The following is a 55,424-nucleotide window of genomic DNA, read 5'->3' as shown; positions in this document are numbered from 1 at the left end:
CTCACCACATGAGAAGCAGCCGAAACTCAATGGAAGCTCCGGGAGCTCACCTTGAACGGATCTATGTCCAAGTCCTGTTTGTAGATATCCGCACGGCGGCCTTGCGATTGTCGCGCCGCTGACGGAGAATCAAGCTGCTGCCCCCCGACAGTCGCGTTCACCCTTGGCCTCCGCGCGCGAAACGGTCCGCTTCGCGTTAGGTCTGCACGGAGGAGCGACAGCGGAGCGCCCTAAGCGTCAGCCGGTACGGGAATAGGTCCTCGACGACCCGACCTCGCCTGCGGCATGGATTCCAGCGCGACCTCGGGCTCTTGCATTTCGCAGACTCAGCGGGCTGTCAAACGAAGTGAGGATCTGACCCCGCCTATTGCCTCACCCAGGAATGTTACTGACGTTGAGGGCAATGAGACGGCCCGTATCTCCTCCCGCCGTTAGCGTGAGGAGATACGGGCGCGCGCTTCATCCAGTACAGAGCCACCAGTCCTTCCCGAACCTAGAGACCATACCGGACAGCATATTGCCGAGTGCAAGGCGGCGTCAGAGCCTGTCACAGCCTTAAGCGTGGACGTCGCCTTAGGGGGCGGACAGACCGGGCTCCCACGAGCCGGCTACGGCTTGTTGCTGTAAATTTACGTTTTGGGTTTCCAAATCGCATGATGTATCGACTGGAAGCGGATCTTCTCACTGCTGGAGAGTCGGAACCCGATCGACGCATTTTGTGAGCCGGCGGCGACGGATGGGCGGCAAACGAACGCTCAGTTCGCCGCTGAGCAGTCGCCCTCTTCTGGAACAGGATGAACGCACGAATCGAGACTGCGGTGGTTCGCACTCAGCCGGGTGCACCGCTTGACCGCGTGAACCCGCAAGAAAGGTGGCGGCAAGCCACCACCTTTCCGTTTCAGAGCGGACGAACTTGCAGGGACGGTCGCTCAGAAAACCATCGTTGGACTGGAGGGAGATCACCGGCCGTCGGGCAAGCCGCTAAGCAGCCGGTAGATGCCTTGCTCGTTCCTCTTGGCCGTGCTCAGCACCGTTCGTTCGGAAACGGCCGACCAAAACCGCTAGCCGGTCGCTGATCTGTGAAAGCGTTTGGGCAGATGCGTTTGTCTCCTCCATCATCGTGGCGTTTTGTTGCGTGATCTGATCCATACTCCGGACCGCAGAATTAATCTCCTCAATCCCGGACGCCTGTTCCTGGGCCGACCGAGCCATCGAGCTGATGCTGCTGTTGATCGAAGCCACACGATCTCCAATGTGTGATAACGAATGACCCGTCTCGTTGACCAGCTGGACGCCGCGAAGCACGTCTGACGACGAGCGGTTGATCAACTCTTTAATCTCTTTTGCGGCCCCAGCCGAACGTTGCGCGAGTTCCCGCACCTCCTGCGCGACAACAGCGAACCCCTTGCCTTGCTCGCCGGCGCGAGCCGCTTCCACACCAGCGTTTAATGCCAGTAGATTTGTCTGAAACGCAATTTCATCGATGACTCCGATGATCTGGGTCATTTTCTGCGAAGAGCTTTCGATATCTCCCATGGCCGCGACGGCTTGTTTCACCACCTCTCCGGACCGATTCGTCTCGACCGTTGATTCCCGAACCACAGTCTGGACTTCCTGGGCTCTCTGAGTTGACTGTCCGGCAATGGTCGTGATTTGTTCGAGCGCCGCCGCGCTCTCCTCGAGCGCTGAGGCCTGGTGCTCGGTCCGCTTGGCAATCTCATTTGCGGCAGAAGCGATTCCGGCAGCTTCACAGCGAACCTGGTCAACTGACGAAGCGATCTCCTGCATAGCGCGATCGAGCGCGGCGACCGATGAGTTGAAATTGTCTTTTAGTCCCCTGAAGCTCGGCGCAAGCGCCTCATTGAGCTCGGATGTCAGATCGCCACCCGCCAGTCTTGTCAGAACGGTTTCCAGTGCGGAAAGCGCTTGATCCTGCTCCTCTTTTTCTCTCGCTCGTTGCTCCTCCAGACGGGCGCGTTCATCGGCAAGTGCATCGAGATAGACCGAAATGGCATAGTCCATGTCGACCAGGGCCGCTTTCACTACTGCCGTTAGATCATCTCCGACCTTTTGAGCTTTGCGGCCATGCAGGATACCTTTAAGCTCTTGATTAACAACGGCGCGAATGATGCCGTCCAGGATCATGGCGTATCCGCCGATGTACCAGCGGGGTTCGAGCCCGATACGGGCGTGAGCGCGTCCGACTGTTGTCACCCCCTCGACGTAATCAGACTGGTATGTGCCGGAGGCGATAATCTCCCAATGCTTGACTTGGCGATCTTTGGCGTGAGCAATATGAGCATCGTCCGAGAAGAATCTTGCCGTTTTCGGATGTTTCGACACTTTCGTGTAAAACGCGTCGAGCGCATGACCGATAGCCGTGCCTATGACGGGCTGCACGTTTGCCAAGCTGCGGCGTTGGCGTTCATCAAGACCCACAAAATCGAGGCGGTCTTGCAGGTCAGAATTTCTTGCCTGAATAGTCATCGTAAACTCCGCTTTGTGCTCGAAGCGATTGAGTATGAGAATATTCGGCCATGCTTAATTTCTGGTTAGCAGCACAACGTGGGCGCGACGAATTGCCTCTGGCATCGGTTCAGGTTGCAAGCCTCCTCGAAGGCGCGCGCTACTGCACGCGCAGTCTCTACCCATTCCGCTCTCTCCGCCCGCCACTGGATATTCCCCCGGACAACACCGACGCAAAGACGTCGGGAGCGTGTGCGTATCGAGCGGCTGTAAGGCGTTTCGCTTTCCGGCGACCACGTTTCGAAGTTCATTGCCCGGTAGCCTTCAGGCGGATTGTTTTGTTCTCACCGACGCCGCCTTGAAAGCCTTCCTAATTTCTCTCATCCGACGGTCAAGGGTATTATGACCGGCTTGCATAACGTCGATATCCAAGAGGTGGCCAATGACGGCCAGTTCTTTCATCAAGTCGCCAATAATAAGGTCTGGAGATCGAGTGGTGTTTCCGCCAACGGGCAGGTTCTTGCCACCAAGAGCCGGGGCTTCTAATGCCTGAGTAAGCTCGAGTGCGGCTCCCAAGAATCTTTTCCGACGTTCCACGATATCGCCGGCGGCAGCCCTGCCATCGCAAGCTGCCGTCAAACGAACGGCTTTGTTTTGAAATTCGCTCATGTGTCGCCCCCGATTCACATTCGTGTCTCTTAGCTAATATAGCTGAACGCCATCTTAAATCTTCGGAGGTCACGAGACTCTCGAACCGCCACCGAGATCGGGTGCTGTGCGTCACTAACGCCTTCGCTCAGGGAAGGCATAGCTGAATGGCACTGAGAAGCGCGGATGAATCCGCCGCACGTGGGTCGTGGAATAAAGACAATATCGCCTGCTGCTTCCCTTTCACGCAACATGAACACGAATGGAAGGTCGGCCTGCACCCGTTCTTCCAGCACCTTGGCCCGGAAGGATGGTTACGCGAAGAACAGGCACGGTCGGCACAAGTTGTTGAAGAAGACCTTGCTGCTCCTTCTTTACGGCGCAGATGGTATCGGGGTCGTCAGCATCCGACCGCCGGACGATGCCGCACGGCTCCCGGAAATCAACGAAGTCACGGTCAGCCCCTGACGCGCGGTTTCAGGTCTGCAGAACGTCCGGGATTGACGCTTGGAGGCTTGGCGCGCTGGTTTCGGTTATCGCTTTCAGCCGTATCGTTGACAGCTCTCCCATCTCCGCCAAGCTTGAGCACCTCACCATGCAGGGTGAGCTTGGAAAATCTCGGAGTAAAACGAGCCGCGTAAATGTCGGCCGTAAGCTAGCGCGGGGATCGGAAATGATTGTCGCGGCAGTCTATCGTCGGCGATCGCGCCCCTCGCCAACTGGAGCATCATCGACGGCGAATGGTTCAGACGATTGGCGCGCCATGAGCACGGCGCGCCAAATGTCTAGTTGATTATTGTGTCGTCGAGCCCTTTGTCATGCTCATGCATGGGGCTGGACTTTGAACGGCGCGCCTCCCGCCACATTGCTGCTTCGAAAAGAGCTGTCTCGTCGCGGATGCCAGCCCGATATTCATGCAACAGGTAAGTCGCGAGGTGGTCGGCACGCTTGCTGGGCCGATCAATCTGGCACCACATGCAAACCCGGTCGAAGATCCTTTGCAGGAAGTTCAACTCGGTCGGGCTTATCCAGGCACCTTCCACGGGGTCAAACATCGAAGCATTCCCATCCTCACCTATGCGGCGGAGCGCCTGTCATCCCGTCTCGGGCTGGTGAGGTGGGCTAGCGGGTTCGCTGGGAGACCGGCCTCCAGACAAGCAGCGACGAAAGCTTCACGCGCGATCGCAACCGGCATCTTTCGGTTAAGGGTGCGCCGACAGACTTCGACGGCTTGCTCGTAGCGTCGTCCGCGACGTCGCGGCCACTCGTTCTCCAGAAAAACGAGCGCGTCGAAGACCGATGAGAAGGTGCGATTGCTGCCGTTCTGGAACGTTACCTGCAACGGTACAGACCATGGCATCTCCGGAAGATACATGTTTCCCTCCTTCCTATCTAACCGGATGAAAGAAGATGGAAAATCATCTGGGAATGCTGAGATTGGTTTTCAAGACCTCCGACACCAGGCGTTTGGCGATCAGGATGTGGTGGGCGCGGCAGGACGCGATCCTGCAATCTCCGCCGCACTAAAAGGGACAGAGGAGATGGCCGCACAGCAACGGCTCATGCTCAACGTATACGTCGAGCTGATGTGTGACGCGCTTCGGCCGTTCTCCGGCCTAGAAGGTGAGCGCTTGCGCCCCGTGTGCGTCGGTCTTCTGGGCGCAGCGGAGGCCCTTGCCTCCGAGGCACAAGCCGGGGCGATATCCCAGCAAATCGCCACGTCCGTATTAACGTCACTCATCGTAAAGGCTGTGGCTGATGGCCCCCAACAAAGCTGGGTAACGTTCCAGTCGCAAGGCCCGGGAAAGGACGATGAACTTTGACAAGGTTCTCAGGAGGGCACGCAGGGTCCGCCCGATCCCTGGCGCGGCCGGGCAGGTGAGACGTAGGCGCTGCATGAAGGCCGCACGACCAGTCCGCAGCGCCGTCTCCTAAGACAGCATTTCGAGACCGTGTTTCCGGACGATCGAGAGCAGCTTCAATGCGGGGCCGCTCGGCCGCTTGGCGCCGGTTTCCCACTTTTGTACGGTGGACCCGCTGGTGTTGAGATAGCGCGCGAAGACTGGCTGGCTGACATGGTTGTTCTCGCGCAGCGCCTTGATCTCACCCGGCGACAGCTGCTGCGGGATGGACAAGCAAGTCTCATCAAAGGTCTTCATGGTTTCCTTGTCGATGGTGCCTGCCGCATACATGTCTTCGACGGCGCTATGGATCGCCTCAAAGGCATCGCTCTTGAACTTGCGCTTAGTCGTCATTGCAAATCTCCAATAGGCGCCGGTCCCATTTCGGCATCAAGCTCCGCCTGCGTCTTGCGCCGCTAGAGTTCGGCGAGCTTCCGAAAAGCCAGGAGCTTGTCGTCATCGATGTTTGCGCGGTCCTTCTTCGCGAACAGATAGGCGAACAACCCTCACGCGGCCTGCTCAATCGCCTTGCGGAGGGCCTTGTCTGAGATCCGCGCTTTCTTCGCTGCCTTGAAAAATCATGCTGTTCTGAAAGTCCGTCTGCATCGCTTCATATAGCACTAGGTGCTACACCTATCAAGTTGTCGGGAAAAATCGCGGAGACTTGCCGCCTCCACCCTTGGTTCAAGATGCTGGCAGCAAGCGCCGCGTCGTCCTGCGGCAAGGAACGGCCTTAGTGGTTCGCAACCATCTCCAGTGTGTCCTACTCTCAAGCAAACGTCGGCCCTTGAAACGCGCGCTTTTCTCACCTACCTCATTTTTGCCGGATGCCCTCTCGGATCCTGGCACGGGAACGATGGTCCATTTATGCGTTGGACTGGTTCGGTTCATATCTCTTCGCAAGGAGGATATGGTCCGGCGTCTGCCCGACCCCCTTGCGTAGCTGTTGTGCGATCGACCGTCTCGGTCTTCTGATCGTCAGTTCCGTCCGTCTCCGATCCTGCGGCCTCCGGCATGCACGTACTTGGCGCGTTTTAAGCAACAACAACGGCTGATTATGAAACGAAGGAGGATGCACATGCTGATATCGGATTTTGGCCGCATGGGATTCGACCCATTTCTGGAAATGCGGCGAATGCAGCAGGAAATGAATCAGCGTTTGTCCGACATGACTGCCAAAGCCGCCCACGAGTTTCCACCCGTCAACCTCTGGATGGGTGAGGGCAGCGTAGCGGTGACTGCTGAATTGCCTGGGATCGCGGCTGAAGAGGTCGATCTGACGGTTCGCGAGAACACGTTGACATTGAGGGGCGAACGCGGATCCCCAACGGAGGACGAGAGATCCGTCTGGCACCGGCGCGAACGAGTGTACGGAAACTTCTCTCGAACGGTGCAATTGCCTTTCCGCGTCGATCCGGAACAGGTCGAGGCGCGTTTCGCAAACGGGCTTCTTGAAGTCGAACTACACCGGCCCGAGACGGATCGACCGAAGAAGATCCAGATCAAAGGATAGGAGGCCAAAATGGCTCAGGAACTGAAAACGACTGAACGCCGGGCTCCAAGCAAGCTTGACGGTGGCGAACCGACCCGTTCGCGCCCGGTGTTTGTCCCGCGCACCGATATCTATGAGACAGAGGACAATGTCGTTGTTCTCGTGGACATGCCGGGCGTCGCTTCAGAGGGTGTCGACATCACGCTCGAGAAGCGGACGCTGGCGATTCGGGGCTACGCGACGGACGAACAGCACGACAACTATCGCCAAATCTATGCCGAATACGGCGCGGGCAATTATGAGCGCGTCTTCACGCTCTCCGAAGATATCGATCGGGACAGTATCGAGGCATCGCAGAAGAACGGCGTCCTGCGGTTGGTCCTGCCGAAGGTCGCGCCGGCAAAGGCGAGAAAGATCAAGCTGAAGATGGCGTAATTCGTGCGGAGAAAGGAGGTTGACCATGCAGATTAGAGATCTGATTCCCTGGGCCAGTAACAAGGGAAGCGAAATTGCGAAGTCAGACGAGGGAAACCCCGTCTTTTCCTTGCAGCGCGACGTGAACCGTATTTTCGAAGATTTCTGGAAGCGGCTCGATCAACCCTTCGGAGCCTTCGGGCGCTGGGATACCGGCGGGCCGCGAATGGACGTCACCGAAACCGAGAGTGCGATTGAGGTTTCGGTGGAGCTTCCTGGAATCGACCAGAAGGACGTCGATGTCTCCCTGACGAACAGCGCGCTCACGATCAAGGGAGAAAAGAAGAGTGAGCAGGAAGAGAGCAAGAAGGGGTATCACTTGTTGGAACGCTCCTACGGGTCGTTCTACCGCTCGATCCCGTTACCGTCGGGCGTCGACGAGGACAAAGTCGCCGCCCAGTTCAAAAACGGCGTCCTGACCGTGACGCTTCCAAAAACGGAGGAAGCGTTGTCGCGTGTTAGGAAGATCGAGGTGAAGGCGAGCTGACATCGACTTCACGGTCGTGACATGCGGCGGGCGAAACCGCCGCATTTCTTAGCGATTACTGCAGAGGTCTCGTCCGTGGATAGGCCATCAGCGAAGCGCGGGCGCGGGCGAGATCTGCTCGGGCGACGGTCAGCATCTCGTCTGCTCTATCCAGAGCGCCGAAAGCAGCGGCAGTCGGATTGGGCCGTTCCGCAGTGATGCGAACCCAAGCGCGATCGATTTCAACAAGAGCCGCGCGAACATTCGCGATCGCTCGTTCGATGGCATCGTAGAGAGCGATCTCCTCTTCGGAGACGATTGGCGAATTGTCACCGCTCATCGATCTCTTCCGGTCACACGGGTCCCTGGTGCAGGCTCGAATTGCAAAATACCACGAAGAGTACCCTTCTTAAACAGTCAGCGTGGCGCCGTTGGGATGGTAATCGCCAGAACCCGTGGGCACCGATGTGCTAAAGGCATCAAGGGGTGAAGTCGCGACCATTGAAACGCCTGATGAACGCGAGTTCAACTGCCAATTCTTCCCTCTGTCTCCAACATCCGTTTTCCTGAACGGGCACACCATTCTGATGCAACCAAAATGCAGCGTCGGCCGGCTTCGTTTAGTGAATCGGCCGTAACCGGGGATCTGGCAGTTGCAGCCTCAACGGGCGCAGCTTTGAAAAAGCACGGTGTTTATCTCGGCCGCGACTCGCTCACCACCGACAGCGATTTCCACAAAGCGGTCCACTCGCCCGTTGGTGTTGGAATCGTTGCTGTCCATGGCCTTCCTGAGTCGATTGTTGCGCTGAAGTTAAATCGCACCGTCTCTTAATAAACGAAACGGAAGTTTTGTTTATTACCGTACTCGCTTAATAACGGTGGGCACAAAAGTTCGCTCGATTCTCATCAAGGCGAAGAGTCCGCAGCCGACTTACCGCCGTGCGGCTTGGGCAAGCGGTAAATGTGAAGAGCGGGCATTAATTACAACCGTGCCAAACGACGGCACTGCGACAAAACAGGACAAGGGAAAGTCCAGCGCCTGCTTGCCCAGTCGGGTCCAGTCGCGATGGTCTTGACCTGCTCCTCGGCCATGACAGCAGCGTGGCATCCGATAGAGTTGCTGAGCGCAGATCGAAACTCTTGCTACGCAGACGACGGATCTCGTCGCTCGGATTGAAGCCCTCGAGGCTCTCATAGCGCCGGGCGGCGTGGGCCAACCCGCATAACGGTTACAGCGATCGGGTCACCACCTCGGTCGCGACGGACACCAGCAGGGCCGCTAGCGCGACGGCCGTTCCAATTCGCGCGATCTTCATGCGGCGCCCGCGAGCGCCATCCCAATCATAGCCTATCATGTTCCCCCAGCCGGCATCATGCCGTGCGTGGATGGTGGCGCGTTTTCCTGACAAAGAGGTAAATCCGATGAGCGCCATCGCCGCTAGCGGGTTCGCGATGCCTCGTCGGGCAACCGGAATGTCGTGAAACCCCATTCGTGCTCGCGCGTTATCCCCCGACCAAGCGGTGAGGAATCAAATGTCTATTCATATGCGAGATCTCGGCGAGGCCGTTCTTGATTTGCTCTATTGGCGTCCGACAGAGCAGGCGCCTGAATTGAACGACGATCGGCATTTGCTCATTCAGGCATACCGAACGAACCAGGCCCCTGAGGCCGCTCGGCAAGAGCATCTAACGATTGACCCTGAGCTTGCAGTCTATGGGCGATCAAACCCCTGACACTGACCGGGCGTACCGATTGCGTCCCAACTGGTTGGCGGCGTAAAATGTTGTGTCTGTAGAAGTCGAACGCTCAGACGGAAAGGCCCCGGATCACCCTCGTGGGACTCTGGGGCCTTTTTGCGTCTCGGAGCGATGCAACAGGAATGGTGGTGTTCGCGGCATTGCCCTGGATAGCAGTCAGGAGGCGGGATACCTCCTCTTGTATCCCTCTGCTTGCCACCTCGTACTCGAATACAAGACGTTGATCTGGCTGTTCTGCTTCTCGGAATTCTTCTAACCGTTCGGCTGCGAGTGCATACGCCTCGAAAAGGTCATCCAGCTCCGCCGGACAGACATCACCTTCGAGCGCCCGTCGGAATTTCGGTAGTCTCACCGATAAACGGCGCCGTCCTAGTTCCCTGAGTTTCTGCATTTTCTCCCCCATTTCAGGGCAATCTAAGATGGCGCAGCCAAGGAAGGGTTAAATCGAAATTTCAATTGCGAGCGACCTCGCTAAAGCGACGAGCTCTCCTGCCGATTTTTCCCCGCGCCCAACGGCAAAACCGCAACCCCGAGGTCGGTGGCTGCGGTTCTGAGTGCCAGTTGTAACGTGCAGGGACAATGGCAACCGACCGTAGATTGCGCGGGAGCGGGTTAATTTAGTGCCACACGGACGTGATCATGGGGGCGTTTCAAGCCGTTGCCGCGTCTTTCGCTGACAAGGCTACGAGACAAAAAAAGGGTGAAGCGCCCAGAACTCTTTCGCTTCACCCTACAGGTCCAGCTTATCGCATCGTGAATACAACATATCAACTGCCTCCGGTCGCATGCAAATCACCATAGCGCGAGCGCCTTTCGGCTCTGCTTCACGTCAATGTGGGCGCCGGTTACTCCCGCGGCCAAAGCGACGCTCCATCATCAGCCCGACGAGCCACTCTCGTAGATCGGGGTTTTCGCGAAACTCGTCGAAATGCTCGATGGCGTAACCGAGTGTCTGTTCGGCGAGAGCGTCCGCCTCAACCGGTGAGGTCGTTAGGCTGCGCGCCCATGCCAGTAGCTCAGGCAGAAAAGCCGAGAACTCGTCGTCGCGAGGGGCAGGTTGCGGCGGACGATTGACGAACACACAAACGTTCTTGAGCTTCTGTTCAAGTTCCCACGCATCCCCCGTGCCGTTCATGCAAAACTTGAGCGCATATCGCGCCAGGCACTCACTTTCCTTACTGTGCCGAGAAATATGTCGGCTGTTCACTATCTTCTCAACAAATACAGAAGAGACAACACGGAAGCCGTCAGGAAGCATGTACCCAGATTGCGGATGGCTAATCATAGCGCAATCTCCTCCACTCGGGCCGAAAGCGATTATGATCTCCCAGTCGCCAGAGGCTGTTTTACAGTCCGGCGATGGGCTGAGTATGCACCTCTGGAGGCGGGCTGGCTCCTTCAAAATCTCAGGTTCGGGATTGAGGTGCCGCTAGCTCAATTTGCTTCAGCAGCGCGATGACTTCGGCCTGCATGTCCAGGCACAGCGCCTGATACTCGTTGATCAATTCCTCGCGGCGGCGGTGCTCCGTCAGCAGATTGTCGAGGGTCTGCGCGGCCAACGCGTAGGACTCGAACAGATCGTACGGCGTCGGGTTCTTGGCTGCTCGCAACTGTTCACGGTGATAGGGCAATACCAAGGAGAGCTGCGCCCGTCCGAGCTTGACCAACGACATTTGTCACAGCCTTTGTCGCGTCATATTTGCCGCGTCACGACAGATTTCCAGAATGTCTTCTTTTTGCATGCTGCGGGCAGCGCCGCAATGGGTGCGCTGAACCCGCTCCCTGGTCTCCATCTGAGCGAAAGTGAACCTCTCCCGCCCACTGCCCGTCAGGCACTGAATCTCCAGCTTCAGCGGATCACGGTCGCCGTACTTCTCCCTGATCCGCTCAAGCTCCTCGATCGCGGCATGTTGCTCGTCTATATCCCCGAGCACGTAGCGTTCATGCCCGACTGCGCAGATGTTGCACCCGGCCTCGATCACGTCGACGACGAATGCGGGGATCTCGCTGGCGTTCATTTGGCGGCGGTCATTCTCCGTCATGTCAGGTCCTCCGTTGAGGTTATGACGAGCCCTGCCATGGCCGACAGGAGCAAGAATACTCCCGAAATTTTGGGGGCTTGAAAAGAAATGGCCCCGTCGGGCGGCGACGAGGCCATCGGCACTGAGCAGACCTCACTTCCGGAGGGATTGTGAAGGTGTCACCCTGATCGGGGAAGGGTTCCACAAAGCCAGAAACGCAAACGGCGGTTCTGAGTTCCGTCTCTGCAAAGAAAATGGCCCCCAAATCGCAGGCAACGGGCCACGAAAGAGCGTGTGCGTCTTCTACTCGCACGCACTCAAGCGAATGAAGCCCCGCAGGGGATGCGGGGCTTCATCGTGGAAGGTCGTCAAACCATAAAAAACGCAATGCGTACATTATTCAGTGATCGCGCGGCAATGAGAAGTACAACCATGGATTATTTCTGTTGCGCGATCACGGTTGTATCGTCGCAAAAATGGGGACCGATCGCAACTATGCGAAAGGGGTAGTCGCGTAATCAATTTGGGGGCGCATACGGCTTTGCTACCGCTGGGGGGATCCTATCTTTCGGGCCCCATCACTGAATAATGCAGGTGCCCGGCCAATCGCGGCAAGAGCGGCCCGCACAGCCCGCCAGAGCTAATCCAGTAGCCACAATGCAGGCGATGACGGCGATCTTTCGGGCCATCGGCTCGTTCCAGCTATGGCGTTAACGCGAGGGCGATAAGCCAAGCGGCCAAGGCGATCAGAAGCCAATCCGAGCGCCCTTGTACCTTTGTCGTCTTGCCCCTTCCCAATCGTAAGACATCAGCGCCTCCTTCTCGGTGGCGCACAATGCACGATTGCACATCTGAGGAACAGTCCATTTTCCTCATATACACAGCGCTGCTTGTCTGTTGTCCCTATCTCTGGGACGCAGTCAATGCCGCGTCCCTTCGATCTCCAGTTCTATGTATCGGCCGATGGACCAGAGATAGGCGACGATCTGCAGCTTCAGGTGATCGCGCTCGCCGAATTTGTCGCCGATCCGGTCAAGATCCTCAAGCGCTGCATCCTGCTCCTCGATATCACCAAGTACGTACTTGTCATGCCCTATGGCGGTGATATCGCAACCGGCCGCAATAATCTCAGACACCAAATCCGGTATTTCGCTCGGCTTCATCTTTCGCGGCTTGCTTTGGGCCATATTAATCCTCCTTTGATCGAGCAGGAAGGGTAGGGATTCGGGAGATCCGCTAGGCTATTGCGCTGAAGCGAGAGCGACCAGTCATGCTGCTAAGGCAATCAAAGCCCGAGCCGCGCGTGCCTGTACCGTCGACGCCTGGCACGTTCCCAATCGTAGGACATGAGGTTCCCCCTCTCGGCCGCGCACAATGCCAGATTGTGGGTGGGTGGGAAAGGCGCTTCCTCAGAGGAGCAAAGCGGTCCCCGCCAAAAAGTATGGCCTCGCCGGGGAGAGCGAGGCCATGGGGCACTTTCATGAGTTTCAGATCCGGGCGGATCGTGAAGGCGTCATCCTGATCGGGGGACTCAGGGCTGCCACAGGCGAGAAACGCCGACGGCGTTATTGAGTTCCTGCCTTCGCAAAAAAAAATGGCCCCAAAGTGCGGGGCCGAATTGTGTGCTGTGCCAAGAAGCCCGAGCAGGCGAAAGGGATCACTCGGGCTCGTTCTAAGACTATCACGTGCGGCGACAAATTCCGAGCCTTTTGGAGAATCCCACAAATTGCGCGTCGGGCGAAAGCCTGATCTGATGCGGGCATGACCACGAAGCTTTCAGACTTGAGGCTGAGAAACCCAAAGCTCCTCGGCGAGCTCAAACGACGGGGGTTTGAGACCGTCGATGACATGAAGCACGTTCCCACGACGGACGCGTTGCGGATGAAGGGAATGGGCGCAAAATCGTGGCAGAAAATCTGTGATGCATTGGGCAGAGACCCTGCAAAGACGTGAGGCCTGAAAGCCATTACCGGGCCACCTCCTTCGAAATCAGTTCATTGAACTTCTCGATATTCGCCCGCGGCTATAAAGACTTTGAGCATTCTCTTCACCTGCGTGGAAAAGCTCCTCTACCGCTGCGTCCTGGCGGTGGTATCGCCAATCCGGGCGCTAACTGGGTGGCGATGGCATGTTCGGGAGCGTGTCTAGCCCTGGCTTTTGGGCACGCCGGTTTTGCGCAAGCCCGCCCGACCTCTACCCTCTCTCGTCGCTGCAACTTGGGTGTCGCTGGGTGATCTGTCCTCAGTTGCTAAGGGAATGCGGGCGGTACCGAACCAGATAGCGCACTCTAGAAGGGAAGTTTCATCCTTGTTCCCAAGCCGGTATTCATCAGCGATGAAGCTTGCTAGGCGGACGGCGCGCTTGCTGAGATGTGGAATGCGAGTTTTGGCACAGGCCGTTTCGAAGACTTTTCGTATCAAGGCAAGATCTCGGGGACCAAGATGTTGAATTGCGAGTTTGGGCGGTATGTGCACTGACACCTCCTATGAATGAAGCGGGTGCGCGTCGAACCGGACTTGGAGGAAGCTCAAAAGGTGAACGTGCGATTGCGCCACCTTCATTCTCCCACCGATTGATGGCTTCCGTTTTCGTTTGGGCTGCAATTTGATTTTGTCCGCCTGGCGCGCCGCTCTTCCCAAGAAAGGCGGTCAGTTGCGCCTTTGTCAGTTCGCCCCGCTGAATGGCGGCCGTCAGGAATCGCGCCAGAGCAAGCTTTTCGGCGCGTTCATCTCTTTCTTTGGCTTCGAGATAACCAGCGGCTTTTAGTATTTCAACCAAAAGGCTGATGTCTTCGGCGTCTATATCTAGATCTGGATCCTTGGAAGACATGCGGCCTCCTTCGCGTGGGGCGGCAGGCGGCCCGCGCTAGTTCTAACGCGCTATACTATGCGCCCAATGGTTCAGAGATTCTACGGGTGTGCTCGGAAAGGCGACTCTAAGAAACGGCCTCGTCGTGGGGGGCGACGAGGCCGGCTACACGACTTCACTAATGGTGAAGCCGTCAGGCGCCTTCAGTCTCCGAAGGGCGGGGATCTAAATGCGCATTAGCTTATATAGGAGGCGTAGAATTCGCTTCCAAGGGCAGGCCAGAAAAAGAATGGCCCCGAAAGGCGATTAAGGGGCCATGAGAGTGTCGTCCTTCTGCCGGGCCGGCAGGATGGAACTCGCCAGCCCACCTATTCAATCTCTGAGGTTGAAATTGGTTCCTTGCCAGCTTGATTTTCTCCTCGTAGCCGTCGCATCGTAACCCATGGCCGAGCCCTACCAGCCCCGTTACATAGGACATGCTATCCCTCTATTCGATTGATGAGCATCCAGACCGCCATAGCAATCAACATTAGGTTTTCAGTGAGTGAGATAAGGCCCAACGGGACATTGCTGTCGCCGCCGACGCAAGCACATTTCAGCTTACGGCGGTCAATGTAAACGGCCTTGAAGACGGAAATGGCACCAATGGTGCCGATTACGAACGCAACCGGAATTGCAAGCTATTTGCCGTCGTCACGGCCATCGGCCTTGCCGGCACTGCGCTTGCGCAGGAATTCACGTTCCGCTTCCAGTCTTCGGACCCGGCGGGCAACCCGAACTTCGAATATCAGAAAGGTTGGACCGACCTCGTCGCCGAGCGCTCCGGCGGCAAGGTGAAGATCGAGCTTCTGCCGGTCGGTTCGGTCGTGGAATATAACGAAACGCTTGATGCGGTTGCAGGCGGCATTCTCGATGGTCAGATCTGCGATTCGTCCTATTGGGCCGGCAAGGATCCGGCTTTCGGCCTGATCTCCAATCCGGTCGGCGCCTGGTCCGATCCGGCGCAGATGATCGACTTCGTGGAGAACGGCGGTGGCAAGGAGATCATGCAGGAATTGCTGGGCTCCTACGGCCTGCATTTTATCGGCGTTTCCACTCCGGGGCTGGAAGCGTTCGTCTCGCGTGTGCCGCTTGATGGTGTCGATGATCTCAAGGGGCTGAAGATGCGCGCCCCGGAAGGTCCGATTGCCAACGTGTTTGCAGCCTTTGGCGCTGCCCCGGTCAATCTGCCGTCCTCCGAAGTCTTTACGTCGATCGACAAGGGCGTCGTCGATGCGGCCGATTATTCCGTATTCTCGGTCAATCAGGCGCAGGGCCTCAATGGCGTTGCGAAACATCCGGTGTATCCAGGCTTCCACTCGCTGCCACTCGTCGAGGTCTCCATGAACATGGCGAAATGGGAAGCGCTGCCGGATGACCTCAAGAAAATCCTTGAGGAAACTGTCAAGGAATTCCAGCAGACCCAGATCAACGGTCTCAAGGCCGCCGACCAGAAGGCGGTGGAGGCGGCCAAGGCCGAAGGCTCGATTACGATCCACGATTGGTCGGCCGAGGAGCGTGCCAAGTTTCGCAAGCTTGGGGTCGCCGAATGGGAGAATATCGCGAAGCGTTCGCCAATGGCCCAGAAGGTGTTCGACACGCTGACGGCCTACCTGAAGGAAAAGGGCTTGCTCTGACCCAACCATGCGGCGGCCCGCTCCGGGCCGTCGTTTTCTCGTGCCGAGGGAGAGGGGCATGACAAGAGACACGTTTTCAGAGGACGCCGGGGCCGCCATGGGCGCCGAGGTCGTCGGGGCCGTTCCCGAAGCCGGCATGCTCGGCCGTCTCATCGACAAAGCTGGCTATGTTTTTGCCGTCGGCATCGTGCTCGCAGCGCTCATACTGCTTGTGGAAGTATTCCTGCGATACGTGTTGAACAGCCCGACGATCTGGGCACATGAGACGACGGTCTTCCTTTGCGGCGTCGCTTTCATCTTCGGCGGCCTCTATTGCACCGCCCGCAACACCCATATCCGCGTCGTTCTGCTCTATGATCATTTCTCTCCCCGCGCGCGCCGGATCGCCGACATCGTCATCTCCCTTGTTAGCGCCCTTGCCAGCGGCTTCAGTCAGGACCATACAACTGGCCGGTACGTAGACCTCGCTCCCGAGGAACTGCGGCATTAAAGCCTTAGCCAGGCTCGTTGGGGAGGAGAGCTGGGCGTGACCGTGGTTCCGCCAAGACGAAGAACATCGAGCGGCTCTCTGTTCGTCGAACATAGCCTCGGTGCGGAATAAGATCCGAGGGTCTCAGTTATCACAGCGGCTCTGGTTGCCAATGCCTCCAGGTCCAATGTTAAACCTGGAGAATCTAGTCCAAGTGCAACATTGCCGTGTGAAGGGTAGGGCATCACGCGCAGTCTCGCAAATGCGCTATGAAGACCTCGGCGGGTGTGCGGTAACGCAGGCACTTGCGTGGCAGCGCGTTCAGATGGTGGACGAGCGCGACGAGCTATTGCTGGGTGACGGCGGTGAGATCGGTATCGCTGGGCGTGAAGCGGCGGCTGCGCTTGTTGGCGTTTTTCCACCGCACCTTTCCGCCACGGCGCACTGGGGTCGCAGAACCAGCTCCGCGCGCCGATGCCATCTTCCAAAGCCCTAAAGCGGCGAACTCCGTGCCGCGATCAAAGGTGAAACTCTGCCGGGCAAAGGCTGGCAAAGGTGAGAACGTTTCGATGATCTTGTCCATGATCGGTCTCGAGCGCCGGCTCGGATTCTTGATCATCACGGTGTAGAGGCTTTTGCGCTCGACCAACGAGATCAGGTTGGCGTTGCCGAAATCACGTTCGACGATCAACAAGTCGCCCTCCCAATGCCCGAACTGCGAACGATCACCAATGAAATCAGGGCGTTGCGATATCCTGCAGGCAGCCGGAAAAGTGCCGTCACGGGGTTTCCTCGAGCTGCGGGGGGCGGCGTTTGCTGCGGCCTTCCGCCAGATGCTGATGGAGTTCCAGCGCCTGATCTTCCTTGCCATAGATGAAGCGATAGATCGTCTCGCTGCAGACCCGCACGGCGCTGACGCCATCGGCGAGCAGACGACCGGCAATCTGTTCCGGTGACCAAGGTGTCTTCAGCTGCTCGATCACCAGCTCGCGCAATTGCGGGTGCCGCACAAGCTTCCTCAGGCGCTGCCGCCGCTCTTTGTGGATGTCGTACGCCAACGAAAGCCCCTTCAGAAAAGGCTCCTGCTTAGCCGAAATTTCTTACCCCCACCTTTTTCCCACTCCCCTTTCATGGCCTGTGGCTTCCCTCATGCCGCAATCTGACATGCTACCCACTTCTGGTTTCGAGTTTCAATCAGTCGCCACGTAGATTTCAAACCGTCACTCCTTGACTTTCAATTGGTCATCGTCGTAGTTTCAAACAGTCATCAAAGGAATGAAGCTGTGGCGCTGTATCCAAGGCTCGTTGAGCAACGCGTTGCCGACGCCCTGTCAGACACGCGAGTCGTACTGATCGTAGGTCCCAGACAATCAGGAAAAACGACGTTGGCTAAGAAGATGGCCAACGAGGGGATGGAGTATTACACGCTGGATAATGCAACCATCCTGGACGCAGCGCGACAGGATCCCGTTGGCTTTGTAAGAGGTATGGATCGCGCCATCATCGATGAAATTCAGCGCGCGCCCGAACTGCTGTTGGCCATCAAGGAAAGCGTGGATACCGACCAGCGCCCAGGGCGGTTCCTTCTGACCGGTTCAGCCAATCTCATGACGTTGCCACGCGTGGCAGACTCGCTCGCAGGGCGAATGGAGGTTGTTCGATTGCTGCCGCTTGCGCAAAGCGAGATCAGAACCGCCGGCAGCAGCTTCCTGCGCGACGCCTTCCAAAACGAAGCCAAGGCCGGAGAGCCATTCTTCGGAGACGACCTCATGGCTGCGGTTCTGGCCGGTGGATATCCCGAGGCGCTGGCCCGCAAAACCTTGAACCGCAGACAGGACTGGTATGCGGATTATATCCAGGCGATCGTTCAACGCGACGTTCGCGATGTCGCGCAAATCGAGCAGATTGCTCAAATGCCGCGCCTCCTACGCATCCTGGCAGAGCATTCGGGACAGCTCGTCAACTATTCTGGAATTGGCGCGGCCATTGGGATGAACCACATTACAACGCAAAAATATGTCGGCATCTTCCAGAGCCTGTTCCTCGCTCGAACCGTACAACCCTGGTTTTCGAACAAACTAAAACGCCTCACGAAAACACCGAAAATACATTTCCTCGATTCTGGTCTTCTCGCATCCCTTCGTGACCTCTCTCTCGACCGTCTCCACGGCGACAGGGGTCAGTTCGGGGCATTGCTGGAGACTTTCGTTTTTGCCGAGATCCTTAAACTCGCCAGCGGCGGGCAAACCCGCTTCGAGTTTTCGCATTTTCGAGACAAGCAGCAGAACGAAGTCGATATCGTCATCGAAGATACAAGGGGGCGGATCGTCGGTATCGAAATAAAGGCGGCAGCATCCGTCTCGAATTCCGATTTTTCCGGATTGCGAATTTTGGCCGAAGCATCCGGAGAACGGTTTGTTTCGGGCATGGTCTTGTATGACCACCACAAAGTGGTCCCTTTCGGAGAACGTTTGTCCGCTGTGCCAATATCGGCGTTGTGGCGGTAGCGCGTGAGAATTTCGCTCAGTATTCAGACCCGAGCATTTTTGAGACTTCCAAGGTCTCGATAACCAATAGGCCTCAGGTTCGATTCCCTTCAAGGCGAGGGAATCGTCCGCAGACGCTGAGAAACGTGCCAAGCAGCAAATCGGTCAACCTCCTATGACGGAAGTTGCCTTATCCAATCGTCGAATCCAGCGTGTGGGGCCTGTACCGCCAGACCCGTATTCGGTCGTCCGTCTGATTTCACCGATTGCCTAAGCTCCCGTGCGCTTTGCCTGTACTGCTGTTTGAAGGCGCGGGCGAAATGATCGCCTCTCAAAAATCCGAAGTCGGCCGCAATGTCGGAGATGCGGCGCATATCCCTGGGATTGGCCAAAATAGACCTAATCCGCTCGAGCCGACGGCTCTGGATGTAATGGACAACGCCACCTTCCGTTTCGAACAAGCGATAAAGCGTCCGGCGGGATACGGCGACAATGTTGCAGATCGCAACGATGTTCAGCGTGCTGGCGTCGAGGCGAGCCTCGATATAACGTTTCGCGTGACGCAGTAGCACGAGCTCGAGGCCGGGGCGCGCTGCCCTCCTGAGCGCTTCCAGGAAAGCGGCTGGGCGAAGCCCGGGTTTGCCGCCTTCGTCTCCTCGATCATCGAAAGTGGCTACGATCCAGCGAAGATGGACGGTGTGCGCGCGCGGCTGCGCGAGCTAAGACTTGAACCCTATGATTGCCTCAACCCGGTCCTGATGGATGTGATCGCCACATGGGCAGCCAAGAAGAGCGGCGCGCTCCCCAATTGATCGAAGAGACGCTCTTCAAACTCGATCCGTGTTCGGCTCGTTTGGAACTCGCCAGCATCCGTAGCATTGTGTGCTCGGCGAAGTTCGCCGAGCACTTCTAAAGCTTGCCGCGTTTATGGACGACGCGGCCGGTGTAGATTGTGTTCCGAGGCGCTGACGGTGCGGGGTGCCAAGAGAGGTCATCAGGCGCAGGATGTCGTCACAGTGCCCACGAAAAAGATCGGCGTCGATGCGGTCACCCGTTACGTTCTGAAGGATGCCATACTGCTTTGCGGGACCGCAGCCATAGAGACATCGCCCATCCCGGTCGACTAGGAAACGACTGACAAGCTCAGGGGTCATTGCCGAAAAAATTGGAACCAATCCGGCCACCCGAAGGTTTGATTTGTGGGTGTCAACACTTCACCCGCTTTCAGAAGCAGCGGGAATCCGATCGGCGCCTTTAGATCCGTCCTTAACGCACTTTCAGCAGTGACCGTTTTGGTCTCGGCGGCGGTCTTTACCCAGCCGGCGAACGCTGAGGACAAGGATCGTTGTCGCGTTGCTTCGGGCGACGACACGAACCAGAAGAATCTCTCAGAAAAACTGGACGATTGCGATGGGGTGTTGAAGCCCCCTCGCGTCGGCGACACTGAAATCAAAACACCGGCGCCTGATGTCGGGAAAACGCGGGTGATCCGCCCCGGCGAATTGCAATAGAGCGTCGCCGATGGCGGGTAAGCCTGGCTCAAAATGCTAAGAGTTCTGTGGCCGCTATATCCGACTAAAGTCGGCTTACGGCGGGCGGCGTGAAACGGCGTTGAGCACCGGGATCCAGCCACAAGCTCTCCAGCGGAGCCGTCGGCGGGTGCAAATCGGACCACACATCCGCCGCCGGCGACGCGGCAATTCCAGATGAAGCCTTCAGCATCCACACAGGAGCCGTCCGGCAGACCTCGCTCAAAACCAGCCGATGCCGGTTCTGAGCCAGCGTGAAATCGAGAGGGGGCCTTGGCGGATTTCGATCCGCCAAGTTTTCTGGCCCTCCATAAGCCGGCGGAGGTTGACACGAAAAACATATCCGTTATTCTGGATATATGGATAGCAATACAGCAATCGCGGCGCTTGCCGCACTCGCCCAGTCTACAAGGCTCGAGACGTTTCGACTTCTCGTCCGACACGAACCCGATGGCATTCCTGCCGGCGAACTCGCCCGGCTTCTCGATGTACCGCAAAACACCATGTCGGCGCACCTTGCGACGCTGTCGCGTGCGGGCCTGGTTTCAAGCGAGCGGCAGAGCCGTTCGATCATCTATCGGGCGGACCTTCAGGGGCTGCGCGACCTGACTCTCTTCCTGCTGAAAGACTGCTGCGGCGGCTCGGCGGAACTCTGCGCGCCGCTCATCGCAGAACTCACACCCTGCTGTGCTCCCGAGGTGAAGCTGTCATGAGCGACATCAGGCTAGAGCCAGTCACGGGGAGCGATCCCGAACTGAAACTGGCGCTGTCGGCTTCCGGTCTTCCAACCGAAGACCTCGAAGACACTGGGCGCTCGTTTTTCAGGGCGGTTTCCTCAGATCGCGGCACGGTTGGCTATGCTGGCATCGAGGCGTGCGGCGACGACGTGCTTCTCAGGTCGATAGTCATCTTGCCCGAGCATCGTGGCAAGGCGCTTGGAAAATCGCTGACCAGGGAAACCCTGAAGACCGTCAATGTGAGCTCGGCAGTCTTCCTGGCGACAACCTCCGCCGCACCGTTCTTTGAAAGCCTTGGCTTTGTTGTGGTCGAGCGGGCCGATGTGCCGCCCGCCGTTCTCGCAACCCGTCAACTGTCAGGCATCTGCCCGGCATCGGCAACGATCATGAAACTCGACAGACCTCCGACCTAACCACGGAACACGACCATGACCGACAAGACTTACAACGTGCTCTTCTTGTGCACGGGCAATTCCGCTCGTTCTATTCTCGCCGAATCCATCCTTAACAAGGAAGGCGGCGGGCGCTTCCGGGCGTTTTCCGCTGGCAGCCAGCCCAAGGGCGAAGTCAATCCACATGCCCTGAAGGAACTGGACGTCCTCGGCTATCCGGCGACCGGCTTCTCGTCGAAGAGCTGGGACGTTTTCGCCCAGCCAGGCGCGCCCGAAATGGACTTCATCTTTACCGTCTGTGACAGCGCACACGGCGAGGCCTGCCCGGTATGGATCGGGCATCCGATGACGGCGCATTGGGGTGTCGAAGACCCGGCTGCGGTTGTCGGCTCCGAGGTCGAAATCCAGCGCGCCTTTGCACAGGCCGCTCGCTTCCTCAAGAACCGCATCATGGCCTTCATCAATCTGCCTCTGGCCTCCATCGACCGCCTGGCGCTCGAGCAGCACGTCCGTCAGATCGGCTCGCTCCAGGCGCTTCCGTCAAGTCCGCAAAGGTCGAGTGAAATGTCTACGTTCGAACGCTACCTCACCATCTGGGTCTTCCTTTGTATCATCGTCGGCGTCGCCCTCGGTCATCTGATGCCCGGTGTTTTCCAGGTCATCGGTGCGGCAGAGGTCGCGAAAGTGAACTTGCCCGTCGCCATCCTGATCTGGCTGATGATCATCCCGATGCTCATCAAGATCGACTTCCGCTCGTTGGCGCAGGTCAGCACGTATTGGCGTGGCATCGGCGTGACCCTGTTCATCAACTGGGCCATCAAACCGTTCTCCATGGCGCTGCTCGGCTGGCTGTTCGTGGGCTGGCTGTTCCGTCCTTATCTGCCGGCCGACCAGATCGACTCCTATATCGCTGGCCTCATCATCCTCGCGGCCGCCCCCTGTACCGCGATGGTGTTCGTCTGGAGCAACCTGACGCGCGGCGCGCCGCTGTTCACGCTGTCTCAGGTGGCACTCAACGATGCGATCATGGTCGTCGCCTTCGCGCCGATCGTCGGACTGCTTCTCGGACTGTCGGCTATCACCGTACCGTGGGACACGCTCGTTCTGTCGGTCGTCCTTTATATCGTCGTCCCGGTCATCATCGCTCAGGTCCTGAGAGCGCGGCTGACCGCCGATGGCACGGCGAACGCGCTGGACGCCATGCTGACGAAACTGCAGCCGCTTTCGCTCCTCGCCCTGCTCGCGACGCTCGTTCTCCTCTTTGGCTTCCAGGGCGAGCAGATCATCGCACAGCCGACGATCATCGCGCTGCTGGCCGTGCCCATCCTGATCCAGGTCTACTTCAACTCAGGCCTGGCCTATCTCCTGAACCGGATGTCGGGCGAGCGCCATTGCGTCGCCGGGCCTTCAGCACTGATCGGAGCCAGCAACTTCTTCGAACTTGCGGTTGCCGCGGCCATCAGCCTGTTCGGCTTCCAGTCAGGTGCTGCGTTGGCAACCGTCGTCGGCGTGCTCATCGAAGTTCCCGTGATGCTCACGGTCGTCTGGGCCGTGAACCGCACCAAGGGCTGGTACGAGGCAGCTCCCGCTGTCTCAAGGAACACCATCACTGAAAGGACATGACAATGGACGCCACCATCTATCACAACCCCGCCTGCGGCACGTCCCGCAACACGCTGGAGATGATCCGCGCAGCCGGGATCGAACCTGATATCATCGAGTATCTCAAGTCACCGCCGTCGCGCGACGCGTTGGCAAGGATGATCTCCGATGCCGGATTGACCGTCCGACAGGCGATCCGCGAGAAGGGCACGCCTTACGCGGTACTGGGTCTCAACGACCCGAACCTGACGGACGACCAGCTGCTCGACGCGATGCTGAAGGACCCGATCCTCATCAATCGTCCGTTCGTCGTCACGCCGCTCGGCACCAGGCTTGCGCGACCCTCCGAGGCCGTGCTCGACATCCTGCCGGATGCCTTCAAGGGTGCCTTCTTCAAGGAAGACGGCGAGCAGGTCCTCGATCAGGAGGGCAAGCGCGTTGTCTGAAATTTTTCCCGCCTTGCAGGAGCGGCATCTTCGCCAACCTGACATTGACGCGCTGCGTCCGGCGTTCTCGACGCACAAGCCGCGCATCCTGATCCTCTACGGCTCGCTCCGGGAGGTTTCCTACAGTCGGCTGCTCGCGCACGAAGCCAGACGCCTTCTCGAGCGGTTGGGGTGCGAGGTGCGGATGTTCGATCCGAGGGGGCTGCCGCTTCCCGACGAGGCGCCGGTCAGCCATCCGAAAGTGCAGGAGCTGCGCGACCTGTCGCAATGGTCGGAAGGCCAGGTCTGGGTTAGCCCCGAGCGCCACGGCGCGATGACGGGCATCATGAAGGCCCAGATCGACTGGATTCCCCTGTCGCTGGGATCGATCCGGCCGACGCAAGGCAAGACGCTGGCGATCATGGAAGTCTCCGGCGGCAGCCAGTCCTTCAACGCCTTGAACCAGATGCGCGTGCTCGGCCGCTGGATGCGGATGATCACGATCCCCAACCAGTCCTCGGTCGCCAAGGCCTACCAGGAGTTCGACGCCGACGGCCGCATGAAGCCGTCGTCCTACTACGACCGCGTCGTGGATGTCTGCGAGGAACTGGTGAAGTTCACGCTGCTGACACGGGACGCCTCGGCCCACCTTACAGACCGCTACAGCGAGCGGAAGGAGCACGCGGCCGAGTTGGAGAAGCGGGTGTCACTGAGATCGATTTAGTCAAAGGCCATCGGCAATGTTCCGATAGCGGCCATCTTGCAATCGCAATGGCCGCTGTTTGGCCAAAGCGAACCAACGCCTTGTCCGCTTATGGTGGCCCATTGCAGCCTTTCGAAAGACTGACCTAGCGCTCATGACGCAAAACTATGCACGAGGCGATATTTCCAATAGGCTATTCAGCAATGGATGACGGGCGTCATCTGAAAGCATTCGTTGCCGAGGCACAAAATGTGACCATACAGCTTCGATCAACCCTCACCTGTACCAATTGCGGCCAGCGGGCTACGGAAACGATGCCCACCGGCGCCTGTCAGTTTTTCTATGATTGCAATGGATGCGGTATGATGCTCCGGCCAAAATCCGGGGACTGCTGTGTGTTCTGTTCCTTTGGCGACGTGCCTTGCCCGCCAATCCAGGAGGCCAAACATAACAACGGAGCCGCAAGTTGTTGCGTCGGTTCCTAACGTGGGATGAGAGGCAAGGCTGACATCCGTATTCGACTGTGCCGGTGCATTCCGGGCGATAGACAAGCGCCCACGCTGCTCCCTCACGGACGCCGAGGAGTTCCACGATGAGCGAAGACGCCTTCAACATGTCGATCCGCAAGTTCCTGAAAGAAGTCGGTGTCACATCGCAGCGTAAGATCGAAGAGGCCGTGCGCGAGGGGCAGTTCGGCGGCGAGAAGCTGAAGGTGCGCATGACGCTGACGGCGGAGGGCACCGGTCTCAACCACGTGGTGAACGGTGAGATCGAACTTCCATAGGTCTGGCGAAAGCATGGATCGAAACGCCCAGGCCGATACCCATCAATGAGACCAAGATCGGTCAGGCATCGCGCCCGCACTGAGCCGGAAGCTTCTATCTCCCCACCGAGCCAAGCCTACAGCCCGAGCACCTCTGCCCCAAGGTCGTTCTCGACGAGCATGACGTTCGTCGGACGGACTTCACGTGCGCGACATGAGCAGAACAACTGGCATCCGCACGCCGACGCTGCAATAATTGAGATTCATCGAGGGAGGCAATGATGCGGAAGAGTGCGCCGGATTTCAGCCTTGAGGGCAAGGTGACTTTGGTGACGGGCGCGAGCCGTGGCATTGGACGTGCCTGCGCACTTGCCTGTGCTGCAGCAGGCTCAGATATTGTCTTGGGGGTCCGCGATGTCGCAGCGTCAGCGGGCCTGATCGCCGAAATCGAGGGCGCGGGACGAAAGGTTCTCCCGGTCGAACTGGACATTCCCAAGAAGGCCCATATCGCACAAGCCGTCGACGCGGCGGTTTCTGCATTCGGTCGGATCGACGTCCTCGTCAACAATGTCGGCGTCGCCCCGGGCAATCTCGCGGAACTCGTTGAGGAGAAGGACCTTGACGAGATACTCGATGTCAACATCAAGGGCACCTTCCTGATGACACAGGCAGTGGGCCGTCACATGATCGCGCGAAATGGTGGCCGGATCATCAGCATTAGCTCACAGGCCGGTACGGTCGCACTGCGCGGAGAGGCAATCTATTGCATGAGCAAGGCGGCAATTAATCACCTCACGCGCTGCCTTGCAGCCGAATGGGCACGCTATAATGTCACCGTAAACACCGTATCGCCGACATTCATCCACACGGATGGTACAGCACCGTTTTTATCCGATGCCGAAAATCGCAAAGCGACGGTCGATCACATTCCACTCGGCCGGATCGGGGAAACCGATGATGTGGTGGGTGCCGTAGTCTTCCTTGCATCGCCGGCTGCGAGCCTGATCACCGGCGCGAACCTGCTGGTGGACGGCGGATGGTCCGTCGCGTGAGGCCACGGGGCCGAACTCGAAAAGCGCGTCAAATTGATCTGGGGAAGAAATCCTGTCAGCCGTGCCGCCAGACCTTCACGGCTGACAGCAACAAGATCACGGCGAGTGCGGGAAGGAGGATCGAATTCGGGACAATGCCGAGGAGTAGACCGCCGACAAACGTCCCCACCACCGATCCCGCGGCCATGATGAGGACGAACACCCTGTTGCGACCCAGAACCGAAAAGCTCTGGTCGCGGCTGTATCGAGTAAAGCCTACCAGCATTGTGGGAAGGCTCACCGCCAGTGAGAGGCTACCGGCGAGCTTAATGTCCGCGCCGAAGAGCAGAACCAACGTCGGAATGAGCAACTCGCCCCCGGCGACGCCCAGCAGCGACGCAACGATGCCGATCACGAAGCCGGCGGATATTCCGGCGACAATCTGCCAGTTTCCGGTCAGAAGCGGTTGACCCGCCGAGGTGCCGTGGCCAAGCACCAGCACGACGGCGATCGCGACAAGAAGAACGGATATCACCCTGTAGAGGGTCTCAGATTTCAACCGTGTGGCCCATCCTGCGCCGAACCAGGCACCGATCAGGCTTCCTGCAAGAAGGTTCAGTACGATCGGCCAATTCGATGCGATCTGACTGAAAGGGATCGTGCCGGCTCGAAACGGCAGGGCGCAAGACACGACGACAAGGCTCATTGCCTTGTTCAGGATCACCGCCTCGAGGGCCGCGAAATTGAATGCGCCGATGAGCAGCGGCAGACGGAATTCTGCCCCTCCAAGCCCTATCAACCCGCCGAGTGCGCCGATGATGGCGCCGCCGCCGAAAGCGGCCGGATGACTGCGTGACGTCGTCGATTTGATCGGAGTGTTCACGGAGGCTTAGCTTTCATGGCGATGATCCGCGGACTGTTATGTACGCTCTTCCATTATCAGGCAACGCGGTCGCGACGCACCGATGAGGCGACAGCGACGAACGCCAGGATCCCAAGCGTACCCAGCGCGGCGATCACGAAAAGCGAGAGGGTTGTCCCGAAGTGGTTCATAGCGGCTGCGAACGCAAACGGGGCGGCCGCGCCAGTCGCCAACCTTGCCGCAGCCATCTTGCCCGTGATCGCGCCATAGCCAGCGGACCCGAAGAGATAGAGGGGCAAGCTCCCCTGAGCGATGCTGTTGATCCCTGACCCAAGGCCAAGACAGATGGCGAAAGCCACCGCACCTGGCAGCCAATCACCTGACACCCCGAGTATTACCGCGCCAGTGACCATGAGAGCGGCAGAGACAATCGCAAGCGCGGGCGGCGACAGGCTCTTTCCGAAGACCATGTTGATCAGGCGGCTCATGACCTGGGCCGGACCAAACAAGGAACCGATCACGACCGCCGCACTGCCAAGTCCGATCGCGCCGAGCATCGGCACCATGTGGGCAAGGATCGCGGCGAGGGTGAAGCCCGAAAGAGAGAAGGCAAAGGAGACCAGCAGCATGCCACGGCGACGCGCCTGGGGTTCGAGAGCGCCGACAACGACCTCGCGGGTTCTTGTCTCGTCCGTTTTGGAGCACAGCCTTCCGGCACGCATGATCCAGTAGTGTAGGGGCATGCAGACGATAAGGTTCAGGACGGCGAACACCAGATAGATTTCCCGCCAGGTCAGATATCCGGTCAGTGCCGCGGCGATCGGCCAGAAGATGGTGGAGGCAAAGCCGCCGATGAGTGTCAGATAGGTGATGCTGCGGGACGCCGTGCGAGGTTCGCTTTCGACCAGTGTTGCGAAGGCCGCCTGATACTGGACCATCCCGGAGGACACTTCGAGCAGGACAATCGCAAGGACAAAGAGCGACACAGACGGCGACCATGCACAAAGCACCAGCGTTAACGCCGCAAGGGCCGACCCCAGCGTCATCACCGTTGCCGCACCGATCTTGTCCATGTGCCTGCCGATGAACGGAGCAGACAGGCCGCCGATGAACAGCGAGACCGAGAAGACGGCGAAGACCCGCTCCAGGCTGATGCCAAGGTCTTTGGCCATTCCGGGTGCGAGGATGCTGAAGGAATAGTAGAGAGTGCCGTAGCCGATGATCTGCGTGACACCGAGAGCGGAGACGATGCCCGCCGGAACCTTGATCGTATGCAATGACGTGTTCCTTGACGGGCTATGCTTCGCTTGAACAGCAACTTGCGGATCGCTCGACGGACCCGCGGATGCCGGGATGCCCCGCGCAGCAGTCTTCCATCAGGAAAGTCACCAGATCGGCCAGCGTGTCGTAACTTGCGTTATAGACGATCGAGCGCGACTCCCGGCGTTGGGAGATGAGGCCTGATCGTTCGAGTTCCTTGAGGTGGAACGAGACGTTTGATGGAGAGACGCCCATGCGTTCGGCAATCGCGCCGGCGGCCAGACCTTCCGGGCCGGCGATGACCAGGGTCCTCACGATGGAAAGTCGGGTTTCCTGTGAAAGCGCGGCGAAGGAGGAGAGGGCTTGACGATCATCCATATTTCAATAATCCTTGAATCATTGAAATTGAGGATAGCCACAAATGAGCGCGATCGACAATAGCCAATCCGACAAAACCGATATCTCGCTTGGGGAGTTGCTCGGCAGAGCCGCAGAGACACCGGACCTGCCCTTGGTCTTCCTGTATGACGGAAAGCCCGTGAAGCCCGGCTATCACGTGACCGAGGTCAAGGCTGGCCAGTTCTCCGCGCTTGATTGCGGGGCAAATCCGGAAGCCTGGTCGGAGATTTTCGTGCAGCTGTGGGACATCGAGGAGGGCGAGCGGACCCATATGACGGCCGGGAAGTTCTCGGCCATCGTCCGCAAGGTTTCCGAACGCGTCCGTCTCGACGGCTCCGCAAAGCTGACCTTCGAAGTGAGCGATGGCGTCCGGCCGATGCAGTTGTTCTGCGCGAATGCTCCTGTCGCGGAAGACGGCACTCTCCAGGTCGCGTTGACGCCACGGCCTGCGAGCTGCAAGCCTCGGGACCGTTGGTTGGCCGAGAAAGCCGCTACGGAAGCCTCGTGCTGTAGTTCATCCGCTTCCAAATGCTGTAGCTGAGGTGGGAACCATCCCCAAACGAGATGCCGTCGCCGGCGAGGCGCTCTCAGGGGCGCCCGCCGGAAGCTGAGGTTCTGCCGCCGCATTCGCCGGCTGTGAACAGCCCACCGCCCGAACATCGCCGCAGCATCACCGCGAGCGTGCCCCTTCGCTGAAAAACCGAGAGCTCAGGTCATGTGGCCGGTACTGTCGCGGTCGATATCCTCTCAACAATTCGGGCCTTTTCCACACCATCGCATTCGACCTCCGATCTCTTGACGTCTTGACTCAAAAATAACTAACTAGTTACATAATTGCGTGACGAATGTTCTTGCGAATTGGGAGGTTCGAGTGAAGATTTACGGGATGCAGCATGTGGGGTTCACTGTGCCGAACCTCGAAGAGGCTGTCCGCTTTTTCGAGGTGATCTTCGGAGCGGTGACGTGCCTTGAAACAGGCAAAGTGGAAGCTGACGACGCGTTCATGCTTCGGCGCCTCGGTGTTCCCTCGGGCAGACGGATAGAGAACATCAAGGTTCTAAGGGTCGGGAACGGCACGAACCTCGAGATATTCCAGTACTCCGGCGAGACCGGCGAGGAAGAGCCGCTGAAGCGCAACAGCCAGACCGGTGGCTTTCACTTAGCCTTCGAGGTTGACGACTGCGAACGCGCGGCAGAGCGGCTTCGTGCCGCCGGCGTCGATTTGCTTGAAGGGCCGACTCTTGTCGAAAGCGGCGCGATGGCCGGGCTTACCTGGCTCTATCTCAAAGCTCCCTGGGGGCAGTTTTTGGAGATCGTCAGCATGCCGGGACCGCTCGGATACGAAAGCGCTGGCGGTCCACGGCAGTGGTCGCCCGTCAGCGGCAGCTAACTCCCGGCCGTAGTCGCTGCGTCTCAAGCGGCCAATCAAAATCAAAGACATGAGAACCCCTGGCCAAAAGCCGGAAAGGAAAGCCGTGCCTCAAGAAATCCTGATAAGCACAAAGCAGACATTTGTGCTCGGCAACTACGAAGACGGTGCGCTACTGCCCGGTCAGATCCGTGGGCGAACGCTCTGTACTCTGATCAGTCAGGGCACGGAGCTTGGCTGGGCCAACGGTGACGTGTTTCCCATCCGGCCGGGCTATGCGGCTGTCTTTGAGGTGACCGAGATCGGAGAGGATGTCGATGGCGTCAGCGTCGGTGACCGGCGCTTTGCAATGGGGCAGCATCGTTCCACGCAGACCCACGATGCCCGACACACTCTGGCGTTGCCGGATGGATTGGCCCCGGATCGCGCCGTTCTCGCCCGCTTGATGGGGGTGTCGATGACGAGCCTGATGACGACGAAGGCGCGTCCGGGTGACCGCGTGGTCGTTTCGGGGGCGGGGCCGGTTGGCTTCCTGGCTGCGCACCTCTTTGCGATCGGCGGCTATCGCGTGACGGTGGTCGATCCGGATCCGGTCAGGCGCGCTCAGGCCGGTCGAAGCGGAATTGCGGATTGCCGAGCGTCTATAGGCGACGCATCGGACCTGACCGGAAAAGTCGCCCTCGTCGTCGATTGTTCAGGTCATGAGGGTGCCATCATCGATGCTTGCCGTCTTGTCCGCAAGCTTGGTGAAGTCGTCATGGTTGGTGTTCCCTGGAGGCGGGCAACCGAATTCTCTGCGCACGAACTCATGCAGGCGGTCTTCTTCAACCTGGTGACGCTGCGCTCAGGCTGGGAATGGGAGGTTCCGATGCTCGGTCGCGACTTCGTTTGGGAAGAACTGCTCGAAGGGTACAACAATGCACCGCATAGCGTCTTCGGTGGCTTCTCGCGCGCGCTCGAATGGCTGTCTGAAGGCCTGATAGAGGTCGAAGGCCTGATCCGCCACGTGACGCCAGACGATCCCGCGTCACTCTATTCGGACATTGCGCGGCGCGCGATTGAGCAGCCCTTCATCGTTATCGATTGGGCCTAGCCCAAGCGCCGGGCCGATGCCCGGCTATCGTTCGTGTATGTGCCTGGCGCGACGCGTTAGGCACATACCAGCCGCATGATGGTGTCGACGTTGAACTGCAGGCGTTCGTCAATCGCTTCCTTGGCCATGAGATCACGTTCGAAAATGATCGATCCGGTGAAACGGTTGGTCAGGTAGTAATAGCCGATCGCTGCAATGGTGATGTTGAGCTGCACAGGGTCGACGCCCGACCGAAACACGCCCTGTGCCGCGCCGCGTTCGAGAATATCGCCGACCATGTTGACGAACTTGCGGCTGGCGGCCTTGATGACCTCGGACTTCTTCAAATGCTTCGCGCGGTGAAGGTTCTCGCTGTTGACCAGCGTGATGAACTCCGGGTTCTTCAGATAATATTCCCAGGTGAACTGGACGAGTTTGGCAAGCGCCGCCTTCGGTTCCAGGTCGTCGAGCTTGAGTTTTTGTTCAGCCGTTCGGATGTCGATATAGGCATCTTCGAGAACGGTCTGGAACAGCCGCTCCTTGCTCTCGAAATAGTGGTATATCATCCGCTTGTTGGCGTTGGCCTTCTCGGCGATCACGTCGACCCGCGCGCCTCCCAAGCCATTCTTCGCAAACTCTTTCTTGGCCGCGTCCAGAATGCGCGCCTTCGTTGCCTCGGCGTCTCTGATGCGTGGCTTTCGGGCTGATTTTTCCGTGTCTTCGTTCGTGATGCTCAAAGCCCTTCCTCCGTCGCCCTCGCGCCTGCTGCGCTGAAAGTCATACACGCCGGAAAGCTGATCCGTCAAAGCGGTTCGTCAGGTCGGTCGGCGCCTGTGCCCATTAAAAGCACTTGACTCGGGGTTTTGTAAAGAAGTAACTAGTTAGTGCGTTAAGTGGGACTGACGAGGCCGGAGGAGGCCAGGGCGACAAGCGTGCGCCGCCACCTGCGAACCTGCATTTTCAACCCGTGTGGGACGGGGAACGCTCACCGAGGATATGGGAGGATTGGCATGTCGACCTTTATTAAGGATTTTATCGAACGCGAGACGGTAAGCCGTCGCAACTTCTTGTTTGCCGCTGCAGCCGGCGTTGGCGCCATGACGGTGCCGATGGCGTTCGGTCGCGGCACGGCGCAGGCTGCATTGACGGATCCGGCAATTGCCTGGAGCTATCGCGACCGGGCGTCTGCCTACTGGAATTCGGTCGTTTCCGGGGGCGAGGCTTTCGTGGAATCGCTCGGCAAGCCGAAGAGCGCACTCGTCAGCCTGATCAACGAGGGGTCTACGGAAAAGTCGCTCGCCGACATCAAGGCGTTTCTCGCCAAGAACAACGGCAATTGCGCGATCGCCTGCGATGCAAACGACAGCCCCAACGCCAGACCCGTTGTCGAGGCGGTTCAGGCAGCGGGCGCCTACATTTCAACGATCTGGAACAAGACCGACGACCTGCATCCTTGGGATTTCGGCGACAACTACGTTTCCCATATGACCTGGTCGGATGAGAAGCCTGCTGAACAGACCGCGCGGATCCTGTTTGAGGCGATGGGTGGTGAAGGTGGTGTGGTGCACCTCGGTGGCATCGCCGCCAACAACCCGGCAGTCGAGCGCCTGAACGGCCTCAAGAACGCACTCAAAGATTTCCCGAACATCGAGTTGCTCGATGCGCAGCCGGCCGACTGGGACACGCAGAAGGGTGCGGCCCTCATGGCGTCGTTCCTGACCCGCTACGGCGACAAGATCAAGGGCGTACACTGCGCCAACGACAACATCGCCTATGGTGTCATCGAGGCCCTGCGCGCCGAGGGTATCGAGGACATGCCGATCGTTTCCTATGACGGCAATCCGGAGGCCGTGCAGATGGTGCTGGACGGCAAGCTCCTGGCGACCGTCTTCACCAACCCGCACTGGGGCGGCGGCATCAGCGCGGCACTCGCCTATCACGCGGCGATCGGCAGCTTCAAGCCGTCCGAAGAGCCGAAGGAACACCGCGAGTTCTACGGCCCGACGATCCTGGTCACGGCCAAGGATGCCGCCGAGTTCAAGGCGAAGTATCTCGACTCCGTCCCGACCTACAATTGGACGGATTTCTGGGGGCCGTCCAACGGCCAGATCCAGTACTGAAATTTCGACCAGCTGGGCGGCAGCCTGTGTGCCGCCGCCCCGTTCCCCTTGTGACTTTCTAAAAGAGGGGTGTCTGACGTGACACGTCGCCTATCGCGCGAAACCTTGATCAAATGGGCGCCGCTTCTGGTGCTGATTGCACTGGTGATCTTCTTCACCGCGCTCAACCCGACTTTCTTTTCCTCGCGGAACTTCGCCCGCATCGCGATTGCGGCAGCTCCGGCACTCATGGTTGCCGTCGGCGTCACCTTCATCATCGTCATGGGATCGATCGACCTCTCGATGGAGGGAACGGTCTCCCTCACGGCCGTGGCCTTTGCGTTCATCTTTGCCCATTTCGGTGGCTCGCTCGCCCCTTCCGGTTGGGTCGCCATTCCGCTTGTTCTCCTTCTCGGCGGCGTGATCGGACTGCTAAACGGGCTTGTCCATGTGAAGCTGAAGATACCGTCCTTCATGGCGAGCCTTGCCATGGGCTTCGTCGGGACGGGGGCCGCGATCCTGCTCACCGGCGGTGACATCGTCAAAGTAAGCGACGCGACCTTTCGGGGCCTGCTGACGGTGCGTTTGTTGGGTTTCCCGCTAATGGTCTACGTCGCTGCCTTCTTCCTCGTCGTTGCCTGGTTCATTCAGACCCACACCACGCTTGGCCGCAACTTCTACGCGGTTGGCGGCGGTGAGGATCTCGCGCATGCCTCGGGCCTCAATGTTACCCGCGTTCGCGTGACCGGCTTTGCGCTTGCCGGCGTCTTTTACGCCATTGCCGCAATCCTCGTGGTGGCGCGCATCGGCCAGGCGGAATCGGTGACCGGTGCGAACTTCATGTTCGTCTCCATCACATCGGTCGTTGTCGGTGGCGTGGCGCTCTGGGGCGGCATCGGCGGCGTCTGGAACGCACTTGTCGGCGTGCTGATCGTGAACGTCATCGACAATGGCATGGTCGTCATCGGTCTGCCCGACTTCATCCAGGACGGCATGCTCGGCCTGCTCGTCATTCTTGCCGTCGTGCTTTCGACCGACCGCAAGATGCTTTCCTTCGTCAAGTGAGGCACGCCATGTACGAGCTCAAGGCTGTCGACAAGAAATTCCCCGGCGTTCACGCGCTAAAGGCAATCGACTTCCACATCAAGCGCGGCGAGATCGTCGGACTTGTGGGGGAGAATGGCGCCGGCAAATCCACCTTGATGAAGGTGATCTATGGCGCCTACCAGCCCGATGGCGGCAAGGTCCTCATCAACGGAACGCCCGTTCGCTTTGCCAATCCGCGCCAGGCGATGGAGAAGGGCATCGGGATGGTGTTCCAGGAGCAGTCGCTGATCCCGAACCTGACCGTCATGGAGAACATCTTCCTCGGCTATGAACGACAGTTCACCCGCTTCGGTGTCGTCGACTGGAAGGTTATGGCGAAAGCCGCACGCCGTCAGCTTGCCAAGGTGAAACTCGATATCGATCCGGCGATGGTGACGTCGAAGCTTTCCTTTGCCCAACGTCAGCTCGTCGAGCTCGCCAAGGTGTTGACGCTCGAAGAGCGCGTGGAGGGGGATCTCGTCATCCTGCTCGACGAGCCGACCTCGGTTCTGTCAAAGGAAGAGGTGCAGCTGCTGTTCAAGCTTGTGCGGGAACTGGTGACGCGGGCCTCGTTCATCTTCGTCTCGCATCGCATGGACGAGGTGATGGAACTTTCCGATCGCATCTACGTGATGAAGGATGGTGAGGTCGTGGACGTCGTCGACCGTGGTGCTGCCCCGGCCGAGGCCATCCAGCACAAGATGGTCGGTCGCAATGTCGACAAGCAATATTACCGCGAGCATCTGCAAAAGCCGTTCGACGCCGCAAAGGCACTCGTCGAGATGGACCAGGTGGGCCTTCCTGGCCGCATCCAGGACATCTCGCTCAAGCTGCATGCCGGTGAAGTGCTTTGTCTTGTCGGTACGGAAGGTTCGGGGCGCGAGGCAATCCTCAGGACGATCTACGGCATGCTGACGCCGAGCACCGGCCGTCTCCGCATCAAGGGAGGCGATGCGACCGATCTTTCACCGCGGCACGCGGTTTCTCGTGGCGTCGGCTATGTGCCCCGCGAGCGCAAGATCGAGGGCATTGTTGCTGGCATGAACGTCTACGAAAACATGACGCTTTCGCAGATGAAACACCGCTCGAAAGGTGGTGTGCTGCGCGTCGGCGAGGAGCGGGCGCTTGCCCGTGAATGGATCAAGAAATTGTCGATCAAGGCCCACTCCGAGTTTGCGGATTGTGGCAATCTTTCAGGCGGAAACCAGCAGAAGGTGGTTCTGGCCAAGTGGCGTTCGGCCGGTTCCGACATCATGCTGCTCGACCATCCGACGCGCGGTCTCGACATCGGCGCCAAGGAAGATGTCTACGACATGATCCGCGCCATGAGTGCGGCGGGCGTCGGCATCGTGCTGGTTGCCGACACATTGGAAGAGGCAATCGGCCTTTCGCACACCATCATCGTCGTCAAGGACGGGCGCATCCAGAAACAGTTCGCCTGCGAACCGGGTTCCAAGCCCACGCCCTATGACCTTTTGCACTACATGATCTGAGGGACCAATGGATATTCAGCGCCTCAAACCGCACCTTCCCTGGATAACGCTCCTGGTGCTCGTCGCCGTCGTCGGCATCACCGATCCCGGTTTCCTGCAACCCACGAACCTTCTCGGCATTGCCGGCGACATCGTGCCACTCTTCATCATGGCGCTCGGTCTCACTTTCGCCATCTATATCGGCGGCATCGACCTGTCGGCCCAGTCGATGGCGAACATGGTGACGGTCATCGCCTCGGTTTACCTTGCCTCGCTCGGTGCCTGGGTTGCCGTACTTTGCGTCGTTGCCGGCTTTCTCCTTGGCACGCTATCCGGCTTCGTGACGACACGGCTTTTCGTGCCGTCCTTCATCTCCACGCTTGCGGTCGGCGGCGTTGCGTTCTCGGTTGCGCAGTGGCTTTCGGGTCAGCGCGCGCTCAACATGGACGCCGCTCAGCGCAACGAAACCTTCGGCTGGATGATTGGTCATACTTGGGGCGTCCCCAACGAACTCTTGATTGCCGCGGGGCTCGTGGCCCTCTGCCTCTTCATCGAACGGCGCACGACGCTCGGCCGCGTTTTGAAGGCGGTCGGTGCCGGCGAATTGGCCGCCGCCGCGTCCGGTATCGATGTTGCGCGCTACAAGATCCTTGCATTCGCGATCTCCGGTGCACTTGCGTCCATTGCCGGCCTGCTCTTTGCGGTCAAGCTCTCCGGCGGCGCACCGACGATCGCCAATGGATTCCTGTTGCCGGCAATCGTTGCCGTGCTGGTCGGTGGCACGCCTTTGACGGGCGGTGTCGGCGGCGTGATGAACACCGTGGTCGGCACCTTGATCGTCGCGGTCATCCGATCGTCGATGCTGTATTTCGAGATCGACGCGACCCGGCAGCAGATCGTCTTCGGCGTCGTGTTGATCATTGCCATTGCCCTGACGATCGATCGCGCCAAGCTGCGCACCGTGAAGTAGGAGAGTGGCAATGACGACCATGCGCGCTGCCGTGCTCACTGCCCCAAAACGCTTCGAGGTTCGGGAGGTCGCCTTGCCGATCGTCGGACCGGACGATGTGCTCGTCCGGGTCACGCGCACGGGCATCTGCGGTACGGACATTCATATCTTCAACGGCCACTACGCGGCTGACCGGCTTCCGCTCGTCCCAGGACACGAGTTCTGCGGAACGATCGCCGAGCGTGGCGCCAACGTCCGCCATCTTGCGGCCGGAGCACGCGTGGTGGTCGATATCAACATCGGCTGCGGCAGCTGCTATTGGTGCCGTCGCAACGAGGTTCTGAACTGCGCCGAGGTTACGCAGGTCGGTATCGGTCGGGACGGCGCCTTTGCCGAATATGTAGCGGTTCCGGCGCGACTGGCGATCCCGGTTCAGGCTGATATCGCCGATGCGGTGCTTGCGCTCACGGAGCCGGTCGCCTGCGTCGTTCGTGCGGCGCGTAAGGCGCAGGCGACGTTCGGCCAATCGGTCCTCATCTTTGGCGCCGGACCGATCGGAAACCTGCATGTGCAGATGATGCGCCTTGTCGGCGCTGCGCCGATCATTGTCGCCGACCTTTCGCCAGACCGTTGCCGCATGGCGATCGAGGCCGGGGCGGATGCGGCGGTGTCGGATCCAACCGAACTGAAAGCCGTGGTTCGCAAGATGACCGGCGGACGCGGGGCGGATCTCGTGATCGAGAGCGTCGGCAACCGGAAGCTCTACGAACAGGCATTCGATCTTGCGCGACGCGGCGGCCATGTCGCCTTTTTCGGCATCACCCCGCCCGGCGAGACCGTAGCTCTCGACAGCCTGCGAACGGTGTTGGAAGAAGGGAGCCTCAAAGGTTCTGTTGCCGGGATGGGCGAGGATATGCACGACGCACTCACGCTTCTGTCGCATGGCCGGTTCCGCACGCAGGATTTCACCAAGGCAAGCTATCCGCTGGAGGCCATTCAGGAAGCCTTCGAGACGATCGGCGAGCGGCCGCAACACCTGAAGACCCAGATCGCCATCGCGGCGTAAACTATCGAAGTGGAGGTACCAGATGGACCAGACGAAGACGTTTCTTGCTCCCCCGTCCGCAGCGCGCAGCTTCGGGTTCTTCATCGACGGGCAGTGGAAAGAAGGGACCGATCACTTCGAACGCGCCTCGCCAGGCCATGGTACGCCGGTCACGCGCACCGTTCGCTGCACGATAGATGATCTGAACGCGGCGGTAGCTGCGGCGCGCAATGCCTTCGAGGACCGCCGCTGGTCCGGGCTTTCCGGGGCTGCGCGCGCCAGCGTTCTCTTGCGCGTCGCCGAAATCCTGCGTCGCCGCCGGGACGAGATCGCCTATTGGGAGACGCTCGAAAACGGCAAGCCGATCTCGCAGGCGCGCGGCGAGATCGATCATTGCATTGCCTGCTTCGAGGTCGGCGCCGGTGCCGCCCGCCTCCTGCACGGCGACAGCTTCAATTCGCTCGGTGACGACCTGTTCGGTATGGTGCTGCGCGAGCCGATCGGTGTCATCGGCCTGATCACGCCCTGGAACTTTCCGTTCCTGATCCTGTGCGAGCGCGTGCCTTTCATCCTGGCGTCCGGCTGCACCATGGTGGTGAAGCCGTCTGAAGTCACCTCCGTGACCACGCTGCTTCTGGCCGAGGTTCTGGCCGAAGCCGGCCTGCCTGCCGGCGTCTACAATGTCGTCACCGGTTCCGGCCGCTCGATCGGGCAGGCGCTTGCCGAACATCCTGACGTCGACATGCTTTCCTTCACGGGATCGACGGCCGTTGGGCGCTCCTGCGTCCACGCTGCCGCCGACAGCAACTTCAAGAAGCTGGGCCTCGAGCTCGGTGGCAAAAACCCCATCATTGTCTTTGCCGACTCCGACCTTGAGGATGCCGCTGACGGCGCCGCTTTCGGCATCAGCTTCAACACCGGACAATGCTGTGTTTCGTCGTCGCGCCTGATCGTCGAGCGTTCTGTCGCGGCGGAGTTCGAAAAACTCCTGGTCGAGAAGATGAAAAAGATCCGGGTCGGCGATCCCCTGGACGAAGGCACCCAGGTGGGCGCCATCACCACTGAGGCCCAGAACGCCACGATCCTGGACTATATCGCCAAGGGCAAGGCGGCAGGCGCCAAGCTTCTCACTGGGGGCGAGACGATCGATCTTGGCCACGGCCAGTACATCGCACCGACGCTTTTCTCCGGTGTTTCCCGCGACATGGCGATTGCGCGCGACGAGATTTTCGGCCCGGTTCTGTGCTCCATGCATTTCGACACGGTCGAGGAAGCCATCCAGCTCGCCAATGATACGGTCTACGGCCTGGCGGCGAGCGTGTGGACGAAGAACATCGACAAGGCGCTGACCGTGACACGGAAAGTGCGTGCCGGCCGCTTTTGGGTCAACACGATCATGGCGGGTGGCCCTGAGATGCCGCTCGGTGGTTTCAAGCAGTCCGGTTGGGGCCGTGAGGCCGGCGTCTACGGGGTTGAGGAGTATACGCAGGTGAAGTCCGTTCACGTCGAGATCGGCAAGCGTTCGCATTGGATTGCATGATGTCGCAAGGCTATGATTATGTGATCGTCGGAGGCGGTTCCTCCGGTTGCGTATTGGCGGCGCGACTCTCTGAAAATCCGTCGGCGCGCGTCTGCCTCATCGAGGCCGGCGGGCGCGACAGTCATCCGCTGATCCACATGCCCGTCGGCTTTGCCAAGATGACCGCCGGTCCGTTGACCTGGGGACTGAAGACCGCGCCCCAGAAACACGCCAACAACCGTGAAATCCTCTACGCCCAGGCAAAGGTGCTCGGCGGTGGCTCCTCGATCAATGCGGAGGTGTTCACGCGTGGGCATCCTGGTGATTACGACCGCTGGGTCGAGGAGGGGGCTGACGGCTGGGGCTTCAAGGATATCCAGAAGTACTTCCTGCGCTCCGAGGGCAATACGATCCTCTCGGGCAAATGGCACGGAACGGACGGCCCACTCGGTGTGTCGAACATTCCCGAACCGCAGCGCATGACGCGCGCCTTCGTGCAAAGCTGCCAGGAACTCGGCATACCCTACAATCCTGATTTCAATGGTCCGCTCCAGGAAGGATCTGGCGTCTACCAGACAACAACCCGGAACAACCGCCGTTGCTCTGCAGCGGTCGGTTATCTCAGGCCGGCCCTGAAGCGCAAGAACCTCACGGTCATCACCGGGGCGCTCGTGCTGCGTGTCGTATTTGAAGGGCGACGCGCCGTCGGCGTTGACTATCAGGTCGATGGCAAGCGGATGACCGCGCGCGCCGACAGCGAGGTGCTCTTGACCTCGGGTGCGATCGGCACGCCGAAGCTGATGATGCTTTCGGGCGTGGGTCCTGCCGCGGCACTTCGCAGCCACGGCATCGATGTGATCCAGGATCTGGCCGGCGTGGGCGAAAACCTGCAAGACCATTTCGGCGTCGATATCGTCGCGGAGTTGAAAGATCACGACAGCCTCGACAAGTACAACAAGCTGCATTGGTCGATCTGGGCGGGTCTTCAATACACACTGTTTAACTCCGGCCCAATCACCTCCAACGTGGTTGAGGGCGGGGCATTCTGGTACGGTGACAAGACGAGTCCCTATCCGGATCTGCAGTTCCATTTCCTCGCCGGCGCCGGCGCGGAAGCCGGCGTACCCAGTGTGCCAAAGGGTTCCTCCGGCATTACGCTCAATTCCTACACGCTGCGCCCGAAGTCGCGTGGGACTGTCACTCTTCGCTCAGCGGACCCGCGCGATCTTCCGATCATCGATCCGAACTTCCTTGCCGACCCCGAAGACGTGAAGATCTCGGTCGAAGGCGTCAAGATCAGTCAGGAGATCTTCGCTCAGCCTTCGCTGGAGAAGTACATCAAGATGAGGCACTTCCCGAGCCGGGATGTCCGCACGGAAGCGGACTACATCGCCTATACCCGCCAGTACGGTCGCACATCCTATCATCCGACGTGCACGTGCAAGATGGGGCGCGACGAGATGTCGGTGGTCGATCCGCAACTGCGCGTGCACGGGCTTGACGGCATCCGCATCTGCGACAGTTCCACCATGCCGAGCCTTGTCGGGTCCAACACCAACGCGGCAACGATCATGATCGGGGAAAAGGCCGCAGACATGATCCGCGGCAATGCCTGAGCAGGCTGGCCGATAGTAAAAAAAGGGCGGCTCGTGGGCCGCCCTTTTTCTATCAGTCCCATTCAGGAACCCAGGGAAGTTGTCCTGGTTTGATGATGCGGTAACCGGTGGCCGTCAGCGCGTCGATCCTTTGCATGTCGATTGACGAGAGAGTGAAATCCATGATCTCGAAGTTCGCGCGGATGTTTGCCGGCTTGGTGGACATGGTATTGAGCGGAACGCCTTTCTGGATAATCCAGCGCAGCGCCACCTGTGCCGCGGACTTGCCGTAGGTCTCGCCGATCTCGGAAAAAAGGCCGAGTTTGAAGATCTCTCCACGGGCGATCGACGCATAGGAGGTGATCGGGATTCCTGTTTCCGCGGCGGCCGCGAGCAGTTTCTCCTGGTTGAGTAGCGGGTGGAATTCCACCTGATTGGTCACGAGCGGAACGTCGACGATGGACCGCGCTTCCCGCATCATGGCCGCCGTGTAGTTCGACACGCCGACAGATCTCGTCAGCCCTCGTTCCAGCGCGGATCGAAGCATGCGCAGCGAGGGGGCGATCTCTCCGTTGGCCGGCGGCCAGTGCAAGAGAAGAACATCGACGCAATCGGTCTTCAGGGCTCGAAGGCTCGTCTCGACCGAGGGGAGAAACGTCTCGTCCGTGTAGTTGTCCGGATGCACTTTCGTGGTGATGCAGAGTTCAGAACGGGGAACGCCGCATTCCGCCAGTGCTTCGCCGGTGTCAGCCTCGTTCCCATACATCTGCGCCGTATCGAAGGCACGATAGCCGACGTCGATAGCGGCCTCGATCGCTCGTCGCAGTTCGTCCCCCTTCAGCGGGTACGTGCCAAAGCCGCGCTGAAAGCTCTTCTGGAAGTAGATGTTCATGCCTCCCCCTTGGTCGATTGCCGAGCTGGCGTCGAATGCCGGTCATTCGAAAATCGCGCCGGCCGGCTTGTCTTGTCGCGAATTAACATATAACTAGTTAGTTACTTCAGGCAATGAAAAACGGAGGATCAGCAGATGAAGAAGGTGAAGAGCGCGCAGGAGGCGGTGCGGCTCATCAAGGATGGCTCGGTCGTCGCCGTGAACTCTTCGTCCGGCCTTTGCTGCCCCGATGCGGTGTTGAAAGCGCTCGGCGAGCGCTTTGACAGCGAAGGCCATCCGCGCGGCCTCACATCCATTCACCCGATCGCCGCCGGCGACTTTTTCGGGACGCGCGGCGTCGATCACATCGCCAAGCCCGGAATGCTGGTGAAGATCATCGGCGGCTCCTATCCCTCCGGACCAAGCAACGCCGAGCCGCCGCTCATCTGGCAAATGATCCTGAAGGAGGAACTCGCCGCCTTTAACGTGCCCTCCGGCATCGTCTTCGACATGCTGCGTGAAGGTGCTGCCAAGCGTCCGGGCGTGCTGACGAAGGTGGGGATGGAGACCTTCGTCGATCCCGAACAGGATGGCTGTGCCATGAATGACCGGGCGCGGGCTGAACCGATCGTCAAGCGCGTGTCGTTCGAGGGCGAGGACTGGCTGCATTTTCCGGCCATCCGCCCCGATGTGGCGATCATTCGCGCAACGACCGCCGATGAGAAGGGCAACCTGACCTTCGAACAGGAAGGGGCGACGCTCGGCGCGATGGAAATGGCACTGGCAGCCCGCAATTCCGGCGGTCTTGTGATCGCTCAGGTCAAGCGCGTGGCGGCAAGTGGCACCCTTCGTCCCCACGATGTGCGCGTGCCCGGCATCCTCGTCGACATCATCGTTGAGGCGCCGGATCAGCTGCAGACGACGGCAACGCCCTACGACCCGGCGATCTCGGGCGAGCTCTTCCGGCCGCTCGAGACGTTTCGCACGCCGGCGCTGGACGTCGGCAAGGTGATTGCTCGACGTGTGGCGCAGGAGCTCGAGGATGGCTGGGCAGTCAACATTGGCTTCGGCATATCAGCCAACGTGCCACGGATACTCATCGAGGAAGGGCATTACGGCAAGGTCACCTGGGTGATCGAACAGGGCGCTGTCGGCGGTGTTCCACTGCTCGACTTCAAGTTCGGCTGTGCATCCAACGCTGAGGCCTTCGTCGCCTCGCCGCATCAGTTCTGTTACTTCCAGGCGGGCGGATTTGACTGCTCGCTGCTGTCCTTCCTGGAAATCGACGCCGAGGGCTCGGTCAATGTCAGCCGTCTTGCGGCCACCCCGCACCGTACGGCCGGCGCCGGCGGCTTCGTCGACATCACGTCGCGCGCAAAGAAGATCGTCTTCTCCGGCAATTTCAATGCCGGCGCCAAGATGCGCGTCGAGGATGGTCGGCTGGTGATCGACAAGGAGGGCCGCATCGCCAAGTTCGTGCCGAAGGTCGATCAGGTGAGCTTCTCCGGCAAGCGTGCCCGCGCTCAAGGGCAAGACATCAGCTACGTCACGGAGCGCTGCGTCATCCGTCTCGACAGCGAGGGGCTCGTTGTCACCGAAGTTGCGCCGGGTCTCGACCTTCAACGGGACGTGCTTGATCAGGCGGCAACGCCCCTTCGGGTTTCAAAGACGCTGAAGCGGATGGATGGCGCCCTGTTCCGCCCCGAAGCCATAGGGCTTTCGCTGTGAGTGATGCGCGGATTGAACTGGTCGTCACTGATCGCATCGCGCGGCTGACGCTCCGTCGTCCGGAGAAGCTGAATGCGATCGATGCGGATATGGTGGACGCGCTTTTACAGGCCTGTCGCACCATCGAGCGTTCTGACGCGGTCGTGGCCATCCTCTCTGGCGAAGGCGAGAGATCATTTTGTGCAGGTGGTGACATCGACGCATGGAGCAGTCTCGATGCCGATAGGTTCTCCCGTCGCTGGCTGCGTGATGGCCACGACGCCTTCGATGCGCTGGCGCGCCTTTCCGTGCCGCTGATCGCCGTCTTGAACGGGCATGCGCTCGGCGGCGGATTGGAACTCGCCGCCTGTGCCGACCTGCGCATAGCCGAGGCGCATGTGAAGATTGGCCAGCCGGAGCCGGGGCTTGGCATCATCCCCGGATGGTCGGGCACGCAACGCGCCTCGCGCCGGTTCGGAGCCCAGCTGGTGCGACGCATGGCGCTTTTCGGCGAGGTCTACGGTGCCGGGGAGGCGCTGTCGCTCGGGCTTGTCGACAGGGTGGTTGCAACAGGCGAGGGGCTTGCCGCAGCACAAGTCGCTGCCGAGCGGGTGCTGCAACGTTCGCCGCGGGCGACGGAACTCACCAAGATGCTGATCAATGCGGCCGAGGGTGAAGAGAGCGAACGCGTGGTTGAGGCGCTTGCTGGCGCGGTGGCAGCAGCGTCGAGCGATCTAATGGAGGGGCTTGCGGCCTACCGTCAGAAGCGTTCGCCAAAGTTCAACCGATAGGTCGGCGCCGTTCTCCCGGTGACCCGGCCCTTGATGGCGGTGTGTCATGAAATCTGACGATAAAGAATTCCTCGCAGACCTCTTTCGCGCTGCGATCGAGGCTGCGGACCCGGAAAATGCCCTGCGCGCCCATCTCCCGAGCGAGCCACGCGGACGGACCGTCGTCATTGGGGCGGGCAAGGGGGCGGCCCAGCTCGCCGCCGCTTTCGAAAGGCTCTGGCGCGGTCCGCTCGAAGGCGTTGTCGTCACGCGCTATGGTTATGCCGCCCCGTGCACGCGCATCCGCGTACTTGAGGCCTCCCATCCCGTGCCCGATGCAGCCGGATTGCAGGCAACGGATGCGCTTTTCGAGGCTGTGCGCGATCTTACCGAAGATGACCTTGTCGTTGCGTTGATCTGCGGTGGCGGTTCGGCCCTGCTGCCGTCTCCGCCGGGCCAGCTCACGCTGGAAGAGGAGGTGCTATTCAACCAGACCCTGCTTGCAAGTGGCGCGCCGATCTCTGTCATGAACGCCATCCGCAAACAGGTCTCGGGTATCAAGGGCGGTCGTCTTGCGGCCGCCTGCCATCCGGCAAAGGTCGTCACCTTGGTGGTGTCGGACGTGCCGGGTGACGATCCGGCGCAGGTTGCCAGCGGGCCGACCATCCCGGACATGACGGATCGCGCGCTGGCGCGGAACCTGGTTAAGACCTGGGGCATTGCCCTTCCGGCGCGGGTTGCCGCGTGGCTGGAGGGCAACGAAGGTCTGGCGCCTCTCCCAGGCGATCCGGTCTTTACGAGGAACGAGGTCCGGGTGATCGCGTCTGCGAACCTCTCGCTTGAGGCCGCCGCCGCCCGCGCTGCGTCACTTGGCGTTCCCGCGGTCATCCTCTCCGATTCGATCGAAGGGGAGGCTCGCGACGTCGCGCGCGTTCACGCGGCCATTGCGCGTGAAGTCGCCGGTCGCGGCCGGCCGTTCTCGCGCCCTGTCGTCATTCTTTCGGGTGGAGAAACCACCGTCACGATCAAAGGCGGCGGCAAGGGCGGGCGCAACACGGAGTTTCTGCTTTCCCTCGCTCTTGCGGCCGACGGGATCGGCTTCTCCGCAATCGCCGCCGATACCGATGGCATCGATGGCTCGGAAGACAATGCCGGCGCCTTTGCCGACGGGCAGAGCATGGCGCGCTTGCGCAACCTGGGGTGCGATCCTTCGGCCCTGCTTGCCAACAATGACGCCTGGACGGCCTTCCATCATCTCGGCGACCTGTTCGTTCCCGGGCCGACCGGAACCAACGTCAACGACTTCAGGGCAATCCTGATCCGCTAACCCGCGCCGTTGTCGGCGCGGGTTCGGCGTTGCTCAGGCCGGAACGGGCGCGTCGTCGCGCAGGAGGCCCTTGTGCTTCAGGTCCGCCCAGAAATCTGTCGGGATCGGATGCGAGAACCAGGCCAGGTTCTGCTCCAGCTGTTCGATCGTGCGCGTACCCGCCATGAAGGATGGAACGGCGGGATGGGCGACAACAAACTGCAGTGCGGCTGCGGCCAGTGGCACGTTATAGGCAGCGCAGACGGCTTCGATCCTTGCAACTTTTTCAAGGATTTCGCGCGGTGCCGGCGCATAGTTGTACTTCGCACCTTCCCTGGCGCCGGTCGCGAGGATCCCCGAATTAAACCCGCCGCCCACGACAACGGCGGCGCCGCGCTCCTGGCAGAGCGGCAAAAAGCTATCAAGCGCATCCTGTTCGAGTAGCGTATAGCGCCCCGCCAGAAGGAAGCAGTCGAAGTCGCGACGCAGCAACGCTTGCTCGCAGACCTGCCATTCATTGACGCCCACACCGATGGCCTTCACGACCTTCTCGGCTCGCAATCTTTCCAGCGCCCGCCAGGCGCCGTCCATCGCCTGCTCGAACACTTCAGGTTGCTCGCTGCCGCGCGTGAAGACGTCGATATCGTGGATGAAACACATGTCCATGCGCTCCAGTCCCAGTCGTTGCAAGCTGTCCTCGAAAGCCCGCATCGTCCCGTCGTAGCTGTAGTCAAAATGCATCGTGAAAGGTGCGGCATTCGTCCAGGGGGCAAAATCGATCGTGTCGCGCCGCGCCGGGCGCAAACGCCGACCCACCTTGGAGGCGAGCACGAAGTCGTCACGTTCCTTCCAGCGCAGCGCATGACCCGTGCGCAGCTCGGCGAGGCCATGGCCATACATCGGGGCGGTGTCGAAGAAGCGGACGCCGGCCTCCCAGGCGCGCGCGAACATTGCTTCCGAGGTCGCCTCGTCGATCTCGCGAAAGATGTTGCCGAGGGGTGCCGTTCCGAAGCCGAAGGCGGTCACCTCCAGTTCCGTCCTTCCGAATTTTCTCTTTTGCCCAGGGTGCATGTTTTCCTCCATAAGTAACTGAATGGTGAATAGTATGCATGGCCCTAAACGGCTGTGCAAGCAGCATCCTTTTCGGCCTCCAAGTTTTTCGTCTTGACGACATCCGGCTTCAGAATATATGTAACTAGATAGTTACTAGAGATGAGGCGAGGCAGATGTATCTCACCGAAACGCAGGAGCAGGTGCGCGACATGGCGCGTGCCTTTGCCGACGAAATGATCCGCCCGATGGCAGAGGAGCTCGATCGCGAAGAGCGCTTCCCGGTGGGGCTTTACGATGAAATGGCAAAGCTCGGCCTTTTTGGCATCGGCGTGCCGGAAGAACTCGGCGGGCCGGGGTTCGATACGCTCACTTACGCACTTGTCATGGAGGAGCTGAGCCGCGGCTACGCATCCGTTGCCGACCAGTGCGGCCTGATCGAACTCATCTCGACCTTGCTCGTCCGCCACGGGACCGAAAGCCAGCAGGCGATGTTGCCTAATATCCTCGGCATGCGCGCCAAGGTCGCCTATTGCATCACCGAGCCGGAAGCCGGCACTGACGTTTCGGGCATCCGCACCACGGCAGAGCGTGACGGCAACGGCTGGCGGCTCAATGGCGGCAAGATCTGGATCCACAACGCGCCGGTCGCTGACTACGGCTTCGTACTGGCCAGGACCGACAAGGAAGCGGGAAACCGCGGCATGTCGATCTTCATCGTCGACCTGCACGCGGCGGGTGTCGAAAAGGGGCCCAAGGAACACAAGATGGGACAGCGGGCGAGCCAGGTCGGCGCGCTGAATTTCGACGACGTCAAGCTTTCGGCCGACGCTCTCTTGGGCACGGAAGGCCGCGGCTTCCACATGATGATGTCGGTGCTCGACAAGGGTAGGGTCGGCATCGCGGCGCTCGCCGTCGGTATCGCCCAGGCGGGGCTCGAAGCGGCGCTCGACTATGCCGGGACACGCAAGCAGTTCGGCAAGGCCATCGCTGATTTCCAGGGTGTGCAGTGGCTCCTTGCCGACATGGCGAAGGACATCGAGGCTGCCCGTCTGCTCGTCCATTCGGCCGCTTCCAAGATCGATAGCGGCGCCGACGCCACCAAGGCCTGTTCGATCGCCAAGTGCTTTGCCGGTGATGTGGCCGTGCAGCGGACGGCCGATGCAGTGCAGGTCTTTGGCGGCTCCGGCTACATTCGCGGGTTCGAAGTCGAACGCCTCTACCGCGATGCGAAAATCACGCAGATCTATGAGGGCACGAACCAGATCCAGCGCATGATCATCGCGCGCGAACTCCTGAAGAAGGGCGCACGGGCATGACCGGGTCTGAGCCTCGCCCCGTCGCACTGGTGACCGGTTCCTCGCGCGGGATCGGGCTTGCCGCCGCAGAAGCCCTGGCGCGGGAAGGATTTGCGGTCGCGCTCAACGGACTGCCGGATGATGCCGAACTGCCGTCAGCAGTCGAGCGGATCGCCGCTTACGGTGTCCCGGTCATGGCTGCGGCCTTCGATGTCAGCGCGATTGCCGGCCACGATAGCGCGCTCGCAGCGATTGAAGCCGAACTGGGCCAGATCACGACGCTCGTCAACAATGCGGGTGTCGGCGTTCTCAGGCGCGGCGACATGCTGGAGGTGTCGGAGGAAAGCTGGGATCGCTGCTTCGCCGTCAACACCAAGGGTATGTTCTTTCTGAGCCAGGCCTTTGCCCGGCGTCTTGTCGCCCGTAGCAAGGGCGCGCTCTTCCATTCGATCATCAATGTCACCTCGTCGAATGCCGTCGCGGTGGCCGAGCAGCGGTCGGAGTACTGCGCGTCGAAGGCGGCAGCCGCGATGGTCTCCAAGACGCTCGCCGTCCGGCTTGGACGGGAAGATGTCGCCGTCTACGACGTCCAGCCTGGTCTGATCGCCACGGAGATGACCGCACCCGTCATCGACGCCTATCGCGAGCGGGCGGAGGAGGGGCTCACGCTCTTCCCGCGCGTCGGAAGGCCCGAGGAAGTCGGTGCCCTGATCGCATCGCTTGCGGCGGGGCGTCTTCCCTACACCACCGGAATGACGATCCCGGCTGACGCCGGCATGCTCGTCCCGCGCTTTTGAGGTCCCCATGAAAATCGCGCTTCCCGATACTGATGGACGCCTGTCCGACTATGCCCTCATCGGCACGCCGATCGCGGCTGCGACACTTGGCAGGAACCCGGCGCGTGTCGTCTATTCCGCGGCTCACGTGGTCGCCGACCCGTTCACAGCCAGCGATCCGTCCGGCCGCGCCGCCGTCGACTGGGAAAAAACCATGGAGTTCCGCCGCTATCTCGCGGGCCTCGGGCTCGGCATCGCCGAGGCGATGGATACGGCGCAGCGCGGCATGGGCCTCGACTGGCCGGGCGCTCTGGAACTGATCCGCCGCACGCGGGAAGAACTGCCGGACGCCGTCGTCGCCAATGGCTGCGGCACTGATCATCTCGACCCGGCGACCGTAACCAGTATCGAAGATGTTCGGAGAGCCTATCTGGAACAGGTGGAGGCGATCCAGAAGGTCGGCGGGCGACTTATCCTCATGGCGTCTCGTGCCCTGGTGCGGGTCGCTGAGCGACCGGACGATTACGTCAAGGTCTATTCCGATGTGCTAGCCGCCTGTGACGCGCCTGTGATCCTGCACTGGCTGGGCGAGATGTTCGATCCGCAGCTCGCCGGCTATTGGGGCAGCAGGGATTTCGACCCGGCGATGCAGACCGCGCTTGCCGTCATCGACGCAGATGCAGCCAAGGTCGACGGCATAAAAATCTCCCTTCTCGACAAGGAGAAGGAAATCGTCATGCGCCGCCGGCTGCCTGCCGGCGTTAAGATGTACACGGGTGACGACTTCAACTATCCCGAACTGATCGAGGGCGACAGCGAAGGATTTTCGCATGCCTTGCTCGGTATATTCGACCCCCTGGCCCCGGCTGCGGCTTACGCGGTGGAGAGGCTTGGCGAAGGGGATCGCGCAGGCTTTCGCGCAACGCTTGATCCGACCGTGCCGCTCGCGCGGCTGATCTTCCGGGCGCCGACGCAGTACTACAAGACCGGCGTCGTCTTCCTTGCCTGGCTGAACGGCTTTCAGGATCACTTCGTGATGTTGAATGGCGCGCAGGCCATGCGGCCGCTGCCTTACTTCGTCGAGCTGTTCAGGCTCGCTGACCAATGCGGGCTCTTGCGCGATCCGGCGCTTGCCGTGGATCGGATGAAGAAGCTGCTTGCGCTCTATGGAGCGTAGCCATGCGTGATTTCACCACCGACCATTCCGCCCTGGCGCTGAACACCGCCAGCCTCGGGCACAACCTCGATGGCCATGGGGCGGGCTGGTCGCCCGAGCGCGTTATCGACGCCTGTGCGGAACGTGGCTTCGGCTCGATCGTCTTCTGGCGCCGCGAGATCGGCTCGCGCGCGATTGAAATCGGCGAACGAGCGCGGGCAAGCGGCCTCTCGATTGCCGGTCTCTGCCGCACACCGTTTCTCGTCGGTGCGGAAGCTGTCGATCGACAAAGCGTCATCGACGAAGCGAAGGCCGCGATCGACATGGCCGCGGGACTTGGAGCATCGGTGCTGACGATCGTCGTCGGCGGCGTGCATCCGGGAACCAAGGGCACGGGAGAGAGCCTGAAGATCGTCGCCGATCGTGTCGGCGAGATCGCGCCCTATGCCGCGGGCCGAAACGTCAATCTGGCACTCGAGCCGCTCAATCCTGTTTATGCGGGGAACCGGTCCTGCCTGACGACGCTGCGCGATGCCGTCGATATTTGTGATGTGGTCGGGGCGACCAATCTCGGCGTCGCCATAGACGTCTACCATGTGTGGTGGGACAGCGAGATCCAAGCCCAGTTGCAGCGCGCGGGCGCCGAGCGGATCTTCGGCTATCACCTCTGCGACTGGCTCGCCGACACGCGCGACGTGCTTCTCGATCGCGGCATGATGGGCGATGGGGTCGCTGACCTGAAGTCGCTGCGACGGAGCGTCGAAGACGCGGGTTATGCGGGTCCCTGCGAGGTCGAGATCTTTTCCGCAAACAACTGGTGGAAGCGGGACCCGGGCGAAGTCCTCGACGTGATGGTCGAACGCTTCCGCACAATCTGCTGACGATTTGGCTGCTGACGATTTGGGAGGCAAACATGAAGATCCTGGTCACCGTCAAGCGGGTGGTTGACTACAACGTCAAGATCCGGGTGAAGGCAGACGGTTCGGGCGTCGAACTTGCGAACGTGAAGATGTCGATGAACCCTTTCGACGAAATCTCGGTCGAAGAGGCGCTCAGGCTGAAGGAAGCCGGCAAGGCTGAGGAAGTCGTCGTCGTTTCCGTCGGTCCGGCCAAGGCCGAAGAGACGCTGCGCACCGCGCTCGCCATGGGTGCCGACCGCGCCATCCTGGTTGAGACCGAAGACCAGGTCGAGCCGCTCGCTGTCGCCAAGATCGTCAAGGGTGTGGCCGAGGCTGAACAGCCGGGCCTGATCATCGTCGGCAAGCAGGCGATCGACGACGATTCGAACCAGACCGGCCAGATGCTGTCGGCCCTGCTCGGCTGGGCGCAAGGCACCTTCGCCTCCAAGGTCGAGATCGGCGACGGCAAGGCAACCGTGACGCGCGAAGTCGACGGCGGTCTGCAGACCATCGACATCAAGCTGCCGGCCGTCGTCACCACCGACCTGCGTTTGAACGAGCCGCGCTACGCCTCGCTGCCGAACATCATGAAGGCAAAGAAGAAGCCGCTCGACAGACACACCCCGGCCGACTTCGGCGTCGACACCGCTGCCCGCCTCAAGGTGCTGAAGACCGAGGAACCGTCGGGCCGCAAGGCCGGCATCAAGGTCAAGTCGGTCGCCGAGCTCGTCGAAAAGCTTAAAGTCGAAGCCGGCGTGCTCTGATTTAAGGAAGGGAGATTTTATCATGGCCATTCTTCTTCTGGCTGACCACGACAGCAACCACCTTTCCGACCAGACCGCCAAGGCGCTGAGCGCGGCCTCGAAAATCGCCAGTGGGACTGGAGCCGATGTGCATGTGCTGGTCGCCGGCGCCGGCGCCAAGGCTGCAGCCGAGCAGGCCGCCAAGCTTGCGGGCGTTGCCAAGGTGCTCGTTGCCGACGACGCCTCGCTTGCCAATAACCTCGCAGAACCGCTCGCTGCCCTGATCGTCTCGCTCGCCGGCAACTACGACACGATCGTTGCCGCCGCCACCTCGGTCGGCAAGAACGTCATGCCGCGCGTTGCAGCCCTGCTCGACGTTTCCCAGGTCTCGGAAATCATCGAGGTCGTCTCGTCCGATACTTATCTGCGTCCGATTTATGCCGGCAACGCCATCCAGACGGTGCAGACGACCGAAGCCAAGCGCGTCATCACCGTGCGCACCGCCTCCTTCGCGTCCGCCCCGGAAGGCGGTTCGGCTGCGATCGAGAGCGTCTCGGCCGCCGCCAACCCCGGCGTTTCCTCCTTCGTCGCCGACGCCCTGTCGTCGTCCGACCGCCCGGAGCTGACGTCTGCCAAGATCATCATCTCCGGCGGTCGTGCGCTCGGTTCTTCCGAGAAGTTCAGGCAACTGATCCTGCCGGTGGCCGACAAGCTCGGTGCTGCCGTCGGTGCTTCGCGCGCTGCGGTTGATGCCGGTTACGCGCCGAACGACTGGCAGGTCGGCCAGACCGGCAAGGTCGTTGCCCCCGATCTCTACATCGCCTGCGGCATCTCCGGTGCCATCCAGCACCTCGCCGGCATGAAGGACTCGAAGGTCATCGTCGCGATCAACAAGGACGAAGAGGCACCGATCTTCCAGGTCGCCGACTACGGCCTGGTTGCCGATCTCTTCGACGCTCTGCCGGAACTCGAAAAAGCACTTTGAAGCGAACATGTCCAAGATGAGTGATCTGCCCGAACGCGAGAGCATGGAGTTCGACGTTGTGATCGTGGGTGCGGGGCCGGCGGGTCTTGCCGCGGCGATCCGGCTGAAGCAGGTCAATCCGGAGCTTTCGGTCGTCGTCTTGGAAAAGGGCGCCGAAGTCGGTGCGCATATCCTGTCGGGCGCCGTCGTCGATCCCATCGGCATCGACCGGCTGCTGCCGGACTGGCGCGACGACGCCGACCATCCGTTCAAGACCGAGGTGACGGACGATCACTTCCTGTTGTTGGGACCCGCCGGCTCGATCCGCCTGCCGAACTTCCTGATGCCGCCGCTGATGAACAATCACGGCAACTACATCGTATCGCTTGGGCTCGTCTGTCGCTGGCTGGCGACAAAGGCGGAGGAACTCGGCGTCGAGATCTATCCGGGCTTTGCCGCCACCGAAGTGCTCTACAACGACGAGGGTACGGTCATCGGGGTTGCCACCGGCGACATGGGCATCGAGAGGAATGGCGAACCGGGACCGAACTTTGCCCGCGGCATGGCGCTGCTCGGCAAATACACGCTGATCGGCGAGGGCGTGCGCGGTTCGCTCGCCAAGCAGCTGATCGCCAAGTTCGATCTCTCCAGGGACAGCGACGTCCAGAAGTTCGGCATTGGTCTGAAGGAACTCTGGCAGGTCAAGCCCGAGAACCATCGCCCGGGTCTGGTACAGCACTCCTTCGGCTGGCCGCTCGGCATGAAGACCGGTGGCGGTTCGTTCCTCTATCATCTCGAAGACAACATGGTCGCCGTCGGCTTCGTCGTGCACCTCAATTACAAGAACCCCTATCTCTTCCCGTTCGAGGAGTTCCAGCGCTTCAAGACGCATCCGGCGATCCGCGGCACCTTCGAGGGCGGCAAGCGGCTTTCCTATGGCGCGCGTGCGATCACCGAGGGCGGCTACCAGTCAGTGCCGAAGCTGTCCTTCCCCGGCGGCGCGCTGATCGGCTGTTCGGCCGGTCTCGTCAACGTGCCGCGCATCAAGGGCAGCCACAATGCGGTACTTTCAGGCATTCTCGCGGCCGAGAAGCTGGCAGCGGCGATTGCCAGTGGCCGCGCCAATGACGAGCCGATCGAGATCGAACGCGGCTGGCGCGACAGCGCCATCGGCCAGGACCTGAAGCGGGTGAGGAACGTCAAGCCGCTGTGGTCGAAGTTCGGCACGGCGATCGGCGTTGGGCTCGGGGGTCTCGACATGTGGACCAACCAGCTGTTCGGCTTCTCCTTCTTCGGCACGCTGAAGCACGGAAAGACCGACGCGCAGTCGCTCGAACCCGCAGCGCAGCACAAGAAGATTGACTATCCGAAGCCGGACGGGGTTCTGACTTTCGACCGGCTGTCGTCGGTGTTCCTGTCGAACACCAACCACGAGGAAGACCAGCCGGTCCATCTCCAGGTGAAGGACATGGATCTGCAGAAGCGTTCCGAGCATGACATCTATGCCGGTCCGTCGACGCGCTACTGTCCGGCCGGGGTCTACGAATGGGTGGAGAAGGACGGCAGGCAAGTCTTCGTCATCAACGCCCAGAACTGCGTGCACTGCAAGACCTGCGACATCAAGGACCCGAACCAGAACATCAACTGGGTGCCGCCACAAGGCGGCGAAGGCCCGGTCTATCCGAACATGTAATGGTCGGATGGCGGGCGGCATGGCCTGCGTGGACAGGGCCGGGAGCGAGACCAGAGATTTCTCCGCAGAATGCCGCCTGATGGACTTATAGGACGGTGCCCTGATATCAAGACTGGCGTATACGCCTTGTGGTTATAGTCACGGTTGGATAGCGTTGCTTTCACCCTCAGGAGAATGCCTATGATTGCCTTCGTATCGCTTCCGACATCGCTGGCCGCAGCGGCGAGCGGAATGGCAGTCTTGTCCTCGAGCAGAGGATAGTCAGCGCTCCCGTTCGGCTTTGAATACCTTTGGGTTTGTCAGAAAGCCGAAAATGATCACTGAAGTAACGAAAGATGATTTCGATGCGATGCTTGCCGGCTTCGCACGAGAAGGGCTCTATCTTGCGCCCGACGTTGTAATCGCACCTCCGGAAGTGCTGGTCATGCTCCGCAGCCTTGCCGACGACGTTGGGCAACGGTTCGCGCCCGCGGCTTGGTGGATCGTGAATGAAGGCGAAGTCGTCGGCCTTTGCTCCGTCATCAGAGTTCCCCATGAAAGAGACGTTCATATCGGTTATGGCATCGCACCGACGCGTCAAGGGCGGGGCTTTGCTACACAGGCCGTAAGCCAGATACTCTCCTGGGCGCGGAGCGATCCACGGGTCGCTCAGATTTCGGCTGAGACGGGCGTCGAAAACATCGCGTCGCAACGCGTTCTGGAGCGAAATGGCTTCCTGCGTGTCGGCCAACGTGTCGATGCCGAAGACGGCCTCGTCATCTGCTGGCGTGCAATGACAGAGTAAGGTAACCGAACCGACGCTTCGGGGCGCCGCCCTGGAGCGTCGGTCGCTTCAGCAGCCTGTTCACGGTGCAGATTTGCCGCCGGACCGCCGGGAGAGCTTTCCCTTCAGATGAACCCGAAATCGACGGATGCGTTAAATTCCCGCCGGTCGTACGGATAGGTGTAGCAGGTGTACCAGATGCTGCCCTGACCGAGCAAAACAATCACTCGTTCAAGAAGGGTCCTCCGGTATTCGCTCTTTCGAGCCGGTATAGTCGTCGGCATGTTGCTGGCATCCTCCCAATTTTTGATCTGGCGAGCTTCAGTGTGCGGCCTCCATTTTCCTCATGGCGCGACGGATTTCTCACCTGCGTTGATCTTACTGACTATCCGGCTCGCAAATCACGCACGGAATGCCGAAGAGAGCTTTCAGGATTTTCGATGAAACAAGGCCGCCGAAATCCTCAAAACTAAAGGCAGCGCCGTGCGCCGCCCGGATTGCCGGAGGTGTGTTTCGGAAGCTCCAGGAGATCGTCGGAGGACCAATGCTCTCACACTTTAAGGACCCATCATTGTTTCGCCAGGCGGCCCTCGTTGGCGGCGAGTGGATCGAGGCGGACGCGGCAAACGCGATCGAGGTGAACAATCCGGCGACGGGCGAGATCATCGGCCGGGTGCCGAAGCTCGGCGCCAAGGAAACCAGGGCTGCGATCGAGGCCGCGCGCGTGGCCCAGAAGACCTGGGCAGCGCGCACGGCCAAGGACCGCGCCGGCGTGCTGCGCAAGTGGTTCGAGCTGATGATCGAGAACAAGGACGATCTCGGCCGCATCCTGACGCTGGAGCAGGGCAAGCCGC

61 protein-coding genes and 5 pseudogenes are annotated in these 55,424 nt (G+C 60.1%); 42 read left to right on the top strand and 24 right to left on the bottom strand.

What is annotated here, in order from left to right:
• Positions 1-981: 981 nt before the first annotated feature.
• Entirely contained in the window at positions 982-2,487 is a 1,506-nt protein-coding gene (locus IB272_RS29140) for a globin-coupled sensor protein (protein ID WP_192358569.1), read from the bottom strand.
• Between the two features lie 303 nt (positions 2,488-2,790).
• Positions 2,791-3,135 carry a hypothetical protein gene (locus IB272_RS29135; protein WP_192358571.1) on the bottom strand — a complete coding sequence of 115 codons (345 nt, stop codon included), beginning with the start codon at positions 3,133-3,135 and terminating at the stop codon, positions 2,791-2,793.
• A gap of 146 nt (positions 3,136-3,281) precedes the next feature.
• On the opposite strand from IB272_RS29135, the gene IB272_RS35110 reads away from it, so the two are divergent.
• A complete protein-coding gene (locus tag IB272_RS35110; RefSeq protein ID WP_246810461.1) occupies positions 3,282-3,755 on the top strand; it encodes a HipA N-terminal domain-containing protein in 474 nt (157 codons plus the stop codon).
• 144 nt (positions 3,756-3,899) lie between these two features.
• Here IB272_RS35110 and IB272_RS29130 read toward each other — a convergent pair whose 3' ends face one another.
• Positions 3,900-4,169, bottom strand: a complete 270-nt coding sequence (locus tag IB272_RS29130; RefSeq protein WP_192358573.1) for a hypothetical protein — start codon at positions 4,167-4,169, stop codon at positions 3,900-3,902.
• A 20-nt stretch (positions 4,170-4,189) separates the two neighbouring features.
• A complete protein-coding gene (locus IB272_RS29125; RefSeq protein ID WP_192358575.1) occupies positions 4,190-4,489 on the bottom strand; it encodes a DUF982 domain-containing protein in 300 nt (99 codons plus the stop codon).
• Between IB272_RS29125 and IB272_RS29120 the strand changes: the two genes are divergently transcribed.
• Entirely contained in the window at positions 4,428-4,937 is a 510-nt protein-coding gene (locus IB272_RS29120; RefSeq protein ID WP_192358633.1) for a hypothetical protein, read from the top strand. The two genes, IB272_RS29125 and IB272_RS29120, sit on opposite strands and share 62 nt — an antisense overlap.
• A gap of 108 nt (positions 4,938-5,045) precedes the next feature.
• On the opposite strand, the gene IB272_RS29115 is transcribed toward IB272_RS29120, so the two are convergent.
• Positions 5,046-5,369, bottom strand: a complete 324-nt coding sequence (locus IB272_RS29115; protein WP_110819541.1) for a DNA-binding transcriptional regulator — start codon at positions 5,367-5,369, stop codon at positions 5,046-5,048.
• Positions 5,359-5,566 (bottom strand): annotated as a pseudogene (locus tag IB272_RS35105) (hypothetical protein). The gene IB272_RS29115 and the pseudogene IB272_RS35105 overlap by 11 nt, the downstream one beginning before the upstream one ends.
• 527 nt (positions 5,567-6,093) lie before the next feature.
• Here IB272_RS35105 and IB272_RS29110 point away from each other — a divergent pair.
• The 3 genes from IB272_RS29110 to IB272_RS29100 are packed head-to-tail and all read left to right on the top strand — an operon-like array spanning position 6,094 to position 7,468.
• Positions 6,094-6,528: an Hsp20/alpha crystallin family protein gene (locus tag IB272_RS29110; RefSeq protein WP_192358577.1), complete on the top strand. Its 435-nt coding sequence runs from the start codon at positions 6,094-6,096 to the stop codon at positions 6,526-6,528.
• A 9-nt stretch (positions 6,529-6,537) separates the two neighbouring features.
• Complete coding sequence (locus tag IB272_RS29105) at positions 6,538-6,942, top strand: Hsp20/alpha crystallin family protein (protein ID WP_110819539.1); 405 nt, start codon at positions 6,538-6,540, stop codon at positions 6,940-6,942.
• A gap of 25 nt (positions 6,943-6,967) precedes the next feature.
• The gene (locus IB272_RS29100) at positions 6,968-7,468 is read left to right on the top strand and encodes an Hsp20/alpha crystallin family protein (RefSeq protein WP_192358579.1); all 501 of its coding nucleotides are present in this window, start codon (positions 6,968-6,970) and stop codon (positions 7,466-7,468) included.
• 55 nt (positions 7,469-7,523) lie between these two features.
• Here IB272_RS29100 and IB272_RS29095 read toward each other — a convergent pair whose 3' ends face one another.
• The 6 genes from IB272_RS29095 to IB272_RS29070 form a co-directional block, all read right to left on the bottom strand.
• Complete coding sequence (locus IB272_RS29095; RefSeq protein WP_034803523.1) at positions 7,524-7,787, bottom strand: hypothetical protein; 264 nt, start codon at positions 7,785-7,787, stop codon at positions 7,524-7,526.
• Between the two features lie 889 nt (positions 7,788-8,676).
• The gene (locus IB272_RS29090; RefSeq protein ID WP_192358635.1) at positions 8,677-8,937 is read right to left on the bottom strand and encodes a hypothetical protein; all 261 of its coding nucleotides are present in this window, start codon (positions 8,935-8,937) and stop codon (positions 8,677-8,679) included.
• A 1,097-nt stretch (positions 8,938-10,034) separates the two neighbouring features.
• Positions 10,035-10,490, bottom strand: coding sequence for a hypothetical protein (locus tag IB272_RS29085; RefSeq protein ID WP_192445571.1), 456 nt, complete (start codon positions 10,488-10,490; stop codon positions 10,035-10,037).
• 121 nt (positions 10,491-10,611) lie between these two features.
• Positions 10,612-10,878: a hypothetical protein gene (locus tag IB272_RS29080; protein WP_192358587.1), complete on the bottom strand. Its 267-nt coding sequence runs from the start codon at positions 10,876-10,878 to the stop codon at positions 10,612-10,614.
• Between the two features lie 3 nt (positions 10,879-10,881).
• The gene (locus tag IB272_RS35655) at positions 10,882-11,247 is read right to left on the bottom strand and encodes a hypothetical protein (RefSeq protein WP_348646660.1); all 366 of its coding nucleotides are present in this window, start codon (positions 11,245-11,247) and stop codon (positions 10,882-10,884) included.
• Positions 11,248-12,146: 899 nt separating this feature from the next.
• A complete protein-coding gene (locus IB272_RS29070; RefSeq protein WP_192358590.1) occupies positions 12,147-12,413 on the bottom strand; it encodes a hypothetical protein in 267 nt (88 codons plus the stop codon).
• Between the two features lie 574 nt (positions 12,414-12,987).
• On the opposite strand from IB272_RS29070, the gene IB272_RS29065 reads away from it, so the two are divergent.
• Positions 12,988-13,179: a helix-hairpin-helix domain-containing protein gene (locus tag IB272_RS29065; protein ID WP_034801532.1), complete on the top strand. Its 192-nt coding sequence runs from the start codon at positions 12,988-12,990 to the stop codon at positions 13,177-13,179.
• A gap of 375 nt (positions 13,180-13,554) precedes the next feature.
• Here IB272_RS29065 and IB272_RS35100 read toward each other — a convergent pair whose 3' ends face one another.
• Positions 13,555-14,055: a hypothetical protein gene (locus IB272_RS35100; RefSeq protein ID WP_246810460.1), complete on the bottom strand. Its 501-nt coding sequence runs from the start codon at positions 14,053-14,055 to the stop codon at positions 13,555-13,557.
• A gap of 458 nt (positions 14,056-14,513) precedes the next feature.
• A pseudogene (locus tag IB272_RS35095) lies at positions 14,514-14,714 on the bottom strand (glutaredoxin); the annotation flags it as partial.
• A gap of 21 nt (positions 14,715-14,735) precedes the next feature.
• Between IB272_RS35095 and IB272_RS29055 the strand changes: the two are divergent.
• Positions 14,736-15,710, top strand: coding sequence for a TRAP transporter substrate-binding protein (locus IB272_RS29055; RefSeq protein ID WP_192358626.1), 975 nt, complete (start codon positions 14,736-14,738; stop codon positions 15,708-15,710).
• Between the two features lie 58 nt (positions 15,711-15,768).
• A complete protein-coding gene (locus IB272_RS29050; RefSeq protein ID WP_192445570.1) occupies positions 15,769-16,200 on the top strand; it encodes a TRAP transporter small permease in 432 nt (143 codons plus the stop codon).
• Between the two features lie 325 nt (positions 16,201-16,525).
• Here the strand turns inward: IB272_RS29050 and IB272_RS29045 are convergent, their stop codons facing one another.
• Positions 16,526-17,050, bottom strand: coding sequence for an IS30 family transposase (locus tag IB272_RS29045; protein WP_192445569.1), 525 nt, complete (start codon positions 17,048-17,050; stop codon positions 16,526-16,528).
• Entirely contained in the window at positions 16,959-17,237 is a 279-nt protein-coding gene (locus tag IB272_RS29040; RefSeq protein ID WP_156553107.1) for a hypothetical protein, read from the bottom strand. The genes IB272_RS29045 and IB272_RS29040 overlap by 92 nt, the downstream gene beginning before the upstream one ends.
• Before the next feature lie 225 nt (positions 17,238-17,462).
• Here IB272_RS29040 and IB272_RS29035 point away from each other — a divergent pair, with 225 nt between their 5' ends.
• Entirely contained in the window at positions 17,463-18,686 is a 1,224-nt protein-coding gene (locus IB272_RS29035) for an ATP-binding protein (RefSeq protein ID WP_192358628.1), read from the top strand.
• Positions 18,687-18,838: 152 nt separating this feature from the next.
• Here IB272_RS29035 and IB272_RS29030 read toward each other — a convergent pair whose 3' ends face one another.
• The gene (locus IB272_RS29030; protein WP_051659587.1) at positions 18,839-19,237 is read right to left on the bottom strand and encodes a helix-turn-helix domain-containing protein; all 399 of its coding nucleotides are present in this window, start codon (positions 19,235-19,237) and stop codon (positions 18,839-18,841) included.
• A 27-nt stretch (positions 19,238-19,264) separates the two neighbouring features.
• Here IB272_RS29030 and IB272_RS29025 point away from each other — a divergent pair.
• Positions 19,265-19,477, top strand: a pseudogene (locus IB272_RS29025) (aldehyde-activating protein); the annotation flags it as partial.
• Between the two features lie 387 nt (positions 19,478-19,864).
• Positions 19,865-20,176, top strand: a complete 312-nt coding sequence (locus tag IB272_RS29020) for a hypothetical protein (RefSeq protein WP_234798867.1) — start codon at positions 19,865-19,867, stop codon at positions 20,174-20,176.
• 137 nt (positions 20,177-20,313) lie between these two features.
• Here IB272_RS29020 and IB272_RS35650 read toward each other — a convergent pair.
• A pseudogene (locus IB272_RS35650) lies at positions 20,314-20,427 on the bottom strand (SMP-30/gluconolactonase/LRE family protein); the annotation flags it as partial.
• Between the two features lie 126 nt (positions 20,428-20,553).
• Here IB272_RS35650 and IB272_RS29010 point away from each other — a divergent pair.
• From IB272_RS29010 to IB272_RS28980, 9 genes and pseudogenes are all read left to right on the top strand, one after another.
• The gene (locus tag IB272_RS29010; protein ID WP_034801535.1) at positions 20,554-20,907 is read left to right on the top strand and encodes a metalloregulator ArsR/SmtB family transcription factor; all 354 of its coding nucleotides are present in this window, start codon (positions 20,554-20,556) and stop codon (positions 20,905-20,907) included.
• Positions 20,904-21,344, top strand: coding sequence for an arsenic resistance N-acetyltransferase ArsN2 (gene arsN2 / locus IB272_RS29005; protein ID WP_110818995.1), 441 nt, complete (start codon positions 20,904-20,906; stop codon positions 21,342-21,344). Before IB272_RS29010 ends, arsN2 begins: the two co-directional genes overlap by 4 nt.
• A 15-nt stretch (positions 21,345-21,359) precedes the next feature.
• A pseudogene (locus IB272_RS35085) lies at positions 21,360-21,686 on the top strand (arsenate reductase ArsC); the annotation flags it as partial.
• Between the two features lie 201 nt (positions 21,687-21,887).
• Complete coding sequence (gene arsB / locus IB272_RS29000; RefSeq protein WP_060610139.1) at positions 21,888-22,946, top strand: ACR3 family arsenite efflux transporter; 1,059 nt, start codon at positions 21,888-21,890, stop codon at positions 22,944-22,946.
• A gap of 2 nt (positions 22,947-22,948) precedes the next feature.
• Entirely contained in the window at positions 22,949-23,371 is a 423-nt protein-coding gene (gene arsC, locus IB272_RS28995; protein WP_034801540.1) for an arsenate reductase (glutaredoxin), read from the top strand.
• Positions 23,346-24,074: an arsenical resistance protein ArsH gene (gene arsH / locus IB272_RS28990; RefSeq protein ID WP_034801596.1), complete on the top strand. Its 729-nt coding sequence runs from the start codon at positions 23,346-23,348 to the stop codon at positions 24,072-24,074. Before arsC ends, arsH begins: the two co-directional genes overlap by 26 nt.
• Before the next feature lie 236 nt (positions 24,075-24,310).
• Positions 24,311-24,538 (top strand): GDCCVxC domain-containing (seleno)protein, encoded by a 228-nt coding sequence (locus IB272_RS35080; RefSeq protein ID WP_348646825.1) that lies wholly within the window; start codon positions 24,311-24,313, stop codon positions 24,536-24,538.
• 107 nt (positions 24,539-24,645) lie between these two features.
• Positions 24,646-24,837 (top strand): DUF6494 family protein, encoded by a 192-nt coding sequence (locus IB272_RS28985; protein WP_060583661.1) that lies wholly within the window; start codon positions 24,646-24,648, stop codon positions 24,835-24,837.
• Positions 24,838-25,097: 260 nt separating this feature from the next.
• Positions 25,098-25,868, top strand: coding sequence for a glucose 1-dehydrogenase (locus tag IB272_RS28980; RefSeq protein WP_060583658.1), 771 nt, complete (start codon positions 25,098-25,100; stop codon positions 25,866-25,868).
• A gap of 55 nt (positions 25,869-25,923) precedes the next feature.
• Here IB272_RS28980 and IB272_RS28975 read toward each other — a convergent pair whose 3' ends face one another.
• From IB272_RS28975 to IB272_RS28965, 3 genes are read right to left on the bottom strand one after another with little or no spacing between them, the layout of a single operon-like run.
• Complete coding sequence (locus IB272_RS28975) at positions 25,924-26,730, bottom strand: sulfite exporter TauE/SafE family protein (protein WP_348646824.1); 807 nt, start codon at positions 26,728-26,730, stop codon at positions 25,924-25,926.
• Between the two features lie 56 nt (positions 26,731-26,786).
• Positions 26,787-27,977, bottom strand: a complete 1,191-nt coding sequence (arsK, locus tag IB272_RS28970; RefSeq protein ID WP_192445601.1) for an arsenite efflux MFS transporter ArsK — start codon at positions 27,975-27,977, stop codon at positions 26,787-26,789.
• A gap of 28 nt (positions 27,978-28,005) precedes the next feature.
• On the bottom strand, positions 28,006-28,347 hold the full coding sequence (locus IB272_RS28965) for a metalloregulator ArsR/SmtB family transcription factor (RefSeq protein ID WP_060520391.1): 342 nt from the start codon (positions 28,345-28,347) through the stop codon (positions 28,006-28,008).
• A 43-nt stretch (positions 28,348-28,390) separates the two neighbouring features.
• On the opposite strand from IB272_RS28965, the gene IB272_RS28960 reads away from it, so the two are divergent.
• The 3 genes from IB272_RS28960 to IB272_RS28950 all read left to right on the top strand — a co-directional run bounded on the left by IB272_RS28960 (position 28,391) and on the right by IB272_RS28950 (position 30,830).
• Positions 28,391-28,909, top strand: a complete 519-nt coding sequence (locus IB272_RS28960) for a DUF6428 family protein (RefSeq protein WP_060520392.1) — start codon at positions 28,391-28,393, stop codon at positions 28,907-28,909.
• 297 nt (positions 28,910-29,206) lie between these two features.
• A complete protein-coding gene (locus tag IB272_RS28955; RefSeq protein WP_234798868.1) occupies positions 29,207-29,758 on the top strand; it encodes a VOC family protein in 552 nt (183 codons plus the stop codon).
• 85 nt (positions 29,759-29,843) lie between these two features.
• The gene (locus IB272_RS28950; RefSeq protein WP_060528838.1) at positions 29,844-30,830 is read left to right on the top strand and encodes a zinc-binding alcohol dehydrogenase; all 987 of its coding nucleotides are present in this window, start codon (positions 29,844-29,846) and stop codon (positions 30,828-30,830) included.
• A 56-nt stretch (positions 30,831-30,886) separates the two neighbouring features.
• On the opposite strand, the gene IB272_RS28945 is transcribed toward IB272_RS28950, so the two are convergent.
• Positions 30,887-31,546, bottom strand: a complete 660-nt coding sequence (locus IB272_RS28945) for a TetR/AcrR family transcriptional regulator (RefSeq protein ID WP_089045975.1) — start codon at positions 31,544-31,546, stop codon at positions 30,887-30,889.
• 273 nt (positions 31,547-31,819) lie between these two features.
• Between IB272_RS28945 and IB272_RS28940 the strand changes: the two genes are divergently transcribed.
• From IB272_RS28940 to IB272_RS28910, 7 genes are all read left to right on the top strand, one after another.
• Positions 31,820-32,929, top strand: a complete 1,110-nt coding sequence (locus tag IB272_RS28940) for a sugar ABC transporter substrate-binding protein (protein ID WP_060520394.1) — start codon at positions 31,820-31,822, stop codon at positions 32,927-32,929.
• A gap of 78 nt (positions 32,930-33,007) precedes the next feature.
• Positions 33,008-33,973, top strand: a complete 966-nt coding sequence (locus IB272_RS28935) for an ABC transporter permease (RefSeq protein ID WP_034801603.1) — start codon at positions 33,008-33,010, stop codon at positions 33,971-33,973.
• Positions 33,974-33,981: 8 nt separating this feature from the next.
• On the top strand, positions 33,982-35,487 hold the full coding sequence (locus IB272_RS28930; protein WP_034801561.1) for a sugar ABC transporter ATP-binding protein: 1,506 nt from the start codon (positions 33,982-33,984) through the stop codon (positions 35,485-35,487).
• Between the two features lie 7 nt (positions 35,488-35,494).
• Positions 35,495-36,436, top strand: coding sequence for an ABC transporter permease (locus IB272_RS28925; RefSeq protein WP_192445567.1), 942 nt, complete (start codon positions 35,495-35,497; stop codon positions 36,434-36,436).
• Positions 36,437-36,446: 10 nt separating this feature from the next.
• Entirely contained in the window at positions 36,447-37,481 is a 1,035-nt protein-coding gene (locus IB272_RS28920; protein ID WP_060583645.1) for an alcohol dehydrogenase catalytic domain-containing protein, read from the top strand.
• A gap of 22 nt (positions 37,482-37,503) precedes the next feature.
• The gene (locus IB272_RS28915; RefSeq protein WP_034801567.1) at positions 37,504-39,000 is read left to right on the top strand and encodes an aldehyde dehydrogenase family protein; all 1,497 of its coding nucleotides are present in this window, start codon (positions 37,504-37,506) and stop codon (positions 38,998-39,000) included.
• Positions 39,000-40,595: a GMC family oxidoreductase N-terminal domain-containing protein gene (locus IB272_RS28910; RefSeq protein ID WP_110819057.1), complete on the top strand. Its 1,596-nt coding sequence runs from the start codon at positions 39,000-39,002 to the stop codon at positions 40,593-40,595. The genes IB272_RS28915 and IB272_RS28910 overlap by 1 nt, the downstream gene beginning before the upstream one ends.
• A gap of 52 nt (positions 40,596-40,647) precedes the next feature.
• Here the strand turns inward: IB272_RS28910 and IB272_RS28905 are convergent, their stop codons facing one another.
• On the bottom strand, positions 40,648-41,466 hold the full coding sequence (locus tag IB272_RS28905) for an aldo/keto reductase (protein WP_192445566.1): 819 nt from the start codon (positions 41,464-41,466) through the stop codon (positions 40,648-40,650).
• 135 nt (positions 41,467-41,601) lie between these two features.
• On the opposite strand from IB272_RS28905, the gene IB272_RS28900 reads away from it, so the two are divergent.
• Genes IB272_RS28900 through IB272_RS28890 form a run of 3 tightly spaced genes read left to right on the top strand, consistent with a single transcriptional unit; the run spans position 41,602 to position 45,249 of the window.
• Positions 41,602-43,173 (top strand): acyl CoA:acetate/3-ketoacid CoA transferase, encoded by a 1,572-nt coding sequence (locus IB272_RS28900; RefSeq protein WP_110818998.1) that lies wholly within the window; start codon positions 41,602-41,604, stop codon positions 43,171-43,173.
• Complete coding sequence (locus IB272_RS28895) at positions 43,170-43,943, top strand: enoyl-CoA hydratase/isomerase family protein (protein ID WP_060610156.1); 774 nt, start codon at positions 43,170-43,172, stop codon at positions 43,941-43,943. Before IB272_RS28900 ends, IB272_RS28895 begins: the two co-directional genes overlap by 4 nt.
• 46 nt (positions 43,944-43,989) lie before the next feature.
• Entirely contained in the window at positions 43,990-45,249 is a 1,260-nt protein-coding gene (locus IB272_RS28890) for a glycerate kinase (RefSeq protein ID WP_060520401.1), read from the top strand.
• Between the two features lie 33 nt (positions 45,250-45,282).
• On the opposite strand, the gene IB272_RS28885 is transcribed toward IB272_RS28890, so the two are convergent.
• Complete coding sequence (locus tag IB272_RS28885; protein WP_060520402.1) at positions 45,283-46,299, bottom strand: aldo/keto reductase; 1,017 nt, start codon at positions 46,297-46,299, stop codon at positions 45,283-45,285.
• 155 nt (positions 46,300-46,454) lie between these two features.
• On the opposite strand from IB272_RS28885, the gene IB272_RS28880 reads away from it, so the two are divergent.
• The 9 genes from IB272_RS28880 to IB272_RS28840 all read left to right on the top strand — a co-directional run.
• On the top strand, positions 46,455-47,597 hold the full coding sequence (locus IB272_RS28880) for an acyl-CoA dehydrogenase family protein (RefSeq protein WP_060520403.1): 1,143 nt from the start codon (positions 46,455-46,457) through the stop codon (positions 47,595-47,597).
• The gene (locus IB272_RS28875; RefSeq protein WP_060528847.1) at positions 47,594-48,373 is read left to right on the top strand and encodes a 3-ketoacyl-ACP reductase; all 780 of its coding nucleotides are present in this window, start codon (positions 47,594-47,596) and stop codon (positions 48,371-48,373) included. The genes IB272_RS28880 and IB272_RS28875 overlap by 4 nt, the downstream gene beginning before the upstream one ends.
• 7 nt (positions 48,374-48,380) lie before the next feature.
• Entirely contained in the window at positions 48,381-49,529 is a 1,149-nt protein-coding gene (locus IB272_RS28870) for a dihydrodipicolinate synthase family protein (protein ID WP_060583630.1), read from the top strand.
• Positions 49,530-49,531: 2 nt separating this feature from the next.
• On the top strand, positions 49,532-50,389 hold the full coding sequence (locus IB272_RS28865; protein ID WP_192445565.1) for a sugar phosphate isomerase/epimerase family protein: 858 nt from the start codon (positions 49,532-49,534) through the stop codon (positions 50,387-50,389).
• A 32-nt stretch (positions 50,390-50,421) separates the two neighbouring features.
• On the top strand, positions 50,422-51,171 hold the full coding sequence (locus tag IB272_RS28860) for an electron transfer flavoprotein subunit beta/FixA family protein (RefSeq protein WP_192340531.1): 750 nt from the start codon (positions 50,422-50,424) through the stop codon (positions 51,169-51,171).
• A gap of 22 nt (positions 51,172-51,193) precedes the next feature.
• On the top strand, positions 51,194-52,135 hold the full coding sequence (locus tag IB272_RS28855) for an electron transfer flavoprotein subunit alpha/FixB family protein (protein WP_192445564.1): 942 nt from the start codon (positions 51,194-51,196) through the stop codon (positions 52,133-52,135).
• A 7-nt stretch (positions 52,136-52,142) separates the two neighbouring features.
• On the top strand, positions 52,143-53,807 hold the full coding sequence (locus IB272_RS28850) for an electron transfer flavoprotein-ubiquinone oxidoreductase (protein ID WP_192445563.1): 1,665 nt from the start codon (positions 52,143-52,145) through the stop codon (positions 53,805-53,807).
• 313 nt (positions 53,808-54,120) lie between these two features.
• Positions 54,121-54,591, top strand: coding sequence for a GNAT family protein (locus IB272_RS28845; RefSeq protein ID WP_060610992.1), 471 nt, complete (start codon positions 54,121-54,123; stop codon positions 54,589-54,591).
• 523 nt (positions 54,592-55,114) lie between these two features.
• On the top strand, positions 55,115-55,424 hold a 310-nt coding region (locus IB272_RS28840; protein ID WP_192358624.1), incomplete at its 3' end, for an aldehyde dehydrogenase family protein.

Source organism: Ensifer sp. ENS08 (assembly GCF_014852195.1).
Classification (GTDB): Bacteria; Pseudomonadota; Alphaproteobacteria; order Rhizobiales; family Rhizobiaceae; genus Ensifer; species Ensifer adhaerens.
This window is presented reverse-complemented; position numbering and strand designations above follow the sequence as displayed.

Coding starts and splice junctions, on each gene's coding strand:
- IB272_RS29140 (WP_192358569.1), bottom strand. CDS start 2,487: ATGACTATTCAGGCAAGAAATTCTGACCTGCAAGACCGCCTCGATTTT.
- IB272_RS29135 (WP_192358571.1), bottom strand. CDS start 3,135: ATGAGCGAATTTCAAAACAAAGCCGTTCGTTTGACGGCAGCTTGCGAT.
- IB272_RS35110 (WP_246810461.1), top strand. CDS start 3,282: ATGGCACTGAGAAGCGCGGATGAATCCGCCGCACGTGGGTCGTGGAAT.
- IB272_RS29130 (WP_192358573.1), bottom strand. CDS start 4,169: ATGTTTGACCCCGTGGAAGGTGCCTGGATAAGCCCGACCGAGTTGAAC.
- IB272_RS29125 (WP_192358575.1), bottom strand. CDS start 4,489: ATGTATCTTCCGGAGATGCCATGGTCTGTACCGTTGCAGGTAACGTTC.
- IB272_RS29115 (WP_110819541.1), bottom strand. CDS start 5,369: ATGACGACTAAGCGCAAGTTCAAGAGCGATGCCTTTGAGGCGATCCAT.
- IB272_RS29110 (WP_192358577.1), top strand. CDS start 6,094: ATGCTGATATCGGATTTTGGCCGCATGGGATTCGACCCATTTCTGGAA.
- IB272_RS29105 (WP_110819539.1), top strand. CDS start 6,538: ATGGCTCAGGAACTGAAAACGACTGAACGCCGGGCTCCAAGCAAGCTT.
- IB272_RS29100 (WP_192358579.1), top strand. CDS start 6,968: ATGCAGATTAGAGATCTGATTCCCTGGGCCAGTAACAAGGGAAGCGAA.
- IB272_RS29095 (WP_034803523.1), bottom strand. CDS start 7,787: ATGAGCGGTGACAATTCGCCAATCGTCTCCGAAGAGGAGATCGCTCTC.
- IB272_RS29090 (WP_192358635.1), bottom strand. CDS start 8,937: ATGGGGTTTCACGACATTCCGGTTGCCCGACGAGGCATCGCGAACCCG.
- IB272_RS29085 (WP_192445571.1), bottom strand. CDS start 10,490: ATGATTAGCCATCCGCAATCTGGGTACATGCTTCCTGACGGCTTCCGT.
- IB272_RS29080 (WP_192358587.1), bottom strand. CDS start 10,878: ATGTCGTTGGTCAAGCTCGGACGGGCGCAGCTCTCCTTGGTATTGCCC.
- IB272_RS35655 (WP_348646660.1), bottom strand. CDS start 11,247: ATGACGGAGAATGACCGCCGCCAAATGAACGCCAGCGAGATCCCCGCA.
- IB272_RS29070 (WP_192358590.1), bottom strand. CDS start 12,413: ATGGCCCAAAGCAAGCCGCGAAAGATGAAGCCGAGCGAAATACCGGAT.
- IB272_RS29065 (WP_034801532.1), top strand. CDS start 12,988: ATGACCACGAAGCTTTCAGACTTGAGGCTGAGAAACCCAAAGCTCCTC.
- IB272_RS35100 (WP_246810460.1), bottom strand. CDS start 14,055: ATGTCTTCCAAGGATCCAGATCTAGATATAGACGCCGAAGACATCAGC.
- IB272_RS29050 (WP_192445570.1), top strand. CDS start 15,769: ATGACAAGAGACACGTTTTCAGAGGACGCCGGGGCCGCCATGGGCGCC.
- IB272_RS29045 (WP_192445569.1), bottom strand. CDS start 17,050: ATGGCAAGGAAGATCAGGCGCTGGAACTCCATCAGCATCTGGCGGAAG.
- IB272_RS29010 (WP_034801535.1), top strand. CDS start 20,554: ATGGATAGCAATACAGCAATCGCGGCGCTTGCCGCACTCGCCCAGTCT.
- arsN2 (WP_110818995.1), top strand. CDS start 20,904: ATGAGCGACATCAGGCTAGAGCCAGTCACGGGGAGCGATCCCGAACTG.
- arsB (WP_060610139.1), top strand. CDS start 21,888: ATGTCTACGTTCGAACGCTACCTCACCATCTGGGTCTTCCTTTGTATC.
- arsC (WP_034801540.1), top strand. CDS start 22,949: ATGGACGCCACCATCTATCACAACCCCGCCTGCGGCACGTCCCGCAAC.
- IB272_RS28985 (WP_060583661.1), top strand. CDS start 24,646: ATGAGCGAAGACGCCTTCAACATGTCGATCCGCAAGTTCCTGAAAGAA.
- IB272_RS28980 (WP_060583658.1), top strand. CDS start 25,098: ATGCGGAAGAGTGCGCCGGATTTCAGCCTTGAGGGCAAGGTGACTTTG.
- IB272_RS28965 (WP_060520391.1), bottom strand. CDS start 28,347: ATGGATGATCGTCAAGCCCTCTCCTCCTTCGCCGCGCTTTCACAGGAA.
- IB272_RS28960 (WP_060520392.1), top strand. CDS start 28,391: ATGAGCGCGATCGACAATAGCCAATCCGACAAAACCGATATCTCGCTT.
- IB272_RS28940 (WP_060520394.1), top strand. CDS start 31,820: ATGTCGACCTTTATTAAGGATTTTATCGAACGCGAGACGGTAAGCCGT.
- IB272_RS28930 (WP_034801561.1), top strand. CDS start 33,982: ATGTACGAGCTCAAGGCTGTCGACAAGAAATTCCCCGGCGTTCACGCG.
- IB272_RS28925 (WP_192445567.1), top strand. CDS start 35,495: ATGGATATTCAGCGCCTCAAACCGCACCTTCCCTGGATAACGCTCCTG.
- IB272_RS28920 (WP_060583645.1), top strand. CDS start 36,447: ATGACGACCATGCGCGCTGCCGTGCTCACTGCCCCAAAACGCTTCGAG.
- IB272_RS28915 (WP_034801567.1), top strand. CDS start 37,504: ATGGACCAGACGAAGACGTTTCTTGCTCCCCCGTCCGCAGCGCGCAGC.
- IB272_RS28910 (WP_110819057.1), top strand. CDS start 39,000: ATGTCGCAAGGCTATGATTATGTGATCGTCGGAGGCGGTTCCTCCGGT.
- IB272_RS28905 (WP_192445566.1), bottom strand. CDS start 41,466: ATGAACATCTACTTCCAGAAGAGCTTTCAGCGCGGCTTTGGCACGTAC.
- IB272_RS28900 (WP_110818998.1), top strand. CDS start 41,602: ATGAAGAAGGTGAAGAGCGCGCAGGAGGCGGTGCGGCTCATCAAGGAT.
- IB272_RS28890 (WP_060520401.1), top strand. CDS start 43,990: ATGAAATCTGACGATAAAGAATTCCTCGCAGACCTCTTTCGCGCTGCG.
- IB272_RS28885 (WP_060520402.1), bottom strand. CDS start 46,299: ATGCACCCTGGGCAAAAGAGAAAATTCGGAAGGACGGAACTGGAGGTG.
- IB272_RS28880 (WP_060520403.1), top strand. CDS start 46,455: ATGTATCTCACCGAAACGCAGGAGCAGGTGCGCGACATGGCGCGTGCC.
- IB272_RS28875 (WP_060528847.1), top strand. CDS start 47,594: ATGACCGGGTCTGAGCCTCGCCCCGTCGCACTGGTGACCGGTTCCTCG.
- IB272_RS28870 (WP_060583630.1), top strand. CDS start 48,381: ATGAAAATCGCGCTTCCCGATACTGATGGACGCCTGTCCGACTATGCC.
- IB272_RS28865 (WP_192445565.1), top strand. CDS start 49,532: ATGCGTGATTTCACCACCGACCATTCCGCCCTGGCGCTGAACACCGCC.
- IB272_RS28860 (WP_192340531.1), top strand. CDS start 50,422: ATGAAGATCCTGGTCACCGTCAAGCGGGTGGTTGACTACAACGTCAAG.
- IB272_RS28855 (WP_192445564.1), top strand. CDS start 51,194: ATGGCCATTCTTCTTCTGGCTGACCACGACAGCAACCACCTTTCCGAC.
- IB272_RS28850 (WP_192445563.1), top strand. CDS start 52,143: ATGTCCAAGATGAGTGATCTGCCCGAACGCGAGAGCATGGAGTTCGAC.
- IB272_RS28845 (WP_060610992.1), top strand. CDS start 54,121: ATGATCACTGAAGTAACGAAAGATGATTTCGATGCGATGCTTGCCGGC.